The organism is Rhizobium sp. WYCCWR 11146 (assembly GCF_013591995.1).
GTDB lineage: Bacteria > Pseudomonadota > Alphaproteobacteria > Rhizobiales > Rhizobiaceae > Rhizobium > Rhizobium indicum.
In genome coordinates this window covers 734,514-790,272 of the sequence record NZ_JACCEY010000024.1, presented here as the reverse complement: position 1 = coordinate 790,272, position 55,759 = coordinate 734,514, and the positions used below count along the sequence as shown (strand labels likewise).

Sequence of the window (55,759 nt, the reverse complement as noted above, 5' to 3'; positions counted from 1 at the left end):
CGCCCTTCAGCGCCTCGGCGAGGCGGCGGATCTGCGTGGATTTCCCAGCGCCTTCCCCGCCTTCAAACGTAACGAACAATCCCGTACCGGATGACAATGACAACTTCCCGCATTCCAGGCGCCGCACGCGCCCCGCTCCTTCTATCTATCCGAAGATATCAGGGAGGAAAACCTTTCGCCGCGGCGACATATTCACCTTTCCCGGCAAATTGCATTGGAAACAGCTCGTCAGACGGGCGCGGGCTTGTCCCAGAGCCAGGAGAAGAACAGCGATTCGCCGAGTTCCAGCATGGCGTCGATCGCCCGGCTGCTGAGTGAGCCTTCGCCGACCGCTTGCACGGTATAGAGCGGCACTTCCCTGAGCAGCCGGCTGCCGGCGAAAATCCTCAGCGTCCCTGCCTGGGTATCCGGCTTGACCGGCGCCGTCAGCGGCCAGCGATAGATGATGCGCGCCGACAGCCGGTCGGGATTGCTGATCGGGATATAGACGCTGACCGGCGCCTTGGCGACGAGATCGACCGTGCGCGACGTGCCGCCATAGACGCTGGCGGCGCCAATCACTTCCTTGTCGGCGAAGATCTGCCGGTTCTCGAAGGCCGTCAGCCCCCATTCGAGCACCCGCTTGGCCTCTTCCGTCCGCTCCTTGTCGGAAGCGATGCCGGCAAGCGCCAGAAACAGCCGCCTGCCGTCGCGCTGAACCGAAGCGACGATCGAATAGCCCGCGCCCTCGGTAAAGCCAGTCGCCAGCCCGTCGGCGCCGAGATCGAGCCCGAGCAGCGGGTTGCGGTTGCGCTGGAAGATCTTGTTCCACTCGAAATCCGGCTGCGCAAAATAGGGATAGAGATTGGGATAGGATTGCTGAAGGGCGGCGGCGAGCGTCACCATCTCGCGTGCAGTCACCTTGCTCTTGCCATCGGGAAGGCCGGTGGAATTGCCGAACTCCGCCTTCTCCATGCCGAGCTCGCGGGCACGACGCGTCATCGACACGGCAAATTGCTGCTCGCTTCCGGCCATGCCCTCGGCAAGGATGATGCAGCTGTCATTGGCGCCCTGGATGGCGATGCCCTTGATCAGGTCCTCGACGCGCACGCGTGATTTCAGGCTGGCAAACATTGTCGCCGTCCGCGACGGCGCGCCGCCCGTCCGCCAGGCATATTCGGAAACGGGATATTCGGTATCGAGCGTGATCTGGCCCCTGGTCAGCGCCTCGAAAACGAGATCCATCGTCATCAGCTTGGCGAGTGAGGCCGGCGAAAAGCTCTGATCCTCGTTCTTAGCGAGAAGCGCGGTGCCGGTGGTGGCCTCGATCATATAGGCCTGCGCCGCCTTGGTGGCGAAGCCGGCGGCACCGCCATCGGCTGCAAAGGCTCCGGTGGCGAACGGCATCAGGCATGCAAGCAGGCGAAGCGCGGGCTTCAGCATCGCAATTTCCATTGATCGAGCGGCGTATTTCAGGAGGTTAGAACGCGAGGAAATCCGATGCAATTGCCAGTTCAGCGCTGGGCGAACTTTGCCTGATGGCGCTTGGCCGAGGCAAGGATGGACTCTTGCGTCAGCCCGTCATTGCGCACCATCACCGCGTCGAAGGCGAGATCGACGGTCACCGTCTTCACCTCTTCGTTCTGGTAGCCGAGCGCCAGCGAATTCTGGGGCCGCTCATAGGGCATCGGACCGATCTCCGGCAGCACGACCATCTGGTCCATGGCCTGCGCACCATTGTTGAAGGACGGCGCTGATGGCGCCACCAGAACATGGGCAGCTGGCGCCAGAACGGGTGCGGCGGCGGCTGCCGCATTGTTGCGGGCGCTCGGCGTCGAGCCGGCATAGGAGGTGGCCGACCTCGGCACCGGCACGTTGGCCGGCGTCTCGTAGTTTTCCGAACTCTGCAGCTGGTCGCGGGTGATCTTTCGGCTGTTGGAGGCGACCATCACGCCGCTTGCGATCTGGCCTTCAGGATTGACGCCGGGAATGCGGCTGCCCTTCGGCGCGTAGGAGGCCATCAGATAGGGCATGTCGTGGCCGTCCATGCGGGCGCGGCCGACATATTGCACGCGCACCTTGCCGGTGCCGCTGTGCTGCAGGTCCAGCATGTCGGCCGTCTTGTTGGAAAGGTCGATGATGCGGCCTTCGTGATAGGGGCCGCGATCGTTGACGCGCACGATGACGGAAGAACCACTTTCGAGATTGGTGACGCGCGCATAGCTCGGCAGCGGGAAGGTCGGATGTGCAGCGGAAAGATGCATCTGGTCGTAGACTTCGCCGTTCGCCGTCAGGCGCCCGTGAAAGGCCGAGCCATACCAGGAGGCGACGCCGACCTTGTTATAGGCGAAATCTTCCTTCGGATAATACCACTTGCCCTTCACCTCGTAAGCGTTGCCGACGATGTAGCGGCCGCCGCCCTTCGGGATATTGTTGCCGGTAGCGACCCGCGGGCTCGCCTTCACGCCATATTCGGATTCGGAGAAATACTCTTTGCCGTGGGCTTTTTTCTTCGGCACCGCCTGCGTCGTGCCGCAAGCCGCAACCGTCGCACACATCGCCGAGATCGCCAGCCACCGTGCTGCCGTTGCGAAAGACGCCGCCCCGTAATCCAGTTTCATATGCCCCACGCCGCTCAAAGATCGTTATGGTTAAGGAACCCTGCCCCATCTTGGGGCAATAGCGCCTTATTCCCGCCCGCCTAACGAGGCTTTAATCTTGCTAAGTTCGTGGCAAATTTACGAACGATTTCGCAGCGATAGCGACAATTCTAATGATTATGGTTTATAAATCACTAACGAAAGCCCTTTCCGCCTGCCCTTTCGCCGCCGCAATGAGGCCCGAAATCATCGTGCCGATGCGGGGCATATGGTGAACATCCGGGCCTCTTCCGGACGCCCCCAAAGCTCCATATTGAAACACCGCCCGATTTGATGCGCCGCAGCGGGGTGGCGCTTCATTCCGTATGGGAACGAATTGTCCGCCGCGAGCTTTGAAGGTTTAGACCTTTGGAGGATCACCATGAACGATGAAACCCTGACGCAGCTCGACACGGTCAGCCGGCAGTTGCACGCTCGATCTCGCGCGCTTTCCAAGCCGGATAAAGACAACGACATCGCAATCCTGATGTCGGCCCTCGCCGTGACGATGGAGGCGGTTCGATCTCTCGGCGAGGATATGAACCAGCTCAACGGTCCGAAGGGCCTTGGATCTGACGGAAGCTAAGTCTGTCATGTCTCCGGCGCAATTCACAGAAAGTTTGCGCCGAAACGAGAAGCGCAAAGCGCTGATCTTCGACGTGGATGGGAAGCCGTGGGCCGCCGCCTATGCTGCCGGTGGACGATAGCGTACCGACTTCGCCTTTTCCAAGGCTGCGATCGTATCCTCGACGCTGAGGAGGACAGTGGTCTCCATGGAGCTGAGTGCACCTCCTGCACCGATCGCAAGTGCGACGGCCGCCATCGATACGTTATCGGGCGCCTCCCACAGATTCCAACCATCATGCTCGCCGAAGGCGTACCAGAAGCCATGCAGCTTTCCGCCCACGGATTCAATGTAACTGCGTGCCGCCTCTCGGCGATCCTCGGGATTTTCGATCATCCGCGCCCAGGTCTCGGGCGTGTAGCTGAAGCGCGTGAGATACATGGCCATGGTTTGTTTCCTCCGCCAGAACAACACAGTTAACGCTCAAGCCGGGGAGAACGCGAGTCATTTCCAATATATGGACGGGGTCCCAACGATCTCGGTCGGCAGTCTCCGGAAGAGCAGCGAGTTCCGCCGTCAGAAGGTCGCGGGGCGTTCATCGAAAAGTAGATTTTAGCCGTTATTCGGACCCCGCTTCTCTCACATCGGGTTCCGGCAATGGATCTTGCGACAGTCCTTCTTCTACACAAGTCTTCCTTCATCGTCGGAGCAATCTGCTTCTTCTATGTGAGATGGCGTTCCGGAGCGACGCCGGGGCTCGGCGTACTTGCAGTTGGTTTTACTTTGCTCGCGATCGCCTCAACGCTGGCTGGGTGGGACGAGAGCCTTCACATGTCCGATAATGCCAGGACGTTCTGGAGTTTTGCGCTGGGCGCCAATGGTTACGGGCTGATGGCGGTTGGTCTTTTCGGCCTCAGCCGGCGTCAAAATTCTATACGAGATTGGTGGCCATTGCTCCTGCCCGTCGTCCTGATGCTGAGTGCGGCGATCACGCCATGGTATTTGAACAATGGATTGAGAGCATCGGTGTTCAATGGCAACGCCGCCATCCTGCTTGCCTTGTCAGGTTTCGTGATCGCCCGCGACTTCTTCCATGAGCGTCTTACCGCGCGGCTCGGGCTTTCCGCATCCATATGGGTGGCGACGTCTCTCTCGGCTTTGGTCGTCATTGGCTTCGTCTTTCCGAACGATGCGCCTCTTCCCCCGCGCTACGCATTCTTTCTGCTGATCATCTGTCATTTCGCAGTGGCTCTGTTCGTGCTCGTCCTCGTGCAGGAAAGAGCCGAAGAAAAGCTTATCAGACTTGCAAATACCGATATGCTGACCGGCATTCCCAACCGGCAGCATTTCTTCAATTCCCTTCCGAAAAGCCTCAGCCCCGGGGACGCCTTCGTCCTCATCGATATCGACTTTTTCAAGCGTGTTAACGATATGTACGGACACGACAAAGGTGATGTCGTTCTCATAAACGTTGCTCGGACGATTGCTCAGAGTGCCCCCACTTCCTGCGTGCTAGGTCGGTTGGGCGGCGAGGAGTTCAGCCTCTTTTTTCGCGGCCAAACGGCAGCCTCCGCTTTTGCGCTCGCTGAGCGGATACGCGAGGCTGTCAACGCCCTGAGCCTTGTCTTCGAAGGAAATCAGGTCACACCTTCCGTCAGTGCAGGTGTGGCACTTTGGGAAGCGGGTCTAACCGAACAAGACGTCCAGAAGCGTGCAGATCAGGCGCTCTACATTGCCAAAAACAAGGGTCGCAACAGGGTTGAGTTGTTCAGCAGCGTGGGGTTGACCTCCAGCGTCCTTGCGCCGGAACCTCTACCGGCTCGCGCAGGCTGAAGAACAGCTGAAGGTCGGCTCTCTCGAGCTAGTCGCACGTCATGGCGAAGATGCTGGCAAATGCTGCAGAGCACGTTGACGCTGCTACCAAAGCTGCTAAAAAGCCAGCCATCGAGTGATTGGGTCGCAAATCGGTAGCAATGACCGGTTCGTAGAAATCAACAGCATGTTGATGTCTCAACCTTTTCAATCAGATGGAAGAGTGTCCGAGTGGTTTAAGGAACCGGTCTTGAAAACCGGCGTGCGGGAAACCGTACCGTGGGTTCGAATCCCACCTCTTCCGCCATCTTATATTGATTTTATTGCACAATTTCCGCTTTTCGCGCGAGAATTGCACGCTTGTCATAAACCCGCTTCTGGTATGAAAACCGCCAGCTGGTGAGGCTGACGGCGCATTTGTTGAGCACCAAGGTTGGTTTCAGTGGCGCTGCCGGCTAAAAATCGAAATACACGGTCACACCTGACCGACGACGATAGGGGTAACGGTCGCGATAGCCGTAATAGTCGCGACTGCCGTAATACCGCGGACGATAGCACGAGCCGTAATACCGACAGTCGCGGTAAGCGTACCGGTGTTTCTTCCGGTGGCCATACGCATGTCCATTACCGTGGCGACGGTGTTTGACCTGCTCGACGTCGGAGGTATGCATATGTACTGCGTTCGGCACGACGATCGGCGCGGCGTTCAGCGGCAGGGCGAAAGATGCAGACAAGATCATGGCTGCAAGTGAGGTAAAGAGCATCTTCATCGGCGCATCCTTTCAGGCTGCGATTCTGGGTTAATAAGCATTAACCTCCGATGAACGGTGCGAGCATCCCAGAAAACACCGGCCTGCGTGCCGCTGGTGTGGTCGCGGATGGTGATCGCGCCGGCCTATGGTGTTGGTCCCACCGTCGATGCGGCTCGGCAGCTGGCTAGCGCAGGTCTACGACCCACGCCGATGCGCACAGGGCGGCGCGCATTCGATTAGTTCCCAGATCTCGCCGCCTCGGTAGCTCGTGTACCGGAGCCAGTCCATGCCGCCGCGCTCTTCGTTGCACCGCTTGCACGCCAAAGCGATGTTGCATCGATTGTTGCGGCCGCCATCAGAGCGGCGCCGCAGGTGCTCAAGGGTTTCGGCATTCCGCGGCTGCTTATGAGGCGGTTTGTCACTCAGAACCATAGGCTGGAGGGTAGCAGCAGCGGCCGCCCTGTTTCTCGCGCATCTTGATGCGGTTCTGAATGTGGCAGGTCATGATCAGCCGGTGATGGGTTCGATGGCCGGGTCAACGACTGTTCGCCGCTGCCTGCCGTGAGCTGAGCTAAGAATTTCTATGTCGTAGAGTTTGCGACCCTTCCGCCATCCGTCGTTTTCCGAAAATTGCGGTTTTGTACCTCAGGAAGGTTGGCCTTCCCTGAGGGCAACAGATGAGTTTCACCCTCCTCCTTTGCGTCGACGATGAGATGATATACAGGCAGCAACAGGACGCGACCGCCATTAACTTAAGAATGGGGTCGGGCGGCAGATTGACGTCACGTCGCTGCCACGAGATCACGTGGCCGTCCTCTAGTCGGCGTCCGCACAGCTTGACCCTGCACGAGAGCAGCAGTCGCCTATCTCGACTGTTTTGATATTATTGGGGCTGTAACGGCAAGGGAAATGACTTTGTCAGCAGCGCCCCTAAGTATTCAGGTTTCCAATTTGGTATACCCGGCGTCTTAAGCGGCCCAACAAGCGCGAGGCTCCTTTATGATCGTTCAAGCTTGCATCAACGGCGCGCGGCCGAGCGATTTCCATCCGCTCCTTCCGCTGACGATCGATGCCATGGTGCGTGATGCCGCGGCTTCGGTCGCTACCGGCGCTGCGGAGCTCCACGTCCATCCGCGCGGAGCCGATGGCAAGGAGAGCCTTGCCGCCGTCGACGACACTGTCGGCGCGATCCGCCGTGTCTGTCCGGGAACGCTGATCGGTGTGTCCACGGGCGCCTGGATCGAAGGCGATCGGGAGAAAACGCGGGAAGCCATCCGCCGTTGGTCCGTTCTGCCGGATTATGCCTCGGTGAACCTCTCGGAAGACGATGGCCCTGGTGTCATGCGGTTGCTGCAGCAGAAGGGTATCGGCATCGAAGTCGGGCTGGCATCGGTCGCCGATGCGGAGCGCTACATCAGCCTCGATGATCATGAGCGGGTCTTTCGCGTGCTCATCGAGCTCGATGACGAACAGGATTTGCAGCGCGCATGCGATATCGCGGACGGCATCATTAAGGTGCTCACGGATAGCCGGGTTATTCGGCCCATTCTTCTGCACGGTTTCGACGACACCGTCTGGCCCTTCGTCAGGTTGGCGCGCGAGCGGCGCTACTCCACCCGAATCGGCCTGGAAGATGCCAAGCACCTCCCGGGTGGGACGATTGCGAACGACAATGCCGCGCTGGTCACGGCGGCCGTTGCGATCTTTCGTGGCCACTCGAACTGATCCCGATATGTGGGCGGTCAGGCGGTATCTCTTCGGCGCCATCGAGGCCGGTATCGTCAAGGCGCAGAATGTTTCGAAAATACGGGCTCGGCGAAGTCGATGTCGCCGGACAGCCCTCACGAGAAGTACGAATATATCAGCACGCCAATAGAACCCCAGAAGATAAGCGGCGTCAGTATCATCCCCGCAACGAACATTTTAGTCACAGCAAAACTCCGAACACCTCCACGCATGTCGAAGCTACCTATTGCATCGACGGAAAGTTCCTATGGGCACGAAGTCCGGGATGGATCGGACCTTGGTCTGGGTTTCGCTCGCGCGGCCGATAAGTGCCGGGCTCAACTCTCCCCGAGCGCTCGGCGGCGGCGGTAAGTCCCGAGTGCAATAGCGAGCGCGACGATAATCAGTGCTGCTGCGACGGCAAAGGTGATCCGCATGCCTGAGGCGACGGCCTCGGGATGCGCCGCTGTGATATCGGGTGTTCCCGAAGAGAACGCGAAGACGGCGCCCATCACGGATGCACCGGTAATCAGCCCGAGATTGCGCGACAGGTTGAGCATGCCCGAGATGACGCCCCGCTGGTCCGGGCGGACATCCGCCATGACGGCTGTGTTGTTGGCCGCCTGAAACAGCTGATAGCCGGGTGTCAGCATGGCAATGGCGGCGATGTAGCCTGATATCCCGGGAAGTACGGCCATTGCGAGGGAGGCTGCCGCCATGGCAACGAGCCCTGCGACAACCACGAATGGCGCGTCCAGACGGTCCACCAGACGGCCGGCCGGGACGCCGCTCAAGATGGAGATGACGGGGCCGATCGACATGACGATGCCGACGAGAGCTTGATTGAGCCCGAGCGCATGGGAGAGGTAGAACGGCGCGACTACCAGCGTCGCCATCATCACAGTCGAAACCAGCACGTTCATCGCCAGGCTAGCGGTGAGCACGCGATTGCGGAACACCGTCAACTGGATCAGCGGCGATGCCGCTCTCGCCTCGGCGAAGACGAACAAACCGGCGCCGAAGACGGCGACCGAGAGCAGAGCGATGTTCAATAGGCCAAATCGGCCGTGCCCGATCGTCATCGCCAGCGCGTAGACCGACAGCGTCAGCGCAAGCAGCAAAGTGCCTGCGATGTCGAAGCCCTTCCGACCCGTCTTCCCCTTGCTGATATCGGCGGGCAGATGGCGATAGGCGAGAACGAAGGTCAGAACGCCGAGCGGCACGTTGACGAGGAAGATTCCCGGCCAGCCGAGCCCGGCGATCAGCAGGCCGCCGAGCGAGGGCCCAAGAGCGGTACCGATTGCCGACATCGTTCCGAGCAGCCCCATGGCGCTCCCGGTTCTTTCCTTCGGCACCGTTTCGCCGACAAAGGCCATGGTGAGCGCCATCATGATGGCCGCACCTAGGCCCTGCACAGCGCGCGCGGCAATCATCAGCCATAGCGTCGGCGCGACGCCGCAGAGGATCGAGGCCAGCGTGAAGAGCAGGATGCCGATGAGCAGCAGCCGACGTCGGCCGGTGATGTCGCCGAGCCGTCCGACGCTGACGATCAGGGTGGTGATGGCAAGGAGATAGGCGAGAACGATCCACTGCGCATCCTGGAAGGCGGCATCGAACGCCTGCGCCAGGCTCGGCAGGCCCACATTGGCGATGCTGGTGCCGAGTGACGGCAGCAACATCGAGAGGGAAAGACTGGCAAGCGCCCATCGTATGGATGGTGCCTGTTCGGCGATGGCCTCGCTTCGCTCTGCAATGATCGATTTCACCTCGTGAACTCCGTTTTCTCTTAGTTCCCCGAATGGAACTGGTGAAAACCTAGTCCTCTGCTTAATATGGCGAAAGGCGCACGATTTGCACTTTATTCATGCGTTTGACGCCACATCAAGTTGAAGCCGTGTTATAGCTGATGGATGTCGACACCTGATCTCAACTTGCTAGTCACCCTCGATGTGCTGCTTGCCGAGGGCAGCGTTGCGCGTGCGGCGCAACGGCTGCGGCTCAGCCCGTCGGCGATGAGCCGGGCCTTAGCGCGATTGCGTGAAACGACGGGCGATCCGCTGCTGGTGCGCGCCGGCCGTGGCCTCGTCCCCACGCCGCGCGCGCTCGAACTGCGCGAGCGGGTCGGCCGGATTGTCGAGGACGCGCAGGCGATCCTGCGTCCTGCCGAGGCGCTTGACCTTCAACGCTTGGTCCGGACGTTCACGCTGCGCACCAGCGAAGGCTTTGCCGAGAGCTTCGGACCTGATCTCATCGCCTGCCTCGGTCGGCAAGCGCCCGGCGTGCGGCTGCGCTTCGTGCAGAAGCCGGACAAGGACAGCGCCCCGCTTCGCGATGGGACCGTCGATCTGGAAACCGGCGTCGTCGGCGGGACGACCGGGCCGGAGGTGCGGGCGCAGGCCTTGTTCCGCGATCGTTTCATCGGCGTCGTGCGCTTGGGGCATCCGCTTTGTGGGCGCGAGATGACTCCCTCCCTTTATGCCGGCGGCCAGCACATCTACGTCTCGCGGCGCGGGCTCGACAAGGGACCGATCGATGAAGCCTTGAACGCGCTCGGGTTGGAACGGCAGATCGCCACCATCGTCAGCGGCTTTTCCACGGCACTGGCGCTCGCCCGGAACTGCGATCTGATCGCCAGCGTGCCCGAACGGCACACCGGAGCCTTGCGCGCGGGAATGCATAGTTTTCCCCTCCCCGTCCCGACGCCTGAGATCACGGTGTCATTGCTCTGGCACCCCAGGATGGATGCCGATCCGGCGCATCGCTGGCTGCGCGGCTGCGTTCGCGACGCCTGCGCGCGAGCTGATTGAAGGGCCGCGTAGGATCAGAGGTCAGGCCAACTGAGCCGTTCGTATTGACTATCCTGCGTCGCCATGATTTCCCGTCCGGGATCACCAAGCGGGGACATTATGACCGACATCATTGTAAAGGACAGCAACGGAAGCCAGCTTCACGACGGCGATTCCGTGACGCTGATCAAGGACCTCAAGGTCAAGGGAACCTCGGAGACGCTGAAGCGTGGAACGCTGGTCAAGGGCATTCGCCTGACGGACAATCCTGGCGAGATCGAGTGCAGCACCAAGCAGGTCAAAGGCCTCGTGCTGAAAACCGAGTTTTTGAAGAAGGCATAAAGTCCCTCGCCCGCGACTCCGCGATCAATCGGCTTTCACCGCCTCCGGCGGCACTTCCTCGGTGATCACCTCGAAACGGGAAAGCGTTGCCGGGCCGAAGGCCGTCGACATGGCGACGTCAGTGGCGTCGCGGCCGGTTCCCATCAGGATCCGGCCGATGCGCGGCGTGTTGTGGCGGGCATCGACAGTATGCCAATGGCCGCCGAGAAAGACCTCGAACCAGGCGCTGAAATCCATCGGATTGGGATCGATCGGAACGCCGATATCGCCGAGATAACCAGTGCAATATCGTGCCGGGATATTCATGCATCGGCAAAGCGCGATGGCGAGATGGGCAAAGTCGCGGCAGACGCCCGCCTTGTCGATAAAGCCGCCATGCGCGGTCCTGAGCACGTCGGCCTTCAGGTAGTCGAAGGTGATGTGGTCATGGACGAAATCGCAGATCGCCTGCACGCGCGCCCAGCCGAGCGGTGTCGACGAGAACGTCGCCCAGGCGAAATCTGCAAGCCTGTCGGTGTCGCAATAGCGGCTGCCGAGCAGGAAGACCAGCACATCGTCGGGCAGGTCATTGATCGCGTGCTGGACGGCATCGTCGGGAACGATGTCGGGTTGGCCGCTGTCGTAGATCTCGAACTCCGTGGAGATCGTCGTCAGCCCCGGCGGAGCGACGATCCGGCTGCAGGCATTGCCGAACACATCAGTATAGCCCCAGGCCTCGATCGGCCGGTCGAATGTCAGGATCTGATCGCTGAGAAGATCGGCGCGACGGGAGGGATGGATGTTGAGGACGAGCAGCATCGGCGTCGGCTGCGTGCATTCATAGCCCAGATGAAACCCGGCGCGTATCTTCATTGTCGCTTCCTTGTCGCGTCCCCGCATCGGTGGAGGTGAGTATGGAACGTTGATCGCGCTACCCGGTTCCGTGGCTGGGGGACTGTCACTGCGCGGCCGGCTCGGAGCAATCCAAGATTACTTCGGAGGTAATCGAATTACCTCGTGGTGACGTTGACCTGCACAGTCATGCTGTCGAAATCCTTCCCGTCCCCGTCATAGCTGCCGCTCAACGGGACGGCCTGGCGCGGATCGCGGGCAACCGCGACACGAATAAGATCGCGGTTGCCGACGATGCCGTTGGTCGGATCGAACTCCGTCCAACCGGCGCCTGGAAGATAGATCTGGCACCACGCATGCGTGGAACCGCCACCGAGCACGGTGGAACCGTCCCGGTCTGGAACATAGACATAGCCTGTGACGAATCGCGCTGCGAGGCCGAGGATGCGTGCCGCCTCCATCATCAGAAGCGCAAAATCCCGGCAGGTGCCGGAGCGAAGCTGCAAGGTTTGCACCGGCGTCTGCGTTCCATGTTCATGGCGCCGTGCATAGACGAAGCTTTCGCGGATGGCGTAACAGAGCGTCATCAGCAGATGCCCGGTCTCCGTCGGACGCCCCTGGCGCACGAACTGGCGCGCCCAGCGTCCGACCTCGTCGTTCGGGTCGGGATAATGGCGCTGCATCGCCGGGGTCAGATCGGCGATCTCGTCCTTGTCGTAGGAGAATGGATAGGTCAGGGCCGCGTCGTCGACCTTCAGATCCAGGGCGACCTGCGGCGTGTGATCGAGCGTGATCCAGGTTTCGAAACGAAGTTCGGATGCCGGCCTCGAAAAATCGACGAGCGCCACGCAATTGCCGAAAACATCGTGGATCCAGCGCACATGACTTTCCTCAGGGTAGATCGTCAACGACGCTTCGATCAGCCGCTGGTCGAAACTGTCGCGCGGCCGGAACATCAAGCGATGCTCACCGAAATCGACATCCCTGACGTAACGATAGGACGTGATGTGGCGGACGGAGAAAATCGTCATAAGCCACCGCCGAAACTGTTCACTTTGCTGCTCCAAGGCGGCAACGCCGCCCCTCTTCTGCGGAAGCGCCCTGCCGGCTTTCCCGCTCATCCCGATTTCTTGTCATATAAGCACGTTCGAAAGATTGCTATTGTATCTTCACCGATCGACGGCAGGGCCGTCCAACCTAAGAGGATAACATGCATATCATCTGGGACGTTCTGACGCTTCTGCTGACAATCGGCTCGCTCTATGGCGGTCGCGAATACCGGATTATTCGCGCCCGTGCCCGCGCTCAGAACTGGGGCAACTTCTGATTCGATCCGGATATCTTCGATTCGATTCCGAATCATGGCCGCATCGGTCGTGACGGTCGCCGTTACGTCGAATGACGTAAAGTCATCCGCTTAAGAAAATGCTTTATTAGTTGAGGCGGAGTCTATCCGTCCATTCTCCCTGTTAATCCTAAGCCCGCCTCACCCCAGGCGGGCTTTTTTATTCCATCGCCCGCATCACTTCTTGGCGCCGGCCGAAAGCACCCGATGTGTCGCATTGTCCATGGCGTGGCTCGCCTCCTGCCCATCCTTCTTCAGCCCGTATGCGGTATTGCCGCAGCCGGACAGTGTCAGCAAGCAGATGCAGGCGATGGCGATTGCAACTTTAGGCATCAGGTGTTTCCCCGGATTGAATGGCGATCAAGGGAAGATGACGCATTCTTCGCCAAAATCAATCCGCAGGCGATGAGCGCGAACGCACGACATGGAACTCGGTGACGTCACAGGCGTTTACGGGAGCCATCCAACTGGGGTTAACGACATGGACTACCAGATTGCCTTCGCCGCCACGGTCGCAACAGCGTCCTTCCTCGTCTTCATGCTGATCGTCCACCGGACCTGACTGGCCCGCGGCAAACGGATTGGCCCTAAGGCGCGCGATCACTGGAGCCCAGTGCCCGAAGTCGTTAAGCGCGGCCTCAATGTTTGCGATCCGGAGAGGTAGCGGCACTAGTTGCTGCCCCGACGACAACGCGTAGATCGGAAGGTCTGAAGCGCATAGATCGCAGACCATCCGTCAACAACACGGGAAAGGTGCAAAATAAAGCTTTCGACATCCGCAAGTATTTTTACGATCCTCGATGTAATTAATTTTAGTTAATTGCTAGGCTTAACTATCTGTTAACAATATTGTTGCGCTCCGTCCCCTTCCGCTTATGCTTTACGCAAAAGGGGAGAGGGATGATGTTTAGCAAAAGTCTGATTATGCCTATTGGCTTCGCATTGCTCGCCATTGCCGGCCTGCTGTTCCAGATTGTCGCCCACGCGTTGCACTCTCCGGTCACCCTGCTGCAGCTGTGAGTCACATAAGTTGCTGAACGCGCACGCGATCTCAGTAACTGGGAGTGGAACTTCGTTTCGTTTCGTGCATTCTGTGACTCGTTTTGCCAGGAGGGAGATAACCATGGAAAGCGCAGGCGTGGGTTGGATTGCAGCCATCATTATCGGCGGTGTCGCCGGATGGCTGGCGGAAAAGGCAATGCGCAGCAGCATGAGCCTGCTCATGAATATATTGCTCGGCATCATCGGCGCTATCGTCGCCAACTGGATCCTTGGTCTGTTGCACATCCAGCCGCTCGCCGGTTGGCTGGGTTATCTGATCACCGGTTTCGTCGGTGCCTGCATCTTGATCGCGATCGGGCGCGTCATCCGCCGTTGACTTGGTCGCGCCAGCTGAGCACGGTCGCGTCAACTGGCCCGGTTACTTTTGGCGGATGCAAACACTAAAAGCCGGGCGTTCATGGCGCCCGGCTTTTCTTCACTCTGAATTACCGTTCAGCGGCGGCTGAGCAGGCCGAACACGTAGGCAATGCCTGCCGTCACGGCGAGTGCCACGAGCGGTTCTTCGCGCACCTTGTCGCGCAGTCTTTCCGTCATCACCGAAGCCTCGTCGGTCACCGCCGACTTCGCCCCCTGCCCCAGCGCGACCACGCTTTCCGTCAGCCGGGAGAGATCGTTGCGAAGGGCTGCGACCTGCGCCGACAGATCGTCTGCTGCTATATCAGCCTTGACGCGCGCAGCGGTGGATTCGGCGGAAGCGGTTTTCAATTCTGCCATGGTCTGCTCCTGTTTCATGGGATGCCGCTTCAACGAAATGGCGGCCCGAAAGGTTCCGCCGCAACCGATCTTTTGTTCGCCGCAAAGCCGCCGCGGCCGAGCGGCCGCCTTGTGCAGCTTTTCGCGCGACAAACCCTTCATTTCCTGTCGGGTTTGTTTTAAGGAACGTCGAATGTCCGCCCGCGCGCGGGTCAATGATACTGCGAGGTTTGCGTTTCTATGTTCCATATCCTGAGAAGAGCTGCTCAGACCTGGGTTGCCAAGCTCCTCCTGCTTCTGCTCGTCGCGTCCTTCGGCGTCTGGGGCGTGTCGCATGAGCTGCTGTCAGGCGGCAACAGCACCACGGTCGTGACCGTCGGCGATCAGCATGTGGACGTCAACGAATTCCACCTCGCCTATCAGCGCCAGGTGGCAAACCTCAGCCAGCAGTTCGGCACGCGCCTCACCCCCGAGCAGGCCCGCGCCTTCGGCGTCGAGCAGCAAGTGCTCGCCCAGCTCGTCGCCGGCGCCTCGCTCGACCAGCTCGCCGAAGACATGAACCTCGGCCTTTCCGAAGATCGCCTCGCCCAGCTTATCGCTGACGATCCGGCTTTCAAGGCCGTCAATGGCCGGTTCGACCGCGAGCTCTTCATCTCGCGCCTGCAAAATGCCGGCATCCGCCAGGACGATTACATCAAGGAGCGCAGCAAGGTTGCTGTCCGCAGCCAGGTGGTCGATGCCATCTCCAACGGCTTCACCGCACCGAAGACGCTGGTCGACGCCCTGAAGCTCTATGGTGACGAAAGCCGAAGCGTCGAATACCTGCTGCTCACCAATGCCAATATCGAGCCGATCAAGGCGCCTGCCGACGACGTGCTGGCGACGTGGTTCGAAGGTGTCAAGCAGCGCTACCGGGCACCCGAATACCGCAAGCTCGTCTATCTCAAGCTGCAGCCTGGCGATATTGCCGATGCCGCGACCGTCACCGACGACCAGATCCACGAAGCCTTCGACAAGAGCAAGGATACTTATCGCACGCCGGAAAGCCGCACCATCGAACAGCTGACCTTCGCCAGCAAGGATCTCGCCGCCGCCGCCGAAACGGCGTTGAAGAGCGGCACCAGCTTCGATCAGCTGGTCTCCGACCAGGGCAAGACGGCAAGCGATGTGCTTCTCGGTGAGTTCACCAAGGACAAGGTTCCCGACCAGGCCGTTGCCGATGCGGCCTTTACGGTTTCGCGCGATGGCGGCACGACGCCTGTCGTCGATGGCTCCTTCGGCCCCGTCATCCTGCGCGTCACCAATATCAAGTCGGAAACGACGAAGAATTTCGACGAGGTGAAGGAGGATATCCGCAAGCAGCTGGCGCTCTCCAACGCCTCTCAGGAAGTGATCAACGTTCACGATCGCATCGAGGATCTGCGCGCGGGCGGTTCGACGCTCGAGGATATTGCCGGCCAGCTGAAGCTCACCGCCGTGGCCGTCGATGCCGTCGATATGACCGGCGCCGACAAGGATGGCAAAGAGGTCAAGGATATCCCAGCCAAGCAGCAGCTGCTCGGCGAAGCCTTCAAGACCGAGGTCGGCGTCGATGCGCCGCCGCTCCCGATCGGCAATGACGGCTATGTCTGGTTCAACGTCCGCGAAATCACGCCGGACCGCGACCGCCCGGTCGCCGAAGTGCGCGAAAAGGCCGTCGAGGACTGGACGGCGGAACAGCAGAAGGCCGAGCTCGCCAAGAAGGCCGGCGAATTGAAGGCCGAAGCGGCCAAGGGCACAGCACTTGCCGATATCGCGACGCCGCTCGGCATCGCCGTCGAGAGCAAGAGCGGCGTCACCCGCTCCACCGATGATGCGGTCCTCGGCCGGGCCGGCGTCACCGCTGCCTTCTCCGGCCCCATCGACACGGTCGCAAGTGCTGTCGGCGCCGATCCCTCGACGCAGATCCTGCTGAAGGTCACCGAAGTCAACACCCAGCCGACCGGCGATGTGCTGAACAACCGCGATGCCCAGATCACCGCCATGGCCAATGCCGCCGGCGATGATATTCTCGATCAGATGGTCAACCTGCTGCAGACGCAGTACGGCGCGCAGATCAACCAGACGCTCGCTGAAAAGGCGACGGTCCGCTAGGAGATTTTATGACCGATCTGAAGCCGTTCCTGGCCAAGGCCGCAAGCCGCGAGCCGCTGACGCGTGACGAGGCCCGCGCCGCCTTCGACATCCTGATGTCGGGCCAGGCGACGCCCTCGCAGATCGGCGGCTTCCTGATGGCGCTGCGCGTGCGCGGCGAAACCGTCGATGAGATCGTCGGCGCGGTCACCGCGATGCGCTCGAAAATGCTGACAGTCGAGGCGCCGGCCGATGCGATCGACATCGTCGGCACTGGCGGCGATGCCAGCGGCACCTACAATATCTCGACGCTGGCGGCGCTGATCGTCGCCGGCGCCGGTGTGCCCGTCGCCAAGCATGGCAACCGGGCGCTGAGTTCGAAATCGGGCGCAGCCGACAATCTGGCAGCACTCGGCGTCAAGCTCGACGTCGGTCCCGAGATCATCTCCCGCTGCATTGCCGAGGCCGGCGTCGGCTTCATGTTCGCGCAGCTGCATCATTCCGCCATGCGCCATGTCGGCCCCTCAAGGGTTGAGCTCGGCACGCGGACGATCTTCAACCTGCTCGGGCCGCTCTCCAGTCCGGCTGGCGTGCGCCGCCAGCTGCTCGGCGTCTTCTCGCCGCAATGGCTGGTACCGCTTGCCGAAGTCATGCGCGATCTCGGCTCCGAATGCGTCTGGGTGGTCCATGGCGACGGCCTCGACGAGATCACCACCACCGGCATCACAAAAGTTGCAGCACTCGAAGACGGCAAGATCCGTACCTTCGAGCTCTCGCCCGCCGATTTCGGCGTCAGCCCTTGCGTGCTCGCCGACATCAAGGGCGGTGATGGTGTCGCCAACGCCGCAGCGCTTCGCGAAGTGCTCGGCGGCGCCAAGAATGCCTATCGCGATGTCTCGCTCGCCAATGCCGCCGCCTCGCTCGTCATCGCCGGCAAGGTCGAGACGATCCGCGACGGCATGACGCTGGCCACGCAGTCGCTGGATAGCGGTGCGACCGCGCTCGCCCTCGACAAACTCATCGCCGTTTCCAACGATATCGACTAGGATTGTTCGATGACCGATATCCTGAAGAAGATCGAACTCTACAAGCGCGAGGAGATCGCCGCTGCCAAGGCGGCCGTGTCGCTTGCCGATCTGAAGGCGATGCAGGCCGGTCAGTCCGACCCGCGCGGCTTCCACAAGGCGCTCATTGCCAAGCGTGATGCCGGCCGCTTCGGCCTGATTGCCGAAATCAAGAAGGCAAGCCCCTCGAAGGGCCTCATTCGCCCGGATTTCGATCCGCCGTCGCTGGCGAGCGCCTATGAGGCCGGCGGTGCCGCCTGCCTTTCGGTGCTGACTGACAGGCCGAGCTTCCAGGGGGCGCCGGAATTTCTGACCGCCGCCCGCGCTGCCTGCACGCTGCCGGCGCTGCGCAAGGATTTCATGTTCGAGACCTATCAGGTGCACGAGGCCCGCGCCTGGGGCGCCGACTGCATCCTGCTGATCATGGCCTCGCTGTCCGACGACGAGGCCGAACGCCTGCAGGACGAGGCCTTCGCCCTCGGCATGGACGTTCTGGTCGAAGTCCACGACGCCGAGGAGATGGAGCGGGCGCTAAAACTCTCCTCGCCGCTCATCGGCAGCAACAACCGCAATCTGCGCACCTTCGAGGTCAGCCTCACCGTCAGTGAGGCGCTCGCCCCTATGGTGCCTGATGACCGGCTCCTGGTTGGCGAAAGCGGCATCTTCACCCATGCCGATTGCAAGCGCCTGCAGGCCGTCGACATCAATACCTTCCTTGTCGGCGAAAGCCTGATGCGCAAGGAGGACGTCGTCGCCGCCACCCGCGCGCTGCTCTTTGGCGAAGCCGCCATCGCGGCCGAATGATATGAGCGGCCAAAAGCCAGGCCTCACGCATATCGGTGCCTCCGGCGAGGCGCATATGGTCGATGTCTCCGACAAGGCCGAGACGGTGCGCATCGCCACTGCCGAGGGCCATGTGAAGATGGCGCCGGAAACGCTCGCTCTCATCCGCCAAGGCAATGCCAAGAAGGGCGATGTGATCGGCACGGCGCGCCTAGCCGGCATCATGGCGGCAAAACGCACCGCCGATCTCATTCCGCTCTGCCATCCTCTGATGCTGACGAAGGTCACGGTCGAGATTGAGGAAGATGCCGCCCTGCCCGGCCTGCGCGTTACGGCGACCGCCAAGCTGACCGGCAAGACCGGTGTGGAGATGGAGGCGCTGACTGCCGTCTCGGTCGCTTGTCTGACCATTTACGACATGGCCAAGGCGGCCGATAAGGCAATGGAGATCGGTGGCATCCGGCTCCTTGAAAAGTCCGGCGGAAAATCCGGCGATTTCCGTCATCCGGAGGCAAGATGAACCTTCTCCCGGTCGCCGAGGCCCTGAACCGCTTGCTCTCCCGCGCAAAGCCCATTGCTGCGTCCGAGACGCTGCCGCTTGCCGAGGCCGAGGGCCGCGTCCTGGCCGTCGATCTGACCGCCGGCCTGACCCAGCCGCCCTTCAATGCTTCCGCCATGGATGGCTATGCGTTACGCCGCGAAGACGCGCCGGAACCGGGCGCCGAGCTGAAGGTCATCGGCATGTCATCCGCCGGCCACGGCTTCGAGGGAAGCGTCGGCCAGGGTGAAGCCGTCCGTATTTTCACCGGCGCGCCGGTTCCGCCAGGCGCCGATAGCGTCCTGCTGCAGGAGGATGCCGAGAAGATCGAGGGCGGCATCAGAACCAATTTCCCTGTCCGGCATGGCCAGCATGTGCGTCCGCGCGGCCAGGATTTCGCGGAAGGCGAAGCCGTGCTGTCTGCTGGCACCGTGCTCGATTTCTCGCGGCTGACGGTTGCTGCCGGCATGAACCGGCCTGATGTCGAGGTGCTGCGTCGCCCGCTGATCGCCATCCTCGCAACAGGCGACGAACTGCTGCCGCCCGGAAGCACGCCCGGCCCTTCGCAGATCATCGCATCCAATACGTTCGGTATTGCAGCCCTTGCCCGCAAAGCCGGCGCCGATGTGCTCGATCTCGGCATCGTGCCTGACGATAAGGCCAAGATCAGCGCGGCGATCGACACAGCGCGGGACGCCAAGGTCGATGTGATCGTCACGCTCGGCGGCGCTTCGGTCGGCGACCATGATCTGGTGCAGGCCACGCTGATCGAGGCCGGCATGCAGCTCGATTTCTGGCGCATCGCCATGCGCCCTGGCAAACCGCTGATGGTCGGCAGCTTCGGCGAGACGCATGTACTCGGCCTGCCCGGCAATCCGGTCTCCAGCCTCGTCTGTTCGCTGCTCTTCCTGGAGCCGCTGATCCGCAAGCTTGCCTCCCTGCCGCCGGTGCAGCGCGAGGTAACGGTGGAGGCGGCCGTCACACTGCGCGCCAATGACCACCGGCAGGACTATATCCGGGCGAGACTTTCGAAATCCGCTGCCGGCCACTGGCTCGCCGAACCCTTCGGCAAGCAGGATTCCTCGATGATGAAGGTCTTCGCTGCAGCCGACTGCCTCGTCATCCGCCCGCCGCATGCGGGGGAATTGCCGGCCGGAGCGCCCTGCCCGGTCATGCTGTTGCGGCCGGATCTCTTGGCATAATCTCAGCCTTTCAGCCGTAGCCGAAGAGCGCAAAGACGCCCGCCGGCACCGCCCCGCCGCCGCTGCCTCCGCCGAAATCCGCAACCGCATGGGTGGCGATTCGGTTGAGTTCTCCCTCCGGCAGGTAGGCCCGCTCGGGATCGCCGATCAGCACCTCGATGCCGCACGCCTGGCAACGCCGGAGGAAGGCCATTACTCGCAGGGCAAGCGAGGGATCGTAGAACAGATCGCCGACCACGAGAAGGTCGGTCGCGGGTGGCGGCGCCTCGATGATATCGGCGACCCAGGCCACGATGTTCACACCGTTGATCGCTGCGTTGAGCCCGATCGCGGCAATTGCATTGGCATCGATGTCGACCGCCGTCACCTTGGCTGCTCCGGCCTTCGCCGCCGCGATGGCGACGAGCCCGGAGCCGGCGCCGAGATCGAGGACACGGCGGCCGGCGACCGTTTTCGGCTGGTCGAGCAGATGGCGGGCAAGCACCGCGCCGCCAGCCCAGGGATAGGCCCAGTAAGGCGGCGGATCGGCCTCTCCGCGGCCGGCAAGCCGCCAGAGCCCGCTCGCAGGTCCTGCCGTATGAAGCCGGATCTCGGGGATGGAGGGAACAGGTGATATCGGCAGGTTGGCCTTGATGAAGGCGGCCGGATCGGGTTGCGACATGCCGGGGCGTTTCATCGTCGTCTGCTCCTGCCGGCGCTGTAACGGCGTATCGTTTTTAATAGCAAGAGCAGGCCGCCGTTGTGGAATTCCCCGCCATTTATGCACGCCACGATTTAGGTGAAATAATGAAGACAAGCCAGGCTTTTCGCAAGGAACTGAGCCGCTATTCGTGATGAGGCGTGCCATATGCCATTCAAGAACGCAACACAGGCCGTTGAAGCGAGACCGTCTTGCGAGCCTCGGCTTCTGGGTGGAAGACTCCACTATGGGCAGTGAAGAGCGATAGCGGAGACCGAACGGCACGATTAGCCGTCGTAGCTCGCATGAAGTTATGAATGCGGTTTCTAAATAGGCGAACTTCCGCGCTGCAACCGATGTCTTCAGAACCGCTCCGAGGGAAGCTTAAGCTTCACTGCTTGCATGCTGCGGCAGACACCCTTCGTCGACGATCGTTGGCTCGCGGGCATTTATGAACCTCATTTCTAACATCATGCAGATAGTACCGCCTAATGCTCCATGCAGAGGCGAGGTAACGTCCCCAACCGACCGCCATCTCCAGTGCGATGCCATGTCCGGCGAAGATGAGGCGTGTCTTGGGTCTAAGGTCTTTAGCGCGGCCTGCCAGCACGGTGCTGGCGCGCGCTACTCCACTGTCCTTTCAGGGCTTCGACAGCCTGTATTCGGGAAGAACACGCATGACAAAAATTTTCGCTTCTGTTGTGATCTCCACCTTGATCCTTGTGTCGGCGACGGCTCCTGCGGCAGCGGAGGGAGATGTCGCCTTGGGACAAAAAGCGTTTCAGCGCTGTTCCGCCTGTCATTCGACCACGGATCAGAAAAAGGTTGGGCCGGGGCTCGGTGGCGTTGTCGGGCGCGCGGCCGGCGCTGCGGAAGGCGTCCGCTATTCGGCGGCCATGAAGGCATCGGGATTAGTATGGGACGAGGCGACGTTGGACCGATTTCTAGCAGCGCCTCGCGAAGTTGTACCGACCACCACAATGACCGTGGGCGTACCCAAGCCTGAGGATCGGCTAAACATCATCGCTTACCTGAAGTCCCTGTCGGAATAGCGGCGAACCTCTTGGCTGAGCAAGCCGGCGATTGATGGGCACCCAACGCGGCTGATCATCGCTGACCGGTCTTGGGTTGACGGGTCTGCTCGTGCTTTTGCCTCGTATTCAGAAGCCGCCTTTCTAACGTCGTGCAGGTTTTGCCAACTAATTTGGCGCCGCCGGACGAGCTAACGTTGCCGCGGAGAGCAGGCTCTTGGTCGACGGCGTCTCATCATCCTGGAGGTTGCTGGCGGCACTCCCGTCGCCGTCGCTCTCCTTAGAGATCGGCAACGAGCACATCCATTATGAAACATCGGAGAACCGACCAGTCATGATCACACTGAATATCAACGGTAATCAGCACGAGGTCGATGCCGACCCGGAGACACCCATCCTTTGGGTCCTGCGCGACACGCTCGGCATGACTGGGACCAAGTTCGGCTGCGGCGCCGCGCTTTGCGGCGCGTGCACGATACATCTGGATGGTGAGGCCGTCCGTTCCTGCAGCACCCCTCTTTCCGCTGCCGAGGGCCTGAATATCACCACCATAGAAAAAGCGACCGACGGCAGCGACCGCGTCGGCGCCGCTGTAAGCGCAGCTTGGGTCAAGCACGATGTAGCGCAGTGCGGTTATTGTCAGAGCGGTCAGATCATGAGCGGCACGGCGTTCCTGGCATCCCTGCCCTCCGGCTCGCAGCCGACCGCCTCGGAGATAGATACGGCAATGGAAGGCAATATTTGTCGTTGCGGAACTTATACCCGTATCCGCGCCGCCATAGCCGATGCTGCCAGCAATCTTGTCTGAAGGAGACGCCATATGTTGCCGAACATGGATTATAGCGAATTACCGCGTGCGCTGCAGCACATGCTGGAACGAGGCCGTTCAACATCGGTCCAGGCGTTGCCACGCCGCAGCTTTCTAAAGCTGACGGGGACCCTCGGTTTGGCTGTCGGCATTTTCCCCCATCTGGCCGCCGCCCAGTCCACCGACGCGGGTGAGGCGCCCATCGCTCTGAAGCCGACCGAGCAGCCTTCCGCATTTGTTCAAATTGCGCCAAATGGCGAAGTTATGGTCACAATCAACCGCCTGGAGTTCGGTCAAGGCGTCCAAACGGCATTGCCGATGATCCTTGCCGAAGAACTCGACGCGGACTGGAATTTAGTACGCAGCCAGCTCGGCACCAATGACATGGCTTATGTTGATCCGCTCTTCGGCATGCACCTTACCGGCGGTTCGAACACCATCAAGAACAGCTTTACGCAGTATCGCGAGCTGGGTGCCCGCGTCCGCGCCATGCTACTTGCGGCCGCGGCGGACCGCTGGAACGTCGATGTTTCCGCGCTGAGAACCGAGGCCGGAGTGGTTCTGGCTCCCGATGGCCGCAAGCTCGGTTATGGAGAACTTTCCGAAGCGGCCATGGCCCTGCCCGTGCCTCAGAAAATAGCGTTGAAGGACCCGAAGGATTTCCGCATCATCGGCCAGCCCACCCAGCGTCTGGACGCACAAGCCAAGAGCAGCGGCCAACAGAGTTTTGGCATCGACTTCAAGCTGCCGGGACAATTGACAGCCGTGGTGGCTCGCCCTCCGGTCTTCGGAGCCAAGATAGCCTCCCTGGACGACAGCGCAGCACGTTCAGTAAAGGGCGTGAAAGCTGTTTTGCGTGTACCGCTGGATCGCGGTGCTGAGGGTGTGGCCGTGGTGGCCGACGGATATTGGCAGGCGTCTCAGGGTCGCAACGCCCTTAAGGTGGAGTGGGACACATCGGCTGTCGAAAAGGTCGATAGTGAAAAGCAACTTGCCCAGTTTCGCGAGATCGCCAATCGCCCCGGCCCGCGCCAGTTCGATGCCGACATGGCGCCATTGGAAGCCGCACCCTTGAGTCTGGAAGCCGAGTTTGTGTTCCCGTATCTCGCCCACGCGGCGATGGAACCGCTGAACTGTACGGTTCGGCTTTCCGACGATCGTGCCGAGATCTGGATGGGGAGCCAAAGTGCAGGGCTCGATGCCGGCGTTGCAGCAAACGTGCTCGGCCTCAAGCCGGAACAGGTCGTGGTGAACGTGCAAACATCGGGTGGTGGCTTCGGCCGGCGCTTTTCCAGCAGCAGCGACACGGCAATGGAGGCCTGCCAGATAGCCAAAGCCGCCAGGGCGGCGGGGCTGAACGCGCCAGTGCGAACGCTCTGGAGCCGCGAGGACGATATGAGGGGCGGCTACTACCGTCCAACGCATCTTCACCGCGCTCGCATCGGCTTCGACAAAGAGGGCAATGTGCTGGCCTGGGACCACACCATCGTCGGCCAGTCCATACTGACGGGAACCGTGTTCGAGAAGTTCCAGGTGAAGGACGGCATCGATGCCGCCACGACCGAGGGGATGCGGAGCCCCTATCCGCTTCCCATGCGCCTGACAGTGCATCATCCTGTTGCCAACGTGCCGGTTCTGTGGTGGCGCAGCGTTGGCTCCACCCATACGGCTTTCGTGATGGAGACCTTGCTTGACGATATAGCGCGAGCCACCGACCAAGACCCGGTCGCATATCGCATGAAGATGTTTGGCAACGAGCATCCTCGTCATCGCGATGCACTGCAGCTCGCCGTAGACAAGAGCGGTTACGGCAGTAGGGCATTGGCAGAAGGCCGGGCCTGGGGTGTGGCCGTGCACGAATCCTTTTCATCCGTGGTGGCCTACGTGGTGGAAGCCTCCGTCGTCGACGGGCAGCCTAAGCTGCATCGGGTTACGGCGGGGGTGCACTGTAATCTGGCCGTCAACCCTCGGACCGTGGAAGCGCAGGTCCAGGGCGCGGCGATCATGGGCTTGTCGACATGCCTTGCCGGCTCAGAAATCACGCTCAAGGACGGTGTTGTGGAGCAAGGCAACTTCAGCGAATTCACCGTGGCAAGGATCACGGATGTGCCGGAGTTCGACGTCAACATCGTACCAAGCGCGGATGCGCCGACAGGCATGGGCGAACCCGGCCTGCCGCCTTTGGCGCCGGCATTTGCCAATGCCATCTCGCGCTTGACGGGCAAGCCAGTCCGACAGATGCCTTTCAACCTCGCTTAGAACCTGGCTCGGACGAGAGCCTGCCCCGGTCCTGTGTGCCGCTGAATGCAGCGGGCCGCACAGGGCCGCGATGTTCCTGTTGCGTGGCGTCTTGACAATAATGGCGCTATGACTGCGGTCAGCGATGACAGCGCGGCTCACCAGCAATCAGGGCAGGCAGGACCTCACATCTATCGGCAATCGCGCAATTGAGATCAGTCCCCAACCCATCGCGACCATCTTCCGGACAGCCCTGGCAGGAGCGTCAGCCTTTGAAACGAAGCGCCTCGACGAGGAGCGCAAACGCGGCCGTATGCTGACGTCTGCTTGGGTAATACAGGTGATAGCCAGGGAACGGCTGACACCAATCGTCGAGGACTCGGATCAGTCGCCCGTCTGCAATGTATTGTGAAACCTGACTTTCGAAAGTGTAGGCAAGCCCGAGCCCATCCAAAGCAGCGGCTTCCAGCATCAAACTATCGTTGATGATGAGCGGCCCGTTCATTCTGACCACAAGCTCCTCGCTGTCGCGCTCGAACTCCCAGGCATACAATCCACCTCCTGTGGTTTGCCGGTAGCTAATACCCCGGTGGTCGCCGAGATCGCGGGGCGTCATCGGGATTGTGCGGTTCTGGAAGTAGGACGGCGATCCCACGACCGCCATGCGAAGGTCAGGGCCGATTCTGACGGCAACCATGTCTTTTTGAACCTGTTCTCCAATGCGAATACCGGCGTCGAACCGGCCGGCCACGATATCCGTCAGGCCCTCGTCAAGAGTGACCTCCATTTCAATATCCGGGTATTCCGCCAAGAATGTTGTCATGACAGGCCAAAGCACGCTCATGGCGGCATATCGAAACGTCGTGATGCGGATAGTGCCCGCCGGCTTGTCACGAAGTGCGCTGACGGCTGCGATCTCGCTTTCGATGTGCTCGAAGGCAGGGCGGAGGCTCCGAAGCATACGCTCTCCGGCATCGGTCAGCGACAAGCTTCGCGTGGTGCGTGAGATTAGCCGCACCCCCAGCCTCTGCTCCAGCATCCTGACTGAGTAACTGACGGCAGACTGGGAAAGTCCCAGCTTGGCGGAGGCTCGCGTGAAACTTCCGGCTTCGGCGACGGCGATGAAGGCTGCAAGCTCGCTGAAATCACCGTGCCTCATTTATCTCTCTCATTTCTAACTTCATGCAGATTATACCAACTAATCAAAGTTTGTCTTCATTGCTACCTGTCATTTCACAAACCACTTGAACGGCATGCAAGAGAGACAATGATGATGGAAGCCACCCCCGCACTATTTGAACCCTTCGTTTTCGCCAATGGGATCACGCTTCGAAACCGGGTCGTCATGGCTCCGATGACGACGTGGTCAGCCAATGACGACGGAACAGTCTCCGATGAGGAAGTGTCCTACTATCGACGCAGGGTGAACGGCGTTGGCCTCGTTCTAACGGGTTGCACGCATGTCTTGCCTAATGGCATCGGGTTCACGGGCGAATTCGCTTCTTATGATGACAGCTTCACACCAAGCCTCCGGCGTCTGGCCGAGGCGGCCAAAAGCGGCGGTGCGCCAGCGATTCTTCAAATTTTTCACGCCGGCAGCAAGGCCGTGCCGGCGCTTATCCCGGACGGAGACGTTGTCAGCGCCAGTTCGCTGCAAGTTTCAGCCGGTCCTTTCAATCCAGGCGGCGGCACGACGCGCGCACTGAGCCACGACGAAATCCTTGATGTGATTTCTGCTTTCGGCGAAGCAACCCGCCGCGCTATCGAAGCCGGCTTCGATGGGGTCGAACTGCATGCGGCCCACGGCTTCCTGATCCAGAACTTTTACTCGCCGCTCCACAATTATCGCGACGACGAATGGGGAGGCACGCCGGAAAACCGGATGCGGTTTCCGCTCGCCGTGATCCGCAACGTGAGGCGGGTGATAGGCACACACGCGACGCGTCCGTTTCTTCTGGGATACCGGGTCTCGCCCGAAGAACCTGAAGAAGGCGGCCTTCGTATTGAAGACACCTACGAACTCATCGAGCATCTGATCGACGGCGGCGTCGACTACATCCATGCTTCGCTGACGAACGTACTCGAGGCCCAACCACTCGAAGCCATCGCCGATCGTCCTATCGCTGAACTGATCGCCGCCAGGGTAGCAGGGCGCGTTCCGGTTATCGCCGCTGGCCAGATCAAGTCACCCCGACAGGCGGAAAGCGCCCTTCATCTGGGCCTTTCGCTTGTGGCTGTCGGCCAAGGGCTGGTGATAAACCCAGAGTGGGTCGAACTTTCACGCAGTGGCAATGAGAAGCTGATCGAGAACCAGATCAGGACCACGACAATCCCGGAAATTGCCCTTCCAGCCAAACTCTGGGGCGTCATCGAGGCGGCCACCGGCTGGTTCAGCATCAACGATGATCACGAAGCGCAGCGGCAGAAGGCCACCGCATAGAGCATCGGCACACAATCTCGCATGAAGGAAAATTCGATGAGTAAGGTTTGGTTGATCACAGGAGCCGGGCGCGGCATGGGCCTGGATTTCGCAAAGGCGGTTCTGGCTGCTGACGACAAACTCGTTGCAACCGGCCGCAATCCGGAGCGCGTTGCCAAGGCGATCGGCCAGTCGGAAAATCTGCTCGTCGTCACGCTGGATGTACCCAAGCCGACCGACGCCGACTCTGCCGTCAAGGCCGCACTCGAACGCTTTGGTCGCATCGACCTATTGGTCAACAATGCCGCAAACTTCTACTCAGGCTATTTTGAGGAGCTGACGCCGGCTCAGATCAATCTGCAACTGGCTAGTAGTCTCCTCGGCCCCATGAGTGTCACCCGCGCCGTCCTGCCGGTGATGCGCCGGCAGGGGTCCGGCAAGATCATCTCGATCTCATCGACGGCCAGCTTGCTGCGCTTTGAGTTTTGCAGCGCTTACTCTGCCGCGAAGTTTGCCCTCGATGGTTGGATGGAATCGTTGCAGCCCGAAGTGGCGCCGTTTGGGATCGAAACGATGATCGTCAATCCGGGCTTCTTTCGCACGGAATTGCTGACTGACGAATCAACCCAATATGCTCCGTCATCTGTCAGCGACTACGACGAAAGACGCTCCCAACACCTGGCATTCAGGAAATCCGCCAGCGGCCAGCAGAGCGGCGATCCCGCAAAACTCGCCCAAGCGCTGATCACCCTGGTCAACCATCCGGAGCTACCTCGCCGGTTCATCGCCGGAGCTGATGCTGTTGGCATGGTGGAACAGAAAATCGCGCTGTTGCAGCAACAGATCGATGCCTACCGGGAGCTTTCAAGTTCGCTTGCCTTTGACGTGAAATCCCAAGCCTGAAACGACGCTTTGCAGATGCTCAGTAATTCTTCATCGCAAGATGTGGTATCCCGCCGTCAAGAAATTCCGCGCCATAGGCGACGAAGCCGAAACGCTCGTAGAGCGGCAGCTTGTCCGCCTGTGCTGTGAGATAGAAGCGGTTGTCGCGGGCAGCGCGATGCAGGTCTATCGCTCGCCCGATCATTGCGGCTGCAATGCCTTGGCCGCGCCATTGGCCGGCAACAGCAACCCGGCCGATCTTCACATGTTCCTCGGCATAAATCACCCGCAGGGTGCCGGAGACTTCGCCCGCCGTGACGGCGACAAGATGATGGGCGTTGAGATCGTCGGCATCGAATTCCTCGGCTTCGGGAACCTTCTGCTCATGCACGAAAATAGCGCGCCGCAGCCGGAAGGCCTCATTGCAGAGCGTACTGAAAACCGGGACGCTGAGGATCGCCGTTTCCATCACCATCCTTGCCTCCCTCAGGGATACGGCCCAAAGCCCTCCGCTGGACCAGCGAAGGGCTGCCGGTAAAATCAGCCGGGCTTCTTCTTTGAAAACTTATTCTTCGGTGCGGCGCCGCCCTTGCCCTCATATTTGGGGCCTTCGGACCTAGCACCTTCGAATTTCGGCTTGTCGAATTTCGGCTTGTCGGACTTCGGGCCATCGAAAGGGGGGTTGCCCGGCTTCTTGCTCCAGGGCTTGCTATCCCGTTTGTCCCCGCCGCTATTGTCGGCCGCGGCATATCCGCCGCCCGGACCCTTGCCGAACTTGTTCTTCGGCCGCTCGCTGCGGAACGAATCATCGGGCCGCTCGTCGCGAGATGGCTTGCCGGCATAAGGCTTCGGCGCAGGCGCCCGGCTGAAATCCGGCGTGCCGGAAAGCTTGGTCACACGGATGCCGCGTTCGAGCGCCTTGTTCGGTCCGATCGCCGCCAGGAAGCTTTCGGCACTCGCCGCGGCGATCTCCACGAAAGTTTCCTCGGGCTGCATCTTGATCGCGCCGATCTCGCGCTTCGTCACATTGCCGTTGCGGCAGAGCATCGGGATCAGCCAGCGCGGCTCGGCATTCTGCTTGCGCCCGACCGAGACGGAAAACCAGACGCTGGCGCCGAAATCTTCGCGCGGTCCCTTCTGCGCCGGCTCGTAGGGCTCGGCATTGTCGCGGCGCTTGCGGCTGCGGTCATCCTGCACGGTAACCTCGATGAGGTCCTCCGGCGCCGAATGATTGGTGCGGTAAAGACGCAGGAAGGCGGCGGCGAGCTTTTCGGCGCCGTGGCTGGCGAGAAGCTGCTGTACCAGCCCCTGCTCTTCCTCCTGCGGTGTTTCGTGGAAGATCGGATCGGCGAGCAGCCGCTCGTCGTCGCGCTCGCTTACTTCCTCGGCCGAAGGCGGTCGCGCCCAGGCAGCCGAAATTCCGGCATTCTCAAGCAGGCGCTCTGCCTTGCGCCGTGCATTCAGTGGCACGATCATGGCGCTGATGCCCTTGCGTCCGGCCCGGCCGGTTCGGCCGCTGCGGTGCAGCAGCGTGTCCGGATTGGTCGGCAGGTCGGCATGGATGACGAGATCGAGCCCCGGCAGGTCGATGCCGCGGGCGGCAACGTCGGTCGCGATGCAGACACGGGCGCGCCCGTCGCGCATCGCCTGCAGTGCGTGGGTGCGCTCGTTCTGCGTCAGCTCGCCGGAAAGCGCCACGACGGCGAAATTGCGGTTGTTGAAGCGTGCGGTCAGATGATTGACGGCCGCGCGCGTCGAGCAGAAGACGATGGCATTGGTCGCCTCGTAATAGCGCAGCACGTTGATGATCGCATTCTCGCGGTCGCTCGGGGCGACCATCAGTGCGCGATATTCGATGTCGATATGCTGCTTTTCCTCGGCCGCGGTGCTGATGCGCACGGCATCGCGCTGGTAGCTCTTGGCAAGCTTGGCAATCGCCGCCGGCACCGTTGCCGAGAACATAAGCGTCCGGCGTTCGTCCGGCGCCGCATCGAGGATGAATTCGAGGTCTTCGCGGAAGCCGAGATCGAGCATCTCGTCGGCCTCGTCGAGCACGGCAGCCTTCAGTTCCGACATGTCGAGCGCCCTGCGGCGGATATGGTCGCAAAGCCGGCCGGGGGTGCCGACGACGATATGGGCGCCGCGTTCGAGCGAGCGGCGCTCGCTGCGGATGTCCATGCCGCCGACGCAGCTGACGATCACCGCGCCGGTCATCTCGAAGAGCCAGTCGAGCTCGCGCTTCACCTGCAGGGCAAGCTCGCGCGTCGGGGCGATGACGAGTGCGAGCGGCGCGCCGGCATTGCCGAAGCGCTCCCTGCCCTCGAGCAGCGTCGGCGCCAGCGCCAGGCCGAAGGCGACAGTCTTGCCGGAACCGGTCTGGGCCGAGACCAGCGCGTCGGAAGCGGCAAGCGCCGGATCGAGCATCGCCTTCTGCACCGGGGTGAGTTCGGCGTAACCGCGCTTCTGCAACGCCTTGGCGATCGCCGGAACGACGCCGTTAAATTCTGTCATGAGTTCGATCTTTCGGAGCTGTCAGGCGCGTTGCTGCGCCATGGCCGGAGCCAGCCGGCGGGGTATTTGCGCCGTTCCTAGCCGCTCCCGCGGCGATTGTCAAAGCGTGCGGCTACGCCACAGCCAGGCGTCGATGCGGCTTGCCCGGCCGCGCAGCGCCGTTTCCAACGGTCCCTCCATCCGGCCGGACTGCGTGAGCACGCTATCGGGACCGGCGGCGCGGACGATTTCGGCGCTCAGCGCCAGCTCGACGCCGTGGCGGGCGGCCACCTCCATCAGCCGGCTGCCGACATTGATGGTATCGCCTGCCGCCGTGATCTGCTGCCGGTCGCCGGTGCCCAACCGCGAGGCGACGATCGGGCCACAATGGGCGCCGACCTTGAAGCCGATCTTCTTCTGGGCAAAGCCCGCATGCGCTTGAAGCCAGGCCCTTGTGCGCTCGCAGAGGCTGACCGCGCACGCAGCGGCGCGGGCGGCGTCGTCATCGGCAGGCTCCGGCAGGCCAAACAGGATCATCGCCCCGTCTCCCATGAAGCTGGTGATGGCGCCACCATGGGCGCGCGCCTCCTCGTCGACCAGTTCGAAGAAGCCGCTCAGCATCTCGCTCACCGCCACCGGCCCGACATTTTCGCTGAGGCCCGTGAAGCCCGAGAGATCGATGAAGATGACGGCGGCGTTCTGGCGCACCGGCGCGGCAAGGAAATTCGGATCGCGCGCCAGCCACTCGCCGAGCCCGGGCGCCTCGATGCGCTGCAGGAGCGCGCTCTGCTCAGCGAAATGACGGGCGCGGCCGCGGTCAAACCAAAGTTCGGCCGCGCCATAAGCCAGCGCCGGCGGCAGCGCTGCGGCGATCGGCAGCGCCGCACTCAGCCAGTAGCCATGTGCGAAGGCCGACAGATTGAGCATCGCCCAGACGATCAGCGTCAGCACGATGATGACATAGCCTGCCGCACTCCGGCGCCAGGCGACCAGCGACACGAGCACGATCGGCAGTCCGATGGCGGTGGCGGCATCGATCAGCCGCATCCTTCGGTCGCGCACCATGCCGTCACCGGTAACAAGATGGGTGATCGCCGTCGACATCACCTCGACGCCGGGCATGACGGGATCGAACGGCGTCGGGAAGACGTCGCCGCCGCCGGTGACAGTCGAACCGATGACGACGATGCGGCCTGCGACCGCATCCGGCGAAAGCTTGCCATCCAGCGCATCGGCGGCGCTGAAGGTGGCTATGCTGCCGTGCCCGCCATAGAAGGTCACCGGCAGACGCTGGCCGATATCTGTGGGAATACGCAGCTTTCCGAGCATGATGGCGTCACGTTCGATGGTGGGATCGACGCCGAGCGCCACCGACGCTGCACGCAGCGGAAAAGCCGGATCCAGCCGGTCTGCGGCACGCGAGATCAGCGGGATGAAGCGCGGCGTGCCGGTCTGGTCGGTCGCGACGTTGACGATGCCGACCGCGGCGGCCTCGGCAAAGCGGGGAAGCGGCAACAGCAGCTGGTTTGCCTCCGGGATGGCGGCAAGCGGATCCCCGGCCGCATCGGTGACCCGCTGACTGCTTTGCGCAAAGGTGGCTGCGGCCGCAATCACGCTTGGCCCCTGGCGAAGGGCGGTAGTCAGCGCCGCATCACCCGCCTCCGGCCCCGGATCGACGAGCAGAATGTCGATCGCCAGGGCCTTCGGCTTCAACGCGGTGATCGCATTGGCGAGGCGCGCAAGTGTCGCCCGATCGAGCGGATAGCCGTGTGCCCTAGCGGTACGGTCGTCGATCGCGACGATCGAGACGACGGGAGGTGGTGTCTTCGCCCCGACGATGGCACTGCGGATATCGGCAAGCGAGGCCTCCATCCGGTCGAGAAGGCCACTTCCGGCATGGAGATTGACATAGCCGAGCGCAGCCCCCCAAAGACCGGCGAGCAGCAGCGCGATCACAGTCAGCAGGCGATGGTTCATCGGATTTATTGGCCGAGACGGGCAAGAAGGGCAGCGGCGCGCGGCGCCGGCCAGCGACGCACGACGAGGGGTTCGGTTCCGGCGGTAACGTCGACGCCCTCGCCCGGCGACAGCACCACCGGCTCGCCGGCCGGCCGGCGAACCGCGACGCTGCCTCTGACGACCAGCACCGAGGTCTGGCCGCCTGCGACATCGACAGCCCATTGGGTGCCGCGCACGGCCGCAATCGCCTGCGGCGTCACGACCTGGAAACCACCGGCGTGCTGGGTGTTATCGACATCGACAAGAATGGCCTTGCGGCGCAGCGATGCCGAATCGGGGCTGCCGTCACGGTTGCGGTCGACGAGGCTGTAGGCCGCGCCGGCCTCCGCCGTCACCGTCACGCCGCCGGGACAGCTGAGCACCTGCCGGGCGCCGGCATCACGCGATACCGTGCAGCCGGCAGACTGCGCAAAGGCCGCCCCATGCGGAATGAGGCCGGCAGCGAGTGCGGCGGCAAAAAGGCTGCGAAACGTCGTATTCATGGAAAGTCCCCTTGACCGTGCGGAACAGCTCTTTTCGAAAGCGCCCGCCAACCGTCTTCTTCCCAACCGTCTTCTAATATGAAGCATGATAGCCGAATTCAAATATTTCCCTAGACCAAAAAAGCAAATCATCGCAATCGCCGGCGGAATTATTACGTTCTATTATCCGTTTCAGGCGCCGGTCCGGTATAACGCGCCCGCGGCCGGATCAATTCGCCGCTGTGGATCTGTTCCATTGCATGGGCAAGCCGACTGAACGGGCAAGCGAGAAAATGATGATCGGCGCCTCCCTTGGGAGATCGAAGGCGGCGGCCATTGCGGCAAGCGCAAAATCGACGTTGACCTTCTCGCCGACCATCTCCTCGCCCACTTCCCGGACTTCGGCAAACTGCGGCGGCAGAGGGAAGTGCGACAGCAGCGCCAAGGCTCTGACATCGCCATCGGGATAGAGCGGATGGCCGAAGGCCGACAGGCGATTGCCCTGGGCAAGCGTACGGCGAATCCCCTGCTCCGCCCCAAGCGCGGAAGCGGTCTCGATCAAGGCGTCGACGCCTTGCCAGGCGGCACCATGCAGCGGCCCTGTCAGCGTCGCCAGCCCGGACAGCACGGTGGCCGAAAGGGCTGCGCCCGCCGATGCCGTGACCCGCGCCGCAAAGGTTGAAGCGTTGAGTTCGTGATCGGCAAGCAGCACCAGCGCGCGGCGTAGACAATCGGCAGCATCCGGCCGCTGCCAGCTTGCCGCAAGCCGCAAATGCAGCGGCTGGTCGAAAGGCCCAGGCGCCAGCGCATTGGCGACCGCGTAGAGAACCCCGCTTGCTTCACGGCGAAGTGCTGGCTGCGAGCGGCCGAGCGACGGCAGATCCGATGTCACCCGCCCTGCCAGCGCCAGGAATGCCGCCTGAAGCGACGGAGAGGCATGTCCGGTCCCGCTGCCGGAGGAGAGTGGCTCCGCGCCGTTCCAGAGCAGTGCCGCCGTCTGCTCCAGCGTCGCGACTTCAGCGAAACCGGCAGCATCCTTTCCGCGATAGAAAAGCCGCCCGCCGATGATGGTGGAGATTGCCGACGACAGAACCGGATCGCCCCAGCGGATCGCCTCGGCGGCGACCGTTTCGGTCTTGCGGCGGCCGGCATGGCGTTCGGCAAGCCGCTGTACGTCGGTGGCCTGGTAGAGGCTGCGGCGCGAGTCGGCGGGATCCGCCTTGGCGCGGATGCGCCCGCGGCTGACATTGGCGTAAAGCGTCTGCGGCTTGGTCTTCAGCGCCTGCAGCGCCTCCTCGGCGGTCAGCCAAGACATCGGAACCTCATATTGATCAATTGCGTCAAGATTGACGTCAATGAAACTAGGTCGGATCATCCGGATCGTAAAGGAGAAACAACATGAAAAACGGCTTGGAAGATGTCATTGCTGCCGAAACGCAGCTTTCGGATGTCGATGGCGAAGCGGGACGACTGATCATCCGCGGCGTATCGCTGGATCACCTGGTTGCAGACGGCACCTATGAAGGCGTCGCCGCCCTATTGCTCGATGGGCTGATGGAAAAAAGCTTCGACGAAGCGGAATTGCGCGACTGGTTGGCGCGGGCGCGAACGAGGATTTTCGGCCTTATCAAGGCCGCCGATACCGCCCTGCTCGCTCTGCCTCCTGTTGATGCGATGCGGGCGCTGATCGCCCGCCTGCCCGACGGCGAGGATTTCGATACCGCTCTCAGCCTTCTCGCTGCGCCCGCAGTTTTCCTGCCGGCGATCCTTCGCATGCAAAGCGGCAAAAGACCGATCGCGCCCAACGCCTCGCTGCCGCAGGCGGCCGATATCCTGCGTATGCTGACCGGAAAATTGCCGACCAGGGAGCAGACAGCGGCACTCGACACCTATCTCGTGACGATTTCGGACCATGGCCTCAATGCCTCGACCTTCGCATCGCGCGTCATTGCCTCGACGCAGGCCGGCCTCACCTCTTCCGTACTCGCGGCGGTGAGCGCGCTGAAAGGGCCGCTGCATGGCGGCGCGCCCGGTCCCGTGCTCGACATGCTGGATGCGATCGGAACGGCGGAGAATGCTTACTCGTGGCTCGGCGAAGCGCTCGACCGCGGCGAAAGGCTGATGGGCTTCGGCCACCGCATCTATCGCGTCCGCGATCCGCGAGCCGATGCGCTGAAGGGCGCGCTTAAGCCGCTGATATCCACCGGACAGGTAAACAGAGCCCGCGGCGCTCTGGCGGACGCCGTGGAGGTCGCTGCATTGGCGATCCTGAAGGCACGCAAGCCGAACCGGCCGCTCGACGTCAATGTCGAGTTTTATACCGCGCTGCTGCTCGAAGCGCTCGGCTTTCCCCGCGAGGCCTTCACCGGCGTCTTCGCGATCGGCCGCACCGTCGGATGGCTGGCCCATGCCCGCGAACAGGCGCTCGACGGCCGGTTGATCCGTCCACGTTCGGTCTATATCGGGCCGCTGCCCGCCGCTGCCTGAAAGTGAATTCGGCGGCAGCATGTCCTGCCGCCGATCCTCAACCGCCGACGAAAGCAGCCAGCTTGTCGAGCGTCGAGCGGCACCCTTCCTCATTGTCTTCGAGGCGGATCCCGGACGGAATATTGTCACTGACCATCGTCACATCGGTGCCTCCATCCGCAGTCGACAACATCGTGCTGACGGTCATCTCGCCGGAAAAGCCCTCGTCCTCGGAATCGAAGACCGTTGCCCAGACGATGTTTTCATCCGGCACGAGCTTGGCAAAGCGGCCTTCGAACCTGTCCGTCTTGTCGGAGGTCTTGCCCGATTGCGATGTCTCGTCGTCGGGATAGACGAGCGACATGCTGAAGGCGCCGCCTTCCCTGCCCTCGAAGGCATGGACGATGCCCTTCATTGTATCAGGGGGAAGCCAGGTGGCGACCGCATCTGCATCGAGGAAGGCGCGGTAGATGCGCTCGCGTGGTGCCGCGATGAAGCGTGAGACGGTCGTGCTGCGTGAAGGGGTCATGCCGACAAGTTAGCGCAGGCATGGATGTTATCCAGATCGCGCCTGAAACAACGCGATCTGGTGCTGTCAGTCGTCAGACGAGACGGCTCTGTTCCGTCGCCGCTTCTATGAAGCTGGCAAACAGCGGATGCGGGTCGAGCGGCCGGCTCTTCAGTTCCGGGTGGTACTGCACGCCGATGAACCAGGGATGATCCGGATATTCGATCGTCTCCGGCAGAACTCCGTCCGGCGACATGCCGGAAAAGACCAGGCCGCAGTTTTCGAGCCGATCCTTGTAGTCGATATTGACCTCGTAGCGGTGGCGATGACGCTCGGAAATATCGGTGGAACCGTAGATATCCGAGATCTTCGTGCCCTTCTTCAACGCCGCCTTGTAGGCGCCGAGGCGCATCGTGCCGCCGAGATCCCCGGCTGCCGTGCGCTTCTGCAACTCGTTGCCCTTGACCCATTCGGTCATCAGGCCGACCACCGGCTCTTTCGTCGGGCCGAATTCGGTCGAGGAGGCACCGGAGACGTCGGCGAGATTGCGCGCCGCCTCGATGACCGCCATCTGCATGCCGAAGCAGATGCCGAAATACGGAACCTTGCGCTCGCGGGCAAAGCGGGCAGCGTGGATCTTGCCTTCCGAACCGCGTTCACCGAAGCCGCCTGGCACGAGGATGCCATGCACTTTTTCGAGATAGGGCGCCGGATCTTCCTTTTCGAAGACCTCTGACTCGATCCATTCGAGATTGACCTTGACGCGATTGGCGATGCCACCGTGATGCAGCGCCTCGATCAGCGACTTATAGGCATCCTTGAGGCCGGTATATTTGCCGACGATCGCGATCGTCACCTCGCCCTCCGGCGTGCGGATGCGGTTGCAGACCTCTTCCCACGGGTCGAGCCGCGGCTTCGGCGCCGGCTCTATACCGAAAGCTGCGAGCACCTCGTCGTCGAGGCCTTCCTTGTGGTAGGCGATCGGTACATCGTAGATGTTGGCGACGTCTAGCGCCTGGATGACGGCAGACGGGCGAACGTTGCAGAACAACGAGAGCTTGCGGCGTTCGGCTTCGGGAATTTCGCGGTCGGCCCGCACCAGCAGGATATCGGGATGAATGCCGAGTGCCTGCAGTTCCTTCACCGAATGCTGCGTCGGCTTGGTCTTGAGCTCGCCAGCCGCCGGAATATAGGGCATCAGCGTCAGGTGAACGTAGACGGCGGTGCCGCGCGGCAGGTCGTTTCCGAGCTGGCGGATCGCCTCCATGAACGGCATGGCTTCGATGTCGCCGACCGTGCCGCCGATCTCGCAGATGACGAAGTCGTAATCGTCATTGCCCTCGATGACGAAATCCTTGATCTCGTTGGTGACGTGCGGAATGACCTGCACCGTCGCGCCGAGATAGTCGCCGCGCCGTTCCTTGTCGATGATGTTCTTGTAGATGCGGCCGGTGGTGATGTTGTCGGTCTTGGTCGCCGAACGCCCCGTGAAGCGTTCGTAGTGACCGAGATCGAGATCGGTTTCCGCGCCGTCGTCGGTGACGAAGACCTCGCCGTGCTGGGTCGGGCTCATCGTGCCCGGGTCCACGTTCAGATAGGGGTCGAGCTTGCGAAGCCGAACCCGATATCCACGGGCCTGCAGCAACGCTCCGAGAGCCGCGGCCGCAATTCCTTTTCCGAGAGAAGAAACCACGCCGCCAGTGATGAATACGTATCGCGCCATGGGATTCACCGGATACCTTTTCAAAAACGATTCCACCAGCCCAAAAATTCTTTTCCAGAACTTTCGATGCGTGGCGCAGGAATCTGAACAAAAGAAAACCGGCAGACCCGAGGGCCTGCCGGCGGTTTATGTCGAAGACCGGTTTACTGTCCCGTCGGGACGCCGGAGGGCTGAGCCGGTGCCGGCGCGGCCGGAGCTGCGGGCGTTGCCGGAGCGGTCGTTGAAGGCGCGGTGGCCGCCGGGGCCTGAGTGCCAGTTGCTGGCGCCTGAGCGGCGGGAGCCTGCGGTGCGGGTGCTGCCGCGCCGCTGCTCGGAACGCCGTTGCCGGCCGGCGGGGTTGCCGGAGCCTGCGCGCCGCCGAGCGAATCGAGAATACCGTTGCCCTGGCCGCCTGTTGCCGGAATGCGGTCGAGAATGTCGCTCGGACGGCCCTCGTAACGCGTCAGGATGCCGAGGCCGAGCGAGGTCAGGAAAAACAGGGTCGCAAGGATCGCGGTCGTGCGCGTCAGCGCATTGGCCGTGCCGCGGGCCGACATGAAGCCGGAACCGCCGCCTATGCCGAGGCCGCCGCCTTCCGAGCGCTGGATGAGCACGACGCCGACAAGGGCGAGCACGATCATGAGATGGATGACAATCAATACGGTCTGCATGGGTCCAGTCCTGCCCGCCTGGAGACGGACATAAGTAAGAATTCTGGCGGCTCTTTACATGAGGCTTTCATCTATTCCAAGCCCTTCGGCCAGGAATAAACTCGGGAATAAACCCAGGAATAAAAAATGCCTCAGGCGAGCAGCGCCTCATAGGCCCGGTAGATGGCGAGGAAGTCGGCCGCTTTCAAGCTCGCTCCGCCGATCAGCGCGCCGTCGACATTGGCAATGCCCATCAGCTCATGGGCATTGGCCGGCTTGACCGATCCGCCATAGAGAAGACGCATCTTGCGGCCTTCGTCGCCGAAGCGGGCCGCAAGCTCTGCCCGCATGAAGGCATGCGCCTTTTCGACATCACCTGATGTCGGCGTCACACCGGTGCCGATCGCCCAGATCGGCTCGTAGGCGATGACTGTGCTCTCGGCGGTGGCGCCGTCCGGAACGGAGGCGGAAAGCTGGCGCTTGATGACGTCGAGCGCCTGGCCCGTCCGGCGTTCATCCGCTGTCTCGCCGATGCAGATGATCGCCGTCAGCCCTGCGGCGAAGGCGGCCTCCGCCTTGGCGCGCACCAGATGGTCGGTTTCGGCATGGTCGGTCCGCCGCTCGGAATGGCCGACGATGACATAGGTGCCGAAACAATCGGCAATCATCTCGGCCGAGATGTCGCCGGTATGCGCACCGGACGGGTTCTGATGGCAGTCCTGAGCGCCGATTGCCAGCGGGCTGTCGGTGCACAGCGCCGTCGCCACATAGAGCAGCGTCGCCGGCGGGCAGATCAGCGCTTCGACCTTGTCGGCCAGCGGCGGGCGAACACCCTCGGCGATCGCCTTGATCTGATCCAGGGAGGCACGCATGCCATTCATTTTCCAGTTTCCCGCCACAAGCGGGCGCACATCAGGTGTCATGCTGGCCTTCCACAATCTGCTTATGCCTTGGGCAATATCAAAAGCTTGCAGCAAAGAAAAGCATCATGCCCTTGACGTAAGGGGAATCTCTGCGATCCCGCGCATATTTCTGCCGAAAACCGCCCTTTGGGTATTTTTTCGCATGTCGTTATCGCAAAAACCGCTGCACACTTTTGCGCGACATGCTTTAGCCAGCCAGAATCCAGTTCAACACCCGACGCCAGTCGATCATCCGGATCGGCGTCCCGTGATTTCCGGTCTGAAACAGCGTGAAACGCGCCGGATACTTTGCCTTGTGCAGACTTTCGAACAGCGCCTGCTGGTTAGCGGCAGCATAGACCGGGTCGCGACTGCCGTGGGCGAACCAGAGCGGCCGCTTCGCCTTGTAGAAGGCGCTTCTGGTGAAATCGGGATCGGTCACCCCGCTCAGGATCAGCATGCCCTTCAGCCGCTTGACGCTGTCACCATCGCGCGCAATGCCCCAGCAGACCTGGCTGCCCATCGAGGCGCAGGAAAGGATGATCGGCCGGCCGGGCGATTGCGCGCTGGCATAGCGGATGAGGCCGGCAATCGCCGCAACGCCGCTGCTGTCGAAGCTTTTGACCGTCGGCGAATAATAAACGCCGCCATTGCCGGCGACGAGGTTCTTCAGCCGGTTGAAATTGCCGCCGAAGCTGTAGTCGTTGGCGCCGAGCCGGCGGTCGCCGTCGCGCCCATGGATGAAAATCACCGTAAAGGCGGCATTCCCGGCCGGTCCCACCCTGGTGACATCGAGCTTGATGCCGTCGAGGGACAGCGTCTCGTCCGCTTGCGCCTTGCGGATGCCGAGCGCCACATATTTCTGCTGCGCCCGCTTTTGCGGAATCTGGTCGCGGCCGTTGATATCGCGCATCTCGTCATAGTCGATGACCTCGAAGGCACCGTCATCGCCCGTCTGCAGCACGGTCTGCTTCGAAAACAGATCGTCCTTGAAGGGCGCCAGCACATCGGCTGCCTGAGCCGGGCCAACAGCGGACAGCATGGCAACAGACAAGAAAAACGCCGCAATTGCGGTGATGATGGTGCAATGACTTGTGGACATTCGCATTCGGATGGTTCCTGAAGCCTGCCGCCGCTTGCCATTCTGCGCCCGGCAACGCAAATCATTTGGGAAAAGCCCGCCCAAACCGGCGGTGTGTCGCGTATAGAGGTGCTTTCTGGCAAAATCTGCCTGATTCGCAAACGTGGCATGAAATGCGGTGATTTTGGGTCGGCGGCGGATGCCCGCCCAGGCCAGACCTAAGACAGGATGAAGATCTGAACGGCTCCATGGACGATAGCAACGACCTCTTTTCCGGAATGCCCCTCTCTGAAAAACGCGAGGAGGCGCAGAAGCCTGCGGCGCCCGCCGAACGGCCGCCGGTGACGGCTGCGCCCGCCGCAGCGGCAGCACCCCCGGCTGCCGGAGCCTCTGCACGCCCGGCGCCCGCCGCCTCGAACTCCGATGATTACGGCGCCTCGTCGATCCGCGTCCTCGAAGGCCTCGAGCCGGTGCGCATGCGCCCGGGCATGTATATCGGCGGCACCGATGAAAAGGCGCTGCACCACCTCTTTGCCGAAGTCATCGACAATGCGATGGACGAGGCGGTCGCCGGGCATGCCAATTTCATCGAGGTCTATCTCGACCTCGAGGGTTATCTCACCGTCTCCGACAATGGCCGCGGCATCCCGGTCGAGAACCATCCGCAGGTGCCGGGCAAGTCGACGCTCGAAGTCATCATGACCAAGCTGCATGCCGGCGGTAAATTCGACGGCAAGGCTTACGAAACTTCAGGCGGCCTGCACGGCGTCGGCGTCTCGGTCGTCAACGCGCTTTCCGACGACCTCGAGGTCGAGGTGGCGCGAAACCGCAAACTCTACCGCCAACGCTTCTCCCGCGGCCTGCCGCAGGGCGGTCTCGAAGAGTTGGGCGACGTTCACAACCGCCGCGGCACCCGCGTGCGCTTCCATCCCGACCCCCAGATCTTTGGGGATCACATGAAGTTCGATGCCGCCCGCGTCTTCCGCATGGCGCGCTCGAAAGCCTATCTGTTCGGCGGCGTCGAAATCCGCTGGAGCTGTGAGGCGGGCGTGCTGCCCGAAGGCTCCGAGGTCCCTGACAAGGCCGTCTTCCACTTCCCCGGCGGCCTGAAGGACTATCTCCAGGCGACGATGGGCAAGGAGTTCACCGTCACCCGCGAGATTTTCGCTGGCAAGACGGAGAAGGTGAGCGGCCACGGCTCGATGGAATGGGCGATCACCTGGTATGGCGGCGATCCTCAGGTGCATTCCTATTGCAACACCATCCCGACGACCGAAGGCGGCACGCATGAAGCGGGGCTGCGCATTGCGCTGACCAAGGGCCTGAAGGCCTATGCCGAGCTGACGCAGAACAAGCGCGCCGCGCAGATCACCACCGACGACGTGATGATTTCAGCCGTCGGCATGCTGTCGGTCTTCATCCGCGAGCCGGAATTCGTCGGCCAGACCAAGGACAGGCTTGCGACCGTCGAGGCGCAGCGCATCGTCGAGAACGCGCTCCGCGATCCCTTCGACCATTACCTTGCCGACAATCCGAATGAGTCGGCCAAGCTGCTTGACTGGGTGATCGAGCGCGCCGAGGAGCGCCTGCGCCGCCGGAAGGAAAAGGAAGTCAACCGCAAGAGTGCGGTGCGCAAATTGCGCCTGCCCGGCAAGCTCGCCGATTGCTCGCAGAACACCGCCGAAGGCGCCGAACTCTTCATCGTCGAGGGTGATTCGGCAGGCGGTTCGGCCAAGCAGGCGCGCAACCGCGCCAATCAGGCAATTCTGCCGCTGCGTGGCAAGATCCTCAACGTTGCCAGCGCCGGCCGCGAAAAACTTGGCGCCAACCAGCAGCTCGCCGATCTCGTCCAGGCTCTCGGCTGCGGCACGCGCTCGAAATATCGCGACGAAGACCTGCGCTACGAGCGCATCATCGTCATGACCGATGCCGACGTCGACGGCGCCCATATCGCATCGCTGCTCATCACCTTCTTCTATCAGGAGATGCCGGAGCTGGTGCGCGGCGGCCATCTCTTCCTTGCCGTGCCGCCGCTTTACAAAATCACCCAAGGGGCGAAATCCGCCTATGCCCGCGACGACAATCATCGCGCCGAGCTGATGCAGACGGAGTTTAAGGGCAAGGCCAAGGTCGAGATCAGCCGCTTCAAAGGTCTCGGCGAAATGATGCCCGCCCAGCTCAAGGAAACCACCATGGATCCGTCCAAGCGCACCCTGCTCAAGGTGCTGATCGACGAGGTGGATTTCGAAGGCACCCGCGCCGCCGTCGACGATCTGATGGGCACCAAGCCAGAAGCCCGCTTCCGCTTCATCCAGGATCGCGCGGCCTTCGCCGAAAACCTCGATATCTAGGGTATTAGGTCGAGCGCGCCAAACGGTCGGATAGACACGGGTTCGGCGCGCCGCATTTTAGCATTCACGATTTCACGGAACTGACGAAGAACCGTAACAACTCCGTCAAACAACCGGCGCATTAAACGGTCGGCGTGCCTCCCCCAGGGAGCATTTGCGCCGGTCGAACCGTTTTCAAACCCCTTGCCGGATATTTGTCATGACCAAGCGTTTTCTCGCGGCTGCCGCTTTCGTTCTCCTGTCCAGCACCGTCAGCGCCACCGATATCGGCACCACTTTTGAGACCGCCTGCCCCTTCGGCGATTGCGCCGCTGGCATCTCGCTCTCCTATCTCGGTGAATTCGTCATCCCCACAGGCCACATGGAAAACGGCGTCGAATTCGGCGGTATTTCCGGCCTCGATTTCGATGCCGCCACCGGCCACTATATCGCCATCAGCGACGACCGTTCGGAAAGAGGCCCTGCCCGTTTCTATGAACTCGACGTCGATCTCGACGCGTCGGGCCTCAAGGGCGTTTCGGTCGTCAAGCAGGTGACCCTGAAGGACAAGAATGGCGAGCCCTTCGCTGCCCGGACCGTCGATCCGGAATCGATCCGCCTCGGCAAGGACGGCATCTATTGGGGCAGCGAAGGCGACGGCAAGGCGCTGCTGGCACCCTTCGTCCGCGTTGCTTCGCCGGACGGATCCTTCGTCCGCGAATTCATGCTGCCGGAGGGCTTTGCGCCAACCGCGGACAAGTCGACCGGCATCCGGGACAATCTTGCCTTCGAGGATCTTGCCATCGCGCCCTCCGGCGACGTTTTCGTCGGTGTTGAAGCGGCCCTTTACCAGGATGGTCCGAACCCCTCGCTGACGTCGGGCAGCCTGTCGCGCATCGTCCGCTATGACGGCGCCACCGGCGAGCCGAAGGCTGAGTACGTCTACCCCGTCTCGCCGATCCCGCAGGCCGCCACCAAGGCCGACGGCGGCAATGACAACGGCATGTCCGAGATTCTTGCCCTCGACGATCACCGCCTGCTCGCCGTCGAACGCAGCTATGCCCAGGGCTTCGGCAACACCATCAAGATCATGATGATGGATCTGACTGATGCCACCGATGTATCCGCTATCGCTTCGCTCGCCAAAAACGACCAGCGCGTCGTCCCCGTCCGCAAAAGCCAGGTCCTCGATTTGAGGGCGATCGGCCTCGTTCCCGACAATATCGAGGCCATGTCGCTCGGCAAGGCCAAGGACGGCACCGATATTCTCATTCTCGGCTCCGACAATAATTTCTCGGCCGGCCAGAAGACGCAATTCTATGCCTTCAAGGTTCTCAACCGCCCGCAGCAGTAAGACGTCCGGATCTGAGGGTCGAATAGGCACGCTTTGTATACGCTTTCACGGTGCGGACCTTGAAACCACCGGGTTGATGGCCCATAACCAGAGTACAAGAAAAAGAAGAGGCGCGCGTGGGTGTGTTCGACCGTCAGAAAAGCAATCATGAACCGCGATGGCTCGGATCGTCGGCGCAGACGCGTACGCCGCTGATTCCCTCCATTTCGGCGGCGCGCTGGCTGCTGGTCCTGGTCGTCGCTGCCGGCGTCTATTTCTTCTACGGCTTCCTCGTGCCGGTGCTCGCAGCCCTCGTCATCGGCTTTGCCAGCTGGCCGCTCTACCGCAAGCTTCTTGCCCGCGTCGGCGGCAATACGACGATCGCCGCGACCATCGCCATCATCCTGATTATCACCTTCCTGGTCATCCCGATCGGGCTTGCGGTCACCTATACGACGGGCGAAGTGCGCACCTGGGTCGCCTGGGCAATCCATGCCAACCGCGCCGGCGCCCCGACGCCAAACTGGATCGTCGCGCTGCCTTGGGCCGGCGCCTATCTCGATGAAGTCTGGACAAAATATATCGGCAGTCCCGGCGCGCTCGGCGAGGTCATCCAGGCGGTCAGCGGCGCCAATATCGGCAACATATACCGTGCAGTGCTGGCGGCCGGTGGCGGCGCCTTCCATCTGCTGCTGACGCTGCTTTTCATGCTGATCGCGCTGTTCTTCGTCTATCGCGACGGCTTCTCCTTCTCCAAGCAGATCGACATGCTGGGTGAGCGCATCCTGCCCAACCGCTGGGAGCGAATTTCTCGCGTCGTGCCGGCGACGATCAGCTCAACCGTCATGGGCATGACGCTGATCGCGATCGGCGAAGGCATCGTGCTCGGTCTTGCCTACTGGATTGCCGGCGTGCCCTCGCCGGTGACGCTCGGCGTGCTGACGGGCGTGATGGCGCTGATACCGGGCGGTGCGCCGCTCTCCTTCACGCTGGTCTCCATCTATCTGCTGGCGAGCGGCTCGCATGTCGCCGGCATCAGTCTCTTCGTCTGGGGGACGGTCGAGCTCTTCATCGTCGACAAGACGCTGCGGCCGAAGCTCGTCGGCGGTCCGATCAAGCTGCCCTTCCTGCCGACCTTCTTCGGCCTCGTCGGCGGCGTCAAGACGATGGGTTTCCTCGGCCTCTTCATCGGCCCGGTGCTGATGGCGCTGATCGTCGCCATCTGGCGCGAATGGATCCACGAGGCCCGCAACGCCGACAAGAGCGAGACCGGACCGCAGATCATCATCGACGAACAGGCCCCGCCGCCGGTCCCCGGTTCGCCGAAAACCATGCCGCGCGTCGCCGAAGGCTGAACATGGCTTCGCAGACCGGCTACCCCAGCCGCTTTTCCATGAACAGGCTGAGCGGATCCGGCAGATAGCTGCCGAACGGCTCGATTTCCCGATATCCGTATTTGCGGTAGAGAGCGATCGCCTCGGGCTGGTAGATGCCGGTTTCAAGCCGGATCGCCGTTAGACCCTTTTCCCCGGCGATCGCTTCGAGCGCATTCATCAGGCCGCTGGCGATCCTCAGCCCCCTCGCCTCGGGGTCGACGAACATGCGCTTGATCTCCGCCGTGCCGTCGCCGGCCTCGACCAGCGCGCAGCAGCCGACGGTCGCATCGCCATTGCGCGCGACGAGGAAGCTCACCGAAGGCTTCTCCAGCACGGAAAGGTCGACCAGATGGTTGCTCTCCGCAGGATAGAGCGATTGCGCATAGGCATCAGAGAGATCGAGAAGCCGGATGACGCCCTCCTGGCGTGGCGGTTCAAGAGCGATGGTGACGGACATGTTGGCTCCCTCTGCCGGCGCGTGACAATATTTCCCCCGATATGACGAACAGTTAGCGTCCTTGCCTTCATTCGGTTGGAATTGCGCCCTCTAAGACGATGATGTGCTCAATAATCAAGGAAGCAGAATATGCAAGCGGTGCTGATCGCGATGACCATTCTCGGCTGCGACGATTCCATCAGCCAGTGCAATTATGTCGCGACGGTCGATAAACGCTGGGAAACCGTTGCCGCCTGCGATGCCGAAGCCGAACGACGGCTGAAGACCTATGTGAATGTCAACTATCCCTCGGTGATTGCGGTGTGCGAGGCGCCGAAAGCCATCGCCGCCGCCGAGCCGCCGAAATCGGCGCCCGTGCCTGCCGCCGCGCCCGAGGTCGCTGTCGCAGCGCCCCAACCCGCAGGAAGGATTGCCGGTTTTGCAGAAGGCATCGCCGGCCAGGTCCGCGCCCACCTGCCCTCGGGCAGAAGCGTCAAGGACACACTGACCAAACCCGTGCACTTCGTCTCCGCCAGCTATTCCTGGGTGGTGACGCGGCTGGCCGATTAAGCGGCCGCAAGCGCCGCGTAGACGCGCGCGGATTGTCGCTGCTCGTTAACGTGCAGCTTTTCCACCATGTCGAGCAACTCGCCGATTGCGCCATGCGCGTCGTGATGGCGGAATTTTTCGAGAAGACGGCCGCAGACATTGCCGAGCACGCTGGCCGGCGCTTTTCTGGCGGCGTCGCGCCACAGCATCGTCGCTTCGACGAAGATCACGCTGATGTCCCTCGGCAGGCCGGCGGATTCATAGAGCGCGCGCACCGCATGCATGCGCCCGGTTGCCAGGATCGAGCGCACGCGGCGCTCGCTGCACGCGGTCAGATCGACGATCGCGCCGGCGAAGAAATCTACCTTGCCGGCACAGAGCGCATGCATCAGGAAGGACGGCGTCAGCCGGCCGTTGAGGCGCAGATGCTGGACGAGATCGGGTATTTCGCGCGGCGCGATGTCGCCGGCGATCGAAACGATGGCGGCCTCGGTCGCCTCGCGGCTGATGCGCTGAAGCCGCTGCAGGCCGATCGCCGCCTGTGCCAGCGGCAGGCCGACCAGCGCATTGCTGACATGCTGGGTCAGCAATTGCCGGGCATCGGCGGGAAGATCGCTGCGGTCGAGAAGCAGGTTGCGAATGTCGTAGCAGTCGCCGAGCCGTTCGGCGATACGTTTCAACGATAGGCTGGAGATCACCGCGCCGTCGTTCTCCAGCAGGCAGAGCAGTTCTTCCTCGTCGCCGACCTCCGCAAGGGCGGCGGAGACCGGGCGTGTCAGATGCGCTCTGGCGGCGATCAGCATGCGGGTGGCGCCGTTGCCGCGCGCGGCAAGGTCGACGAGATCGGCGTCGCTCAAAAGTGGCGAGCAGGTCACCGCGTGGCAGGCGACCTCGGGCTGGTCTTCGGCAAGCGAAAGAATAAGGTTGCGCGGCGCATCGGGCGACCAGGCGATCGCCTCGGCAAGCGCAAGCCGCACGCGCGGCGACGGATCGTCGAGAAGAAAGGTCATCGCCATTTCGGCCGCCGCCCGCTCGTCCGCGGACATTTCGGACTGCAGATAGGCGCGCCCGAGGGCGTTTGCGGCCCGGGCCCGGTCACCGCTCTTGGCCGTTTCGATCCAACGAAGAAAAGCTTCTACGATCACGCGACGCCCCAGCATTTGAACGCGATTCCCTCGCGCTCCATTCAATGCTGCGACCGTAGTGGCAAAAGGTTTAAGATTGGTTCACCATGTTTCTTAAGCCTTTGGACGCCTTGCCGGTTCGGCTCAGCCTTGCTGCGTCTTCGGCCGGATCATCTCGAAAACATCGCTGCCTTCGCTGTAATCCATGTAACCCATGCGGGCCAAAGGTCGGGCGATCGACATGTCGAGGCGGCCGTCCCTGACGATCGCTTCATCGATGCGGATACCGACCACTTCGCCGAAGACGAGGACGTTTTCGGATGGTTCGCCCGACAGCGTCTTCGGCTCGATGATCTCGGTCACCCTGCATTCGAGCACCGCGAAAGCCTCGCCGACATAGGGCGCGTCGATCAGTTCGGCCGGCTTCGGCGTCAGGCCGGCGAAGTCGAATTCGCTGTCGCCGTAGGGCAGCGCCGCCGAGGAGAGGTTCATCTTCTCGGCAAGATCGCGGCTGACGAAATTGCAGGTGAAGACGCCGGTCTCGGCGGCATTGCGCTGGCTGTGCTTGCGTCCGGCTGAAGAAAACATCACCAGTTTCGGCCGGTCCGCAACGGCATTGAAGAAGGAATAGGGCGCGAGATTGATCGAACCATCCCTGCCTTTGCTGCCGATCCAGCCGATCGGGCGCGGCGACACGATCGCCTTGAACGGATCATGCGCGAGCCCATGCCGGTTGCTGTCGGTGGTGTAGAACATCAGTCTTCTCCGCCGACCCAGGTTACGGTATCGACAAGTTCCGGCCGCGGCCGCTCGATCGCCGGAAATGTCGTCGAGCCGATATGAATGAAGCCCGCCACCTTTTCATCAGGCCCGACGCCGAGCAGCGGATAGGCACGCTCGTCATAGGCGAACCACTCCGTCAGCCAGTTGGCGACATAACCATTGGCATTGGCGGCGAGGATGACGTTGAAGCAAAGCGCGCCCGCCGACATCAACTGCTCCCATTCCGGGATCTTGATATGCGGCCCCGCCTTGCTGACGATGGCGACCACCACCGGCGCACGGGTGAAACGGCTGCGCTCGACCTGGATCATCTCTTCGGAAAGATCGGGCTTTGTCTGAAGAGCCAGCGTCAGAAGTTCCTCGCCGAGACGCACGCGCTGCTCTCCGCGATAGACGATGAAGCGCCATGGGGCGATCTTGCCGTGATCGGGAACACGCGAGGCAAGACGCAGGATCTCCTCGATCTCGGACTTCTCGGGGCCTGGTTCGCACATCTGAAAAGCGGGGATGGAGCGGCGCACGGCGAGGTAGTCGATCAGCTTGATATCGGATTTCATACGGGAGAAGCTCTCATTTTTATGCTGCTGCAAAGGGTGGGTCTTGAATTTGCCATCGCGTTGGTCTTGAAGTGACCTTTGCGATTTCAGAAGTCAATCGGTTCACGAAACAGATGTTTGGCATTTTGCCTTTTGCACGCATCGGCCTTGCCATTGCCCTGATGGTATTGATGCCCCTCGGCGCCGGCGCTCAGGATGCCTTCAAGGAATTCAAACAGCTTGAATCGACACCGAAGATGCCGAAGCTCGATGCCTTTATCGCGCCCGGCACGGTGCCCGAAGGGGTCAAGCTGCGCGACGTCCCGATGGAAGCCAAGCTGACGGCCGACGGCACGCCGGTTGAAGAGGGCCTTTCCTGGTACGTCTTCAGCCCGATCGCCGGAACCGATGGCAAGCTGCCGCTGATCGCCAGCGCCAAGGGCGGCCCCGCCGCCTTCCAGCTCGCCCCGGGCGATTATTTCGTCAACGTCTCCTTCGGCCGCGCCGGGGTCACCAAGAAACTGACCGTGCCCGCTGAAGGCGAGGTCGACAAGCAGGTGATGGTGCTCGATGCCGGCGGCCTGCTGCTCAATGCCGTCTCCGGCGCCGACGCCCGCATTCGCCCCGACCAGTTGAGCTTCTCGATCTATTCCTCGGAAGTGCGCGACGATGGCGAGCGCGGCCTCGTGGTGGCCGATGTCTCGCCGAATACCGTCGTCCGTCTCAATGCCGGCACCTATCACATCGTTTCCGAATATGGCAGCGTCAATGCCGTGATCCGCGCCGACATCCAGGTCGATGCCGGCAAACTGACCGAGGCGACGATCCAGCATCGCGCCGCGCAGATCACCTTCAAGCTGGTCTCCGATACCGGCGGCGAGGCGATCGCCGATACGGCATGGTCGATCCTGACGGCGGCCGGCGACAGCGTCGGCGAAAGCGTCAGCGCCTTCCCGACAATGGTTCTCGCCGAAGGCGGATATTCCGCCGTCGCCCGCAACAAGGACAAGATCTACCAGCGCGATTTCACCGTCGTCGCCGGCAGGAATACCGATGTCGAGGTTCTGATGAAAGACCAGCAGCCGCAGCCGCCGGTAAGCGACGCGGCCCGCACGGTACAGCAGGTGCCGGTCGGCACGCCGTCGCCGCCAGGCGTCCAGCCGGCTCCGGTAGCGCCGCTGCCCTCCTACGAACAGCTCGTGCCGCAGCAGGGCGGTGACGACACCAGCCTCGATTGATTTTTCCGTGAGCGGTTTCGGCTCGAGACGACGTCGGCGCCACTGAGAAGACGGATCGCGGCCAGAAGCCCCCGACCGTGCAGCTCAGCAGTGCTCAGGCGCGGATTCCATCATTGGCATAGGAGTATTTTCTGAAACGCACCCGGGTCTCGGGGTGACACGTTCCGATAATATTATAGCGATAGATCAGCGGCCGACAGCGCCGCGTACGGCACTGTCGGATCTTTGACATTTGTTCAGGCCGCCTTGGCCTTTTTTGCTTCGGCCTTGCGACGAATGTCGGGCGGTGTCGCTTCGAGGGTAAGGCTCTCGACGGCGGCGTCGAGCCCCATCGAAACCTGTTCCTGGCTGCCGAGGCGGCGGATATTGACCGTGCGCTCCTCGGCCTCTTTCCTGCCGCAGACGATGATGACGGGAACCTTGGTGACCGAATGCTCGCGGACCTTGTAGTTGATCTTCTCGTTGCGGAAGTCGGTCTCGACGTTGAGGCCGGCCTCGCGCAGCGCCTCGGCCACCTCAAGCCCGTAGGCATCGGCTTCCGAGGTGATTGTTGCGACCACCACCTGCAGCGGCGATACCCAGAGCGGCATATGGCCGGCGAAGTTCTCGATCAGGATGCCGAGGAAACGCTCCATCGAGCCGCAGATGGCGCGATGGATCATCACTGGCTGCGTCTTTTCCGAGTTGCTGTCGATGTAGAAGGCGCCGAAGCGTTCCGGCAGGTTGAAGTCGACCTGCGTCGTCCCGCACTGCCATTCGCGGCCGATCGCATCCTTCAGCGTGTATTCGAACTTCGGACCGTAAAAGGCGCCCTCGCCCGGCAGGATGCCGGTCTTGATGTTGTTCGACTGCTGCTGGATCGTCTCCAGCACACCCATCATCACGCTTTCGGCGCGGTCCCAGAGCTCGTCCGAACCGACGCGTTTGTCCGGCCGGGTCGAGAGCTTGATCGTCACTTCGTCGAAGCCGAAATCCTTATAGACCGAAAGGATCAGGTCGTTGATCTTCAGGCATTCGGCGGCCATCTGCTCGTCGGTGCAGAAGATGTGGGCATCGTCCTGCGTGAAGCCGCGCACGCGCATCAGCCCATGCAGCGCGCCCGACGGCTCGTAGCGGTGGACATTGCCGAATTCGGCGAGGCGTATCGGCAGCTCGCGGTAGGATTTCAGCCCGTGCTTGAAGATCTGGATATGGCCGGGGCAGTTCATCGGCTTCAGCGCGAAGACGCGGTCGTCATCGGTGTCGTCGCCGGCAACCGTCACCTTGAACATGTTGTCGCGGTACCAGCCCCAGTGACCGGAGGTTTCCCACAGCGACTTGTCGAGCACCTGCGGCGCGTTGACTTCCTGATAGTCGCCGGCAAGCCGGCGGCGCATATAGGCAACCAGCGTCTGGAATACGCGCCAGCCCTTGCCGTGCCAGAAGACGACGCCGGGACCTTCTTCCTGGAAATGGAAGAGATCCATCTCGCGGCCGAGCCGGCGATGATCGCGCTTTTCGGCTTCGGCAAGCATATGCAGGTAGTTGTCGAGTTCCGACTGTTCGGCGAAAGCCGTACCGTAGATGCGGCTCAGCATCGGATTGTTGCTGTCGCCGCGCCAATACGCGCCGGCCACCTTCAAGAGCTTGAAGGCGCTGCCGATCTGGCCGGTCGAGGCCATGTGCGGACCGCGGCAGAGGTCGAACCAGTCGCCTTGGTAATAGATCTTGAGATCCTGCCCTTCCGGGATCGCATCGACGAGTTCGACCTTGTACTGCTCGCCCTTGTCGGCGAAGACCTGTTTCGCCTTCTCGCGCGACCAGACCTGCTTGGTGAAGGCGGCGTTGCGGGCGATGATCTCCTTCATCTTCTTTTCGATCTTCGGCAGATCGTCGAGTGTGAAGGGCTCGTTCTTGGCGAAGTCGTAGTAGAAGCCGTTTTCGATGACCGGGCCGATCGTCACCTGGGTGCCGGGCCAGAGCTCCTGCACTGCTTCGGCCATGACATGCGCCGCGTCATGGCGGATGAGTTCGAGCGCGCGGTCGTCATTGCGGGTGATGATCTCGATCCTGCCGGTCGTCACGGGATCGGAAAGGTCGCGCACGGTACCGTCAATCGCAACGGCGACCGCTTTTTTGGCGAGCGACTTGGAAATGGATTCGGCGACATCCCGGCCGGTTGCGCCGGCATCATAGCCGCGCACGGAACCATCGGGAAATGTCAGGGAAATAGCTTGGGACATCGAAATTCTCCTTGTCCAGTCCCGCCAACGAATGCGGGTGGTTGACATGAAAGCGCCTCCGCGGAGCTGAATGCGCAGCCGCCTGATAGCCAGATTTCCTGTCTGAGTAAAGAAAAAGCGAGGTTATATAATCATTTCAGTCAGCCCGCGCACGGTGTTCCAGTTGCGCATCGTACCGACGCCGAGTCGCTTGGTCGTCAGCGCCGAAAGCAGCTTGGATTGGCTCGGCTTGCCGGCGAAATCGATCCAGAGATCGCCGCCGACGACGGCGATGCGCTGTCCCTCCGTCATCAGTGGTTTCAGCGCCTCTACCTTTTTGGGATCGACCGGCAGACGCATCACCCGGACGATGACCTGGTCGCCATTGCCGTCCTTGAAGGGATTGGTGCTGCAAAGCGCCATCCAGGTGCAGTCGCTGCGCACGATGATATCGACATGTTTGCCGAACTTTTCTTCAAAGCCCTCTTCCAGATGGGTCTCGACTTCGTGCGGCCGCATCTCGTCGGCCTCGAAGACAAGATTGCCTGTGGAAACCAGCGTGCGCGGCTCGCGATAACCGAGCTCTTCGGCAAGTGCACGCAAATCCTGCATGATGACGCGGCGGTCGGGCGTCAGGACAATGCTGTGCAGCAGGGCGATGAAGGTGCTCATGGCGCTCACCCTTTCTTCCGCCCGAGGGCGAGATAACGCCAGGGAGTCCACCAGCGCAAGCTGTCGCCGAGCATCTCCGGCACCTGGTCGAGGCCGCTGGTGCCGCCCGGGCCGCAGCGGCCGACGCGAAACAGCGCCATCCAGCCGCCGGCCCAAAGACCGTGGCGGGCGATCGACTCGTAGCCATATTCGGAGCATGTCGGGATATGGCGGCAGGAATTGCCAACAAAGCCGGAAAGCGTCAGCTGGTAGAGGCGGATGAGCCCCATGCCGAGCAGGCGGTCGGGCGTCTTGCGGAACGGACCGGTATAGTTGCGGGAAGTGCGTGCGGCCTTTTCACGCGGCTTGCCCGATCCCGCGGCACCGCCGTCGTCCTCATCATCGGCCTGCCGAATGCAGAACTCGCACATGTCAGTTACGCCTCGACAACTTCCGCCCGTTTCGCCTCGATCTGCCCGATCGCATCGACGACGGCATCGAAGGTCAGCATCGTCGAGGCATGGCGGGCCTTGTAGTCCCGCACCGGCAGCAGATAGCGCATGTCTTCGAATCGTCCATGAGGCCCCGCCCCGTCCGCCTTCAACATGGCGAGCATGTCCTGGCGGGCCTGGCGCAATTCGTCCGATGTGGCGCCGACGACATGGCGGGCCATGATAGAGGACGAGGCCTGGCCGAGCGCGCAGGCCTTCACGTCATGAGCAAAACCGGTCACGGTGTCGCCATCCATCTTCAGCCAGATCCGCACCTTCGAGCCGCAGAGTTTCGAATTGGCCTGGGCGCTCGCATCGGCATCATCAAGCGTGCCGGTCAGCGGAATATTGCCGGCGAATTCGAGGATTTTGCTGTTGTATATATCGTCCATGCTGGATTTCCGCTCCAAAATCGCTGCGGATCGGCCTCTGTGGGGCGCTATTGTCGTCAAAACAAAAAACACACCGTGTCGTGTGAGGATACTTACATACGATGGCCGTCTTCCTATATGTATGTCGTTCGAAGGCCATGAAAATGCAATGGCCTGGTGTAAGTTTGATTGGGAAACCGTGCCGGACGGGCTAAACTTGCCCTGAAAGCCCCGGAGCCTGCCAAAGGTGCATGAATTCCCGCATGGGATTGACCAGTGGCGATTCCGACAGATGGGTCCGCGGTGCGGGCCAGGAGACCATTGTTCATGGACGCCATCGTAAAGAACTTTCCGCAGACGAACCGCGACTCGGATCGCCCCTCCCAGCAGGAGGCTGAGGAAGCCGTTCGCGTTCTGCTGCGCTGGGCCGGTGACGACCCGACGCGTGAAGGCCTGCTCGAAACGCCGGCCCGCGTCGTCAAATCGTACCGCGAGCTTTTTTCCGGTTACGACATGGCGGCGGAAGACGTGCTCGGTCGCACCTTCGAAGAAGTCGCCGGTTACGATGACATGGTTCTCGTCAAGGATATTCCGTTCTACTCGCATTGCGAACACCACATGGTTCCGATCATCGGCAAGGCCCACGTCGCCTACATGCCGGACGGGCGCGTGCTCGGCCTGTCGAAGATTGCCCGTGTCGTCGAGATCTATGGCCGCCGCCTGCAGACCCAGGAAACGATGACCGCGCAGATCGCCCGGGCCATCGACGATACGCTTAATCCGCGCGGTGTCGCGGTGTTGATCGAGGCCGAACATATGTGCATGGCGATGCGCGGCGTTCAGAAGCAGGGCTCGACCACGTTGACGACGACGTTTACGGGAACGTTCAAGACTGAGCCGGCCGATCAGGCCCGTTTCATGACCATGGTGCGGAGCCGCTGATACCGGCTCCCTCAGGAGGGCCGCGATGAGTCAACTGATCTTCAATCAACCATCCGAGGACAAGTCGGCGTTGGAAGACGCCGGCGATTTCACGCCGCGTTTCGACGACCGCGGCCTGATCACCGCGATCGTCACCGATGCCGGCGACGGTGAGCTGCTGATGGTGGCGCATATGAATGCCCAGGCGCTGGCGCTGACCATCCAGACCGGCACGGCGCACTATTTCAGCCGTTCGCGCGGCAAGCTCTGGAAGAAAGGCGAAACCTCGGGCAATCTCCAGACGGTGAAGGAAATCCGCACCGATTGCGATCAGGACGCCATCTGGCTGAAGGTCGAGGTCGCCGGCCACGACGCTACCTGTCACACCGGCCGCCGCTCCTGCTTCTACCGGACGATCACGCTTCGAGACGGAAAGCCGATGCTTGATATCGTTGACGACGAGCTTCATTTCGATCCGCAGGATGTCTACGGAAAATAGCCTGAAATTCCTGGCATTTGCTCCTTATTGCGCCAGAAACCGCATCTCTATACCATTTGGAAACTGATCGGGCACACTATCGAAAATCAAGTGTTCTGCTGGGAGGGGAGAGCGCCATGCTGAGCTGGAGTCTGCATCGTCAAAGCTCTGAAGGCGAAGGTGCCGGTTCCGGCATGTCGACCACGCTCGATATGCTCCCACCTCCTGCGCCTCAAAAGAAAATCAAGATCGCGCTGGCACTCGGCGGCGGCGCTGCCCGCGGCTGGGCCCATATCGGCGTGCTACGCGCCCTCGACGAGGCAAAGGTCGAGATCGGCATGATTGCCGGCACCTCGATCGGCGCGCTGGTCGGCG

56 protein-coding genes, 1 tRNA gene and 1 pseudogene (2 of these 58 only partly in view) are annotated in these 55,759 nt (G+C 61.9%); 27 read left to right on the top strand and 31 right to left on the bottom strand.

Features of this window, described 5'->3' with window-relative positions:
* The 3 genes from tmk to HX899_RS23605 form a co-directional block, all read right to left on the bottom strand.
* On the bottom strand, positions 1-97 hold the 5' end (the start) of the coding sequence (gene tmk, locus HX899_RS23615; protein WP_138389155.1) for a dTMP kinase. It extends 584 nt beyond the left edge of the window; the window shows 97 of its 681 coding nt (coding positions 1-97); its start codon is at positions 95-97; its stop codon lies off the left edge, out of view.
* A gap of 131 nt (positions 98-228) precedes the next feature.
* Entirely contained in the window at positions 229-1,422 is a 1,194-nt protein-coding gene (locus HX899_RS23610) for a D-alanyl-D-alanine carboxypeptidase family protein (RefSeq protein ID WP_181293526.1), read from the bottom strand.
* Positions 1,423-1,493: 71 nt separating this feature from the next.
* Positions 1,494-2,600 carry a septal ring lytic transglycosylase RlpA family protein gene (locus HX899_RS23605; RefSeq protein WP_181293525.1) on the bottom strand — a complete coding sequence of 369 codons (1,107 nt, stop codon included), beginning with the start codon at positions 2,598-2,600 and terminating at the stop codon, positions 1,494-1,496.
* 400 nt (positions 2,601-3,000) lie between these two features.
* On the opposite strand from HX899_RS23605, the gene HX899_RS23600 reads away from it, so the two are divergent.
* Entirely contained in the window at positions 3,001-3,204 is a 204-nt protein-coding gene (locus tag HX899_RS23600; RefSeq protein ID WP_181293524.1) for a hypothetical protein, read from the top strand.
* A 99-nt stretch (positions 3,205-3,303) separates the two neighbouring features.
* Here the strand turns inward: HX899_RS23600 and HX899_RS23595 are convergent, their stop codons facing one another.
* Positions 3,304-3,630, bottom strand: a complete 327-nt coding sequence (locus HX899_RS23595; protein ID WP_029874139.1) for a GYD domain-containing protein — start codon at positions 3,628-3,630, stop codon at positions 3,304-3,306.
* Positions 3,631-3,840: 210 nt separating this feature from the next.
* On the opposite strand from HX899_RS23595, the gene HX899_RS23590 reads away from it, so the two are divergent.
* Entirely contained in the window at positions 3,841-5,016 is a 1,176-nt protein-coding gene (locus HX899_RS23590; protein ID WP_138389151.1) for a GGDEF domain-containing protein, read from the top strand.
* Positions 5,017-5,212: 196 nt separating this feature from the next.
* A tRNA-Ser gene (locus tag HX899_RS23585) sits at positions 5,213-5,302 on the top strand.
* Between the two features lie 148 nt (positions 5,303-5,450).
* Here HX899_RS23585 and HX899_RS23580 read toward each other — a convergent pair.
* Together HX899_RS23580 and HX899_RS35685 are read right to left on the bottom strand one after the other, a co-directional pair.
* Positions 5,451-5,765: a hypothetical protein gene (locus tag HX899_RS23580; RefSeq protein ID WP_138329414.1), complete on the bottom strand. Its 315-nt coding sequence runs from the start codon at positions 5,763-5,765 to the stop codon at positions 5,451-5,453.
* 177 nt (positions 5,766-5,942) lie between these two features.
* Entirely contained in the window at positions 5,943-6,179 is a 237-nt protein-coding gene (locus tag HX899_RS35685; protein ID WP_181293523.1) for an HNH endonuclease, read from the bottom strand.
* Between the two features lie 567 nt (positions 6,180-6,746).
* On the opposite strand from HX899_RS35685, the gene HX899_RS23570 reads away from it, so the two are divergent.
* Complete coding sequence (locus tag HX899_RS23570) at positions 6,747-7,472, top strand: 3-keto-5-aminohexanoate cleavage protein (RefSeq protein ID WP_181293522.1); 726 nt, start codon at positions 6,747-6,749, stop codon at positions 7,470-7,472.
* Positions 7,473-7,810: 338 nt separating this feature from the next.
* Here the strand turns inward: HX899_RS23570 and HX899_RS23565 are convergent, their stop codons facing one another.
* Positions 7,811-9,238, bottom strand: coding sequence for an MFS transporter (locus HX899_RS23565; RefSeq protein WP_181293521.1), 1,428 nt, complete (start codon positions 9,236-9,238; stop codon positions 7,811-7,813).
* A 144-nt stretch (positions 9,239-9,382) separates the two neighbouring features.
* On the opposite strand from HX899_RS23565, the gene HX899_RS23560 reads away from it, so the two are divergent.
* Positions 9,383-10,279 carry a LysR family transcriptional regulator gene (locus tag HX899_RS23560; RefSeq protein WP_138329409.1) on the top strand — a complete coding sequence of 299 codons (897 nt, stop codon included), beginning with the start codon at positions 9,383-9,385 and terminating at the stop codon, positions 10,277-10,279.
* Positions 10,280-10,378: 99 nt separating this feature from the next.
* On the top strand, positions 10,379-10,600 hold the full coding sequence (locus HX899_RS23555) for an alkylphosphonate utilization protein (protein ID WP_020050017.1): 222 nt from the start codon (positions 10,379-10,381) through the stop codon (positions 10,598-10,600).
* A 24-nt stretch (positions 10,601-10,624) separates the two neighbouring features.
* Here the strand turns inward: HX899_RS23555 and HX899_RS23550 are convergent, their stop codons facing one another.
* From HX899_RS23550 to HX899_RS23540, 3 genes are all read right to left on the bottom strand, one after another.
* On the bottom strand, positions 10,625-11,452 hold the full coding sequence (locus HX899_RS23550; protein ID WP_181293520.1) for a transglutaminase family protein: 828 nt from the start codon (positions 11,450-11,452) through the stop codon (positions 10,625-10,627).
* 137 nt (positions 11,453-11,589) lie between these two features.
* On the bottom strand, positions 11,590-12,462 hold the full coding sequence (locus HX899_RS23545) for a transglutaminase family protein (protein WP_138329408.1): 873 nt from the start codon (positions 12,460-12,462) through the stop codon (positions 11,590-11,592).
* 491 nt (positions 12,463-12,953) lie between these two features.
* Entirely contained in the window at positions 12,954-13,109 is a 156-nt protein-coding gene (locus HX899_RS23540; RefSeq protein ID WP_138329407.1) for an entericidin, read from the bottom strand.
* Between the two features lie 91 nt (positions 13,110-13,200).
* On the opposite strand from HX899_RS23540, the gene HX899_RS23535 reads away from it, so the two are divergent.
* On the top strand, positions 13,201-13,338 hold the full coding sequence (locus tag HX899_RS23535; protein ID WP_171598757.1) for a hypothetical protein: 138 nt from the start codon (positions 13,201-13,203) through the stop codon (positions 13,336-13,338).
* A gap of 561 nt (positions 13,339-13,899) precedes the next feature.
* Positions 13,900-14,154: a GlsB/YeaQ/YmgE family stress response membrane protein gene (locus HX899_RS23530; protein WP_003539804.1), complete on the top strand. Its 255-nt coding sequence runs from the start codon at positions 13,900-13,902 to the stop codon at positions 14,152-14,154.
* A gap of 116 nt (positions 14,155-14,270) precedes the next feature.
* On the opposite strand, the gene HX899_RS23525 is transcribed toward HX899_RS23530, so the two are convergent.
* Positions 14,271-14,552, bottom strand: coding sequence for a hypothetical protein (locus HX899_RS23525; protein WP_003539806.1), 282 nt, complete (start codon positions 14,550-14,552; stop codon positions 14,271-14,273).
* Positions 14,553-14,771: 219 nt separating this feature from the next.
* Here HX899_RS23525 and HX899_RS23520 point away from each other — a divergent pair, with 219 nt between their 5' ends.
* The 5 genes from HX899_RS23520 to glp are packed head-to-tail and all read left to right on the top strand — an operon-like array spanning position 14,772 to position 20,230.
* Positions 14,772-16,664, top strand: coding sequence for a peptidylprolyl isomerase (locus HX899_RS23520; RefSeq protein ID WP_181293519.1), 1,893 nt, complete (start codon positions 14,772-14,774; stop codon positions 16,662-16,664).
* An 8-nt stretch (positions 16,665-16,672) separates the two neighbouring features.
* Positions 16,673-17,689: an anthranilate phosphoribosyltransferase gene (gene trpD / locus HX899_RS23515; protein ID WP_180194150.1), complete on the top strand. Its 1,017-nt coding sequence runs from the start codon at positions 16,673-16,675 to the stop codon at positions 17,687-17,689.
* 9 nt (positions 17,690-17,698) lie between these two features.
* Entirely contained in the window at positions 17,699-18,511 is an 813-nt protein-coding gene (gene trpC / locus HX899_RS23510; protein WP_181293518.1) for an indole-3-glycerol phosphate synthase TrpC, read from the top strand.
* A gap of 1 nt (position 18,512) precedes the next feature.
* Positions 18,513-19,010 (top strand): cyclic pyranopterin monophosphate synthase MoaC, encoded by a 498-nt coding sequence (gene moaC / locus HX899_RS23505; protein ID WP_168269697.1) that lies wholly within the window; start codon positions 18,513-18,515, stop codon positions 19,008-19,010.
* Complete coding sequence (gene glp / locus HX899_RS23500; protein WP_181293517.1) at positions 19,007-20,230, top strand: gephyrin-like molybdotransferase Glp; 1,224 nt, start codon at positions 19,007-19,009, stop codon at positions 20,228-20,230. Before moaC ends, glp begins: the two co-directional genes overlap by 4 nt.
* Positions 20,231-20,240: 10 nt before the next feature.
* On the opposite strand, the gene HX899_RS23495 is transcribed toward glp, so the two are convergent.
* The gene (locus HX899_RS23495) at positions 20,241-20,906 is read right to left on the bottom strand and encodes a methyltransferase (protein ID WP_181293516.1); all 666 of its coding nucleotides are present in this window, start codon (positions 20,904-20,906) and stop codon (positions 20,241-20,243) included.
* Between the two features lie 680 nt (positions 20,907-21,586).
* Here HX899_RS23495 and HX899_RS23490 point away from each other — a divergent pair.
* The 3 genes from HX899_RS23490 (at position 21,587) to HX899_RS23480 (ending at position 25,007) form a co-directional block, all read left to right on the top strand.
* On the top strand, positions 21,587-21,961 hold the full coding sequence (locus tag HX899_RS23490; RefSeq protein ID WP_138329400.1) for a c-type cytochrome: 375 nt from the start codon (positions 21,587-21,589) through the stop codon (positions 21,959-21,961).
* 313 nt (positions 21,962-22,274) lie between these two features.
* Complete coding sequence (locus HX899_RS23485; RefSeq protein ID WP_181293548.1) at positions 22,275-22,748, top strand: (2Fe-2S)-binding protein; 474 nt, start codon at positions 22,275-22,277, stop codon at positions 22,746-22,748.
* Between the two features lie 12 nt (positions 22,749-22,760).
* Positions 22,761-25,007 (top strand): xanthine dehydrogenase family protein molybdopterin-binding subunit, encoded by a 2,247-nt coding sequence (locus tag HX899_RS23480; protein ID WP_138389139.1) that lies wholly within the window; start codon positions 22,761-22,763, stop codon positions 25,005-25,007.
* 244 nt (positions 25,008-25,251) lie between these two features.
* Here HX899_RS23480 and HX899_RS23475 read toward each other — a convergent pair whose 3' ends face one another.
* On the bottom strand, positions 25,252-26,145 hold the full coding sequence (locus HX899_RS23475) for a LysR family transcriptional regulator (RefSeq protein ID WP_138389138.1): 894 nt from the start codon (positions 26,143-26,145) through the stop codon (positions 25,252-25,254).
* A gap of 108 nt (positions 26,146-26,253) precedes the next feature.
* On the opposite strand from HX899_RS23475, the gene HX899_RS23470 reads away from it, so the two are divergent.
* Complete coding sequence (locus HX899_RS23470; RefSeq protein WP_181293515.1) at positions 26,254-27,426, top strand: NADH-dependent flavin oxidoreductase; 1,173 nt, start codon at positions 26,254-26,256, stop codon at positions 27,424-27,426.
* A gap of 36 nt (positions 27,427-27,462) precedes the next feature.
* The gene (locus HX899_RS23465) at positions 27,463-28,308 is read left to right on the top strand and encodes an SDR family NAD(P)-dependent oxidoreductase (RefSeq protein WP_181293514.1); all 846 of its coding nucleotides are present in this window, start codon (positions 27,463-27,465) and stop codon (positions 28,306-28,308) included.
* A 19-nt stretch (positions 28,309-28,327) separates the two neighbouring features.
* On the opposite strand, the gene HX899_RS23460 is transcribed toward HX899_RS23465, so the two are convergent.
* The 5 genes and pseudogenes from HX899_RS23460 to HX899_RS23440 form a co-directional block, all read right to left on the bottom strand.
* Positions 28,328-28,762, bottom strand: a complete 435-nt coding sequence (locus tag HX899_RS23460; protein WP_181293513.1) for a GNAT family N-acetyltransferase — start codon at positions 28,760-28,762, stop codon at positions 28,328-28,330.
* Between the two features lie 65 nt (positions 28,763-28,827).
* A complete protein-coding gene (locus tag HX899_RS23455) occupies positions 28,828-30,798 on the bottom strand; it encodes a DEAD/DEAH box helicase (protein WP_181293512.1) in 1,971 nt (656 codons plus the stop codon).
* A 99-nt stretch (positions 30,799-30,897) separates the two neighbouring features.
* A complete protein-coding gene (locus tag HX899_RS23450) occupies positions 30,898-32,754 on the bottom strand; it encodes a CHASE2 domain-containing protein (RefSeq protein ID WP_180194143.1) in 1,857 nt (618 codons plus the stop codon).
* Positions 32,755-32,759: 5 nt separating this feature from the next.
* Complete coding sequence (locus tag HX899_RS23445) at positions 32,760-33,278, bottom strand: FecR domain-containing protein (protein ID WP_003539836.1); 519 nt, start codon at positions 33,276-33,278, stop codon at positions 32,760-32,762.
* Positions 33,279-33,430: 152 nt separating this feature from the next.
* Positions 33,431-34,572, bottom strand: a pseudogene (locus HX899_RS23440) (citrate synthase).
* Positions 34,573-34,655: 83 nt separating this feature from the next.
* On the opposite strand from HX899_RS23440, the gene HX899_RS23435 reads away from it, so the two are divergent.
* A complete protein-coding gene (locus HX899_RS23435; protein WP_181293511.1) occupies positions 34,656-35,744 on the top strand; it encodes a citrate synthase/methylcitrate synthase in 1,089 nt (362 codons plus the stop codon).
* Positions 35,745-35,781: 37 nt separating this feature from the next.
* Here the strand turns inward: HX899_RS23435 and HX899_RS23430 are convergent, their stop codons facing one another.
* From HX899_RS23430 to HX899_RS23410, 5 genes are all read right to left on the bottom strand, one after another.
* Positions 35,782-36,252, bottom strand: a complete 471-nt coding sequence (locus HX899_RS23430) for an SRPBCC family protein (RefSeq protein ID WP_181293510.1) — start codon at positions 36,250-36,252, stop codon at positions 35,782-35,784.
* Positions 36,253-36,325: 73 nt separating this feature from the next.
* Positions 36,326-37,954, bottom strand: coding sequence for a CTP synthase (locus HX899_RS23425; RefSeq protein WP_012757532.1), 1,629 nt, complete (start codon positions 37,952-37,954; stop codon positions 36,326-36,328).
* A 143-nt stretch (positions 37,955-38,097) separates the two neighbouring features.
* The gene (gene secG, locus HX899_RS23420; RefSeq protein WP_181293509.1) at positions 38,098-38,604 is read right to left on the bottom strand and encodes a preprotein translocase subunit SecG; all 507 of its coding nucleotides are present in this window, start codon (positions 38,602-38,604) and stop codon (positions 38,098-38,100) included.
* Positions 38,605-38,735: 131 nt separating this feature from the next.
* Positions 38,736-39,506 (bottom strand): triose-phosphate isomerase, encoded by a 771-nt coding sequence (tpiA, locus tag HX899_RS23415; protein WP_065280031.1) that lies wholly within the window; start codon positions 39,504-39,506, stop codon positions 38,736-38,738.
* A 187-nt stretch (positions 39,507-39,693) separates the two neighbouring features.
* Entirely contained in the window at positions 39,694-40,593 is a 900-nt protein-coding gene (locus HX899_RS23410; protein WP_181293508.1) for an alpha/beta hydrolase, read from the bottom strand.
* 221 nt (positions 40,594-40,814) lie between these two features.
* Here HX899_RS23410 and parE point away from each other — a divergent pair, with 221 nt between their 5' ends.
* The 3 genes from parE (at position 40,815) to HX899_RS23395 (ending at position 45,584) form a co-directional block, all read left to right on the top strand.
* Entirely contained in the window at positions 40,815-42,917 is a 2,103-nt protein-coding gene (gene parE / locus HX899_RS23405) for a DNA topoisomerase IV subunit B (protein ID WP_181293507.1), read from the top strand.
* Between the two features lie 199 nt (positions 42,918-43,116).
* Positions 43,117-44,250 carry an esterase-like activity of phytase family protein gene (locus HX899_RS23400; protein ID WP_181293506.1) on the top strand — a complete coding sequence of 378 codons (1,134 nt, stop codon included), beginning with the start codon at positions 43,117-43,119 and terminating at the stop codon, positions 44,248-44,250.
* A gap of 116 nt (positions 44,251-44,366) precedes the next feature.
* Complete coding sequence (locus HX899_RS23395; RefSeq protein ID WP_017960548.1) at positions 44,367-45,584, top strand: AI-2E family transporter; 1,218 nt, start codon at positions 44,367-44,369, stop codon at positions 45,582-45,584.
* 19 nt (positions 45,585-45,603) lie between these two features.
* Here the strand turns inward: HX899_RS23395 and HX899_RS23390 are convergent, their stop codons facing one another.
* Complete coding sequence (locus tag HX899_RS23390) at positions 45,604-46,062, bottom strand: GNAT family N-acetyltransferase (RefSeq protein WP_171598755.1); 459 nt, start codon at positions 46,060-46,062, stop codon at positions 45,604-45,606.
* Positions 46,063-46,191: 129 nt separating this feature from the next.
* Here HX899_RS23390 and HX899_RS23385 point away from each other — a divergent pair, with 129 nt between their 5' ends.
* On the top strand, positions 46,192-46,611 hold the full coding sequence (locus HX899_RS23385) for a hypothetical protein (RefSeq protein WP_171598754.1): 420 nt from the start codon (positions 46,192-46,194) through the stop codon (positions 46,609-46,611).
* Here the strand turns inward: HX899_RS23385 and HX899_RS23380 are convergent.
* From HX899_RS23380 to HX899_RS23370, 3 genes are all read right to left on the bottom strand, one after another.
* A complete protein-coding gene (locus tag HX899_RS23380) occupies positions 46,608-47,750 on the bottom strand; it encodes a DUF2336 domain-containing protein (protein ID WP_181293505.1) in 1,143 nt (380 codons plus the stop codon). The two genes, HX899_RS23385 and HX899_RS23380, sit on opposite strands and share 4 nt — an antisense overlap.
* Positions 47,751-47,858: 108 nt before the next feature.
* Positions 47,859-48,470, bottom strand: coding sequence for a flavin reductase family protein (locus HX899_RS23375; RefSeq protein WP_181293504.1), 612 nt, complete (start codon positions 48,468-48,470; stop codon positions 47,859-47,861).
* Positions 48,470-49,054: a nitroreductase gene (locus HX899_RS23370; protein WP_181293503.1), complete on the bottom strand. Its 585-nt coding sequence runs from the start codon at positions 49,052-49,054 to the stop codon at positions 48,470-48,472. The genes HX899_RS23375 and HX899_RS23370 overlap by 1 nt, the downstream gene beginning before the upstream one ends.
* Before the next feature lie 113 nt (positions 49,055-49,167).
* Between HX899_RS23370 and HX899_RS23365 the strand changes: the two genes are divergently transcribed.
* Positions 49,168-50,271 carry a hypothetical protein gene (locus HX899_RS23365; protein WP_181293502.1) on the top strand — a complete coding sequence of 368 codons (1,104 nt, stop codon included), beginning with the start codon at positions 49,168-49,170 and terminating at the stop codon, positions 50,269-50,271.
* Between the two features lie 236 nt (positions 50,272-50,507).
* Here HX899_RS23365 and thrS read toward each other — a convergent pair whose 3' ends face one another.
* The 4 genes from thrS to HX899_RS23345 all read right to left on the bottom strand — a co-directional run bounded on the left by thrS (position 50,508) and on the right by HX899_RS23345 (position 54,006).
* Positions 50,508-52,493 carry a threonine--tRNA ligase gene (gene thrS, locus HX899_RS23360; RefSeq protein WP_181293501.1) on the bottom strand — a complete coding sequence of 662 codons (1,986 nt, stop codon included), beginning with the start codon at positions 52,491-52,493 and terminating at the stop codon, positions 50,508-50,510.
* Positions 52,494-52,616: 123 nt separating this feature from the next.
* Positions 52,617-53,144 carry a DUF1697 domain-containing protein gene (locus HX899_RS23355; RefSeq protein ID WP_062944392.1) on the bottom strand — a complete coding sequence of 176 codons (528 nt, stop codon included), beginning with the start codon at positions 53,142-53,144 and terminating at the stop codon, positions 52,617-52,619.
* A gap of 5 nt (positions 53,145-53,149) precedes the next feature.
* Positions 53,150-53,554, bottom strand: a complete 405-nt coding sequence (gene yidD, locus HX899_RS23350; protein WP_181293500.1) for a membrane protein insertion efficiency factor YidD — start codon at positions 53,552-53,554, stop codon at positions 53,150-53,152.
* Positions 53,555-53,559: 5 nt separating this feature from the next.
* A complete protein-coding gene (locus tag HX899_RS23345) occupies positions 53,560-54,006 on the bottom strand; it encodes an iron-sulfur cluster assembly scaffold protein (protein ID WP_181293499.1) in 447 nt (148 codons plus the stop codon).
* Between the two features lie 306 nt (positions 54,007-54,312).
* Here HX899_RS23345 and folE point away from each other — a divergent pair, with 306 nt between their 5' ends.
* From folE to HX899_RS23330, 3 genes are all read left to right on the top strand, one after another.
* Entirely contained in the window at positions 54,313-54,927 is a 615-nt protein-coding gene (folE, locus tag HX899_RS23340; RefSeq protein ID WP_017960561.1) for a GTP cyclohydrolase I FolE, read from the top strand.
* A 25-nt stretch (positions 54,928-54,952) separates the two neighbouring features.
* Positions 54,953-55,405 (top strand): phosphoribosyl-AMP cyclohydrolase, encoded by a 453-nt coding sequence (gene hisI, locus HX899_RS23335; RefSeq protein ID WP_017964406.1) that lies wholly within the window; start codon positions 54,953-54,955, stop codon positions 55,403-55,405.
* A 116-nt stretch (positions 55,406-55,521) separates the two neighbouring features.
* On the top strand, positions 55,522-55,759 hold the start of the coding sequence (locus tag HX899_RS23330; protein ID WP_181293498.1) for a patatin-like phospholipase family protein. The gene runs 725 nt beyond the window's last position; 238 of the gene's 963 nt are visible here — the first part of the coding sequence; the start codon lies at positions 55,522-55,524; its stop codon lies off the right edge, out of view.

Bases quoted from the DNA above. Each gene is read 5' to 3' on its own strand.
- HX899_RS23570 (WP_181293522.1), top strand. From the start codon at position 6,747: ATGATCGTTCAAGCTTGCATCAACGGCGCGCGGCCGAGCGATTTCCAT.
- HX899_RS23490 (WP_138329400.1), top strand. From the start codon at position 21,587: ATGACAAAAATTTTCGCTTCTGTTGTGATCTCCACCTTGATCCTTGTG.
- HX899_RS23450 (WP_180194143.1), bottom strand. From the start codon at position 32,754: ATGAACCATCGCCTGCTGACTGTGATCGCGCTGCTGCTCGCCGGTCTT.
- HX899_RS23530 (WP_003539804.1), top strand. From the start codon at position 13,900: ATGGAAAGCGCAGGCGTGGGTTGGATTGCAGCCATCATTATCGGCGGT.
- HX899_RS23580 (WP_138329414.1), bottom strand. From the start codon at position 5,765: ATGAAGATGCTCTTTACCTCACTTGCAGCCATGATCTTGTCTGCATCT.
- HX899_RS23560 (WP_138329409.1), top strand. From the start codon at position 9,383: ATGTCGACACCTGATCTCAACTTGCTAGTCACCCTCGATGTGCTGCTT.
- HX899_RS23425 (WP_012757532.1), bottom strand. From the start codon at position 37,954: ATGGCGCGATACGTATTCATCACTGGCGGCGTGGTTTCTTCTCTCGGA.
- HX899_RS23380 (WP_181293505.1), bottom strand. From the start codon at position 47,750: ATGCTGGGGCGTCGCGTGATCGTAGAAGCTTTTCTTCGTTGGATCGAA.
- HX899_RS23455 (WP_181293512.1), bottom strand. From the start codon at position 30,798: ATGACAGAATTTAACGGCGTCGTTCCGGCGATCGCCAAGGCGTTGCAG.
- HX899_RS23495 (WP_181293516.1), bottom strand. From the start codon at position 20,906: ATGAAACGCCCCGGCATGTCGCAACCCGATCCGGCCGCCTTCATCAAG.
- HX899_RS23355 (WP_062944392.1), bottom strand. From the start codon at position 53,144: ATGAGCACCTTCATCGCCCTGCTGCACAGCATTGTCCTGACGCCCGAC.
- HX899_RS23465 (WP_181293514.1), top strand. From the start codon at position 27,463: ATGAGTAAGGTTTGGTTGATCACAGGAGCCGGGCGCGGCATGGGCCTG.
- HX899_RS23345 (WP_181293499.1), bottom strand. From the start codon at position 54,006: ATGGACGATATATACAACAGCAAAATCCTCGAATTCGCCGGCAATATT.
- HX899_RS23520 (WP_181293519.1), top strand. From the start codon at position 14,772: ATGTTCCATATCCTGAGAAGAGCTGCTCAGACCTGGGTTGCCAAGCTC.
- HX899_RS23540 (WP_138329407.1), bottom strand. From the start codon at position 13,109: ATGCCTAAAGTTGCAATCGCCATCGCCTGCATCTGCTTGCTGACACTG.
- thrS (WP_181293501.1), bottom strand. From the start codon at position 52,493: ATGTCCCAAGCTATTTCCCTGACATTTCCCGATGGTTCCGTGCGCGGC.
- HX899_RS23525 (WP_003539806.1), bottom strand. From the start codon at position 14,552: ATGGCAGAATTGAAAACCGCTTCCGCCGAATCCACCGCTGCGCGCGTC.
- HX899_RS23430 (WP_181293510.1), bottom strand. From the start codon at position 36,252: ATGACCCCTTCACGCAGCACGACCGTCTCACGCTTCATCGCGGCACCA.
- parE (WP_181293507.1), top strand. From the start codon at position 40,815: ATGGACGATAGCAACGACCTCTTTTCCGGAATGCCCCTCTCTGAAAAA.
- glp (WP_181293517.1), top strand. From the start codon at position 19,007: ATGAACCTTCTCCCGGTCGCCGAGGCCCTGAACCGCTTGCTCTCCCGC.
- HX899_RS23470 (WP_181293515.1), top strand. From the start codon at position 26,254: ATGATGATGGAAGCCACCCCCGCACTATTTGAACCCTTCGTTTTCGCC.
- secG (WP_181293509.1), bottom strand. From the start codon at position 38,604: ATGCAGACCGTATTGATTGTCATCCATCTCATGATCGTGCTCGCCCTT.
- HX899_RS23400 (WP_181293506.1), top strand. From the start codon at position 43,117: ATGACCAAGCGTTTTCTCGCGGCTGCCGCTTTCGTTCTCCTGTCCAGC.
- yidD (WP_181293500.1), bottom strand. From the start codon at position 53,554: ATGTGCGAGTTCTGCATTCGGCAGGCCGATGATGAGGACGACGGCGGT.
- HX899_RS35685 (WP_181293523.1), bottom strand. From the start codon at position 6,179: ATGGTTCTGAGTGACAAACCGCCTCATAAGCAGCCGCGGAATGCCGAA.
- HX899_RS23480 (WP_138389139.1), top strand. From the start codon at position 22,761: ATGTTGCCGAACATGGATTATAGCGAATTACCGCGTGCGCTGCAGCAC.
- HX899_RS23375 (WP_181293504.1), bottom strand. From the start codon at position 48,470: ATGTTCTACACCACCGACAGCAACCGGCATGGGCTCGCGCATGATCCG.
- HX899_RS23385 (WP_171598754.1), top strand. From the start codon at position 46,192: ATGCAAGCGGTGCTGATCGCGATGACCATTCTCGGCTGCGACGATTCC.
- HX899_RS23475 (WP_138389138.1), bottom strand. From the start codon at position 26,145: ATGAGGCACGGTGATTTCAGCGAGCTTGCAGCCTTCATCGCCGTCGCC.
- HX899_RS23390 (WP_171598755.1), bottom strand. From the start codon at position 46,062: ATGTCCGTCACCATCGCTCTTGAACCGCCACGCCAGGAGGGCGTCATC.
- HX899_RS23595 (WP_029874139.1), bottom strand. From the start codon at position 3,630: ATGGCCATGTATCTCACGCGCTTCAGCTACACGCCCGAGACCTGGGCG.
- HX899_RS23545 (WP_138329408.1), bottom strand. From the start codon at position 12,462: ATGACGATTTTCTCCGTCCGCCACATCACGTCCTATCGTTACGTCAGG.
- HX899_RS23445 (WP_003539836.1), bottom strand. From the start codon at position 33,278: ATGAATACGACGTTTCGCAGCCTTTTTGCCGCCGCACTCGCTGCCGGC.
- HX899_RS23460 (WP_181293513.1), bottom strand. From the start codon at position 28,762: ATGGTGATGGAAACGGCGATCCTCAGCGTCCCGGTTTTCAGTACGCTC.
- HX899_RS23435 (WP_181293511.1), top strand. From the start codon at position 34,656: ATGAAAAACGGCTTGGAAGATGTCATTGCTGCCGAAACGCAGCTTTCG.
- HX899_RS23555 (WP_020050017.1), top strand. From the start codon at position 10,379: ATGACCGACATCATTGTAAAGGACAGCAACGGAAGCCAGCTTCACGAC.
- trpD (WP_180194150.1), top strand. From the start codon at position 16,673: ATGACCGATCTGAAGCCGTTCCTGGCCAAGGCCGCAAGCCGCGAGCCG.
- folE (WP_017960561.1), top strand. From the start codon at position 54,313: ATGGACGCCATCGTAAAGAACTTTCCGCAGACGAACCGCGACTCGGAT.
- HX899_RS23485 (WP_181293548.1), top strand. From the start codon at position 22,275: ATGATCACACTGAATATCAACGGTAATCAGCACGAGGTCGATGCCGAC.
- HX899_RS23600 (WP_181293524.1), top strand. From the start codon at position 3,001: ATGAACGATGAAACCCTGACGCAGCTCGACACGGTCAGCCGGCAGTTG.
- HX899_RS23410 (WP_181293508.1), bottom strand. From the start codon at position 40,593: ATGCGAATGTCCACAAGTCATTGCACCATCATCACCGCAATTGCGGCG.
- HX899_RS23370 (WP_181293503.1), bottom strand. From the start codon at position 49,054: ATGAAATCCGATATCAAGCTGATCGACTACCTCGCCGTGCGCCGCTCC.
- trpC (WP_181293518.1), top strand. From the start codon at position 17,699: ATGACCGATATCCTGAAGAAGATCGAACTCTACAAGCGCGAGGAGATC.
- HX899_RS23610 (WP_181293526.1), bottom strand. From the start codon at position 1,422: ATGCTGAAGCCCGCGCTTCGCCTGCTTGCATGCCTGATGCCGTTCGCC.
- HX899_RS23535 (WP_171598757.1), top strand. From the start codon at position 13,201: ATGGAACTCGGTGACGTCACAGGCGTTTACGGGAGCCATCCAACTGGG.
- moaC (WP_168269697.1), top strand. From the start codon at position 18,513: ATGAGCGGCCAAAAGCCAGGCCTCACGCATATCGGTGCCTCCGGCGAG.
- HX899_RS23550 (WP_181293520.1), bottom strand. From the start codon at position 11,452: ATGAAGATACGCGCCGGGTTTCATCTGGGCTATGAATGCACGCAGCCG.
- HX899_RS23590 (WP_138389151.1), top strand. From the start codon at position 3,841: ATGGATCTTGCGACAGTCCTTCTTCTACACAAGTCTTCCTTCATCGTC.
- hisI (WP_017964406.1), top strand. From the start codon at position 54,953: ATGAGTCAACTGATCTTCAATCAACCATCCGAGGACAAGTCGGCGTTG.
- HX899_RS23605 (WP_181293525.1), bottom strand. From the start codon at position 2,600: ATGAAACTGGATTACGGGGCGGCGTCTTTCGCAACGGCAGCACGGTGG.
- tpiA (WP_065280031.1), bottom strand. From the start codon at position 39,506: ATGACACCTGATGTGCGCCCGCTTGTGGCGGGAAACTGGAAAATGAAT.
- HX899_RS23365 (WP_181293502.1), top strand. From the start codon at position 49,168: ATGTTTGGCATTTTGCCTTTTGCACGCATCGGCCTTGCCATTGCCCTG.